The 57671-nt window shown below is 46.1% G+C and carries 54 protein-coding genes (1 of these 54 running past the window's edge); 32 read left to right on the top strand and 22 right to left on the bottom strand.

What is annotated here, in order from left to right; genetic code table 11:
• On the top strand, positions 1 to 1980 hold the 3' portion of the coding sequence (locus NIES208_RS03485) for a DNA-directed RNA polymerase subunit beta' (RefSeq protein WP_075889767.1). 2031 nt of this gene lie to the left of the window's left edge; only the last 1980 of its 4011 coding nucleotides appear in the window; the start codon falls outside the window, past its left edge; its stop codon occupies positions 1978 to 1980.
• A gap of 348 nt (positions 1981 to 2328) precedes the next feature.
• Positions 2329 to 2508: a hypothetical protein gene (locus NIES208_RS03480; RefSeq protein WP_075889765.1), complete on the top strand. Its 180-nt coding sequence runs from the start codon at positions 2329 to 2331 to the stop codon at positions 2506 to 2508.
• Between the two features lie 126 nt (positions 2509 to 2634).
• On the opposite strand, the gene NIES208_RS03475 is transcribed toward NIES208_RS03480, so the two are convergent.
• A complete protein-coding gene (locus NIES208_RS03475) occupies positions 2635 to 3732 on the bottom strand; it encodes a Fe(3+) ABC transporter substrate-binding protein (RefSeq protein WP_075889763.1) in 1098 nt (365 codons plus the stop codon).
• Positions 3733 to 3857: 125 nt separating this feature from the next.
• On the opposite strand from NIES208_RS03475, the gene dprA reads away from it, so the two are divergent.
• The 4 genes from dprA (at position 3858) to NIES208_RS03455 (ending at position 13048) form a co-directional block, all read left to right on the top strand.
• Positions 3858 to 5018, top strand: coding sequence for a DNA-processing protein DprA (gene dprA, locus NIES208_RS03470; protein WP_315861614.1), 1161 nt, complete (start codon positions 3858 to 3860; stop codon positions 5016 to 5018).
• 306 nt (positions 5019 to 5324) lie between these two features.
• A complete protein-coding gene (locus NIES208_RS03465) occupies positions 5325 to 6362 on the top strand; it encodes a fatty acid desaturase (RefSeq protein ID WP_235641333.1) in 1038 nt (345 codons plus the stop codon).
• Positions 6363 to 6682: 320 nt separating this feature from the next.
• A complete protein-coding gene (locus NIES208_RS03460) occupies positions 6683 to 8290 on the top strand; it encodes a B12-binding domain-containing radical SAM protein (protein WP_075889757.1) in 1608 nt (535 codons plus the stop codon).
• A 297-nt stretch (positions 8291 to 8587) separates the two neighbouring features.
• Positions 8588 to 13048, top strand: coding sequence for a PAS domain-containing protein (locus tag NIES208_RS03455; protein WP_075889755.1), 4461 nt, complete (start codon positions 8588 to 8590; stop codon positions 13046 to 13048).
• 72 nt (positions 13049 to 13120) lie between these two features.
• On the opposite strand, the gene NIES208_RS03450 is transcribed toward NIES208_RS03455, so the two are convergent.
• The 3 genes from NIES208_RS03450 to NIES208_RS03440 form a co-directional block, all read right to left on the bottom strand.
• On the bottom strand, positions 13121 to 13900 hold the full coding sequence (locus tag NIES208_RS03450; RefSeq protein WP_075889753.1) for a hypothetical protein: 780 nt from the start codon (positions 13898 to 13900) through the stop codon (positions 13121 to 13123).
• Between the two features lie 77 nt (positions 13901 to 13977).
• Entirely contained in the window at positions 13978 to 14226 is a 249-nt protein-coding gene (gene moaD, locus NIES208_RS03445) for a molybdopterin converting factor subunit 1 (protein ID WP_084176520.1), read from the bottom strand.
• Positions 14227 to 14399: 173 nt separating this feature from the next.
• Complete coding sequence (locus NIES208_RS03440; RefSeq protein ID WP_075889749.1) at positions 14400 to 14609, bottom strand: hypothetical protein; 210 nt, start codon at positions 14607 to 14609, stop codon at positions 14400 to 14402.
• A gap of 200 nt (positions 14610 to 14809) precedes the next feature.
• On the opposite strand from NIES208_RS03440, the gene NIES208_RS03435 reads away from it, so the two are divergent.
• On the top strand, positions 14810 to 15364 hold the full coding sequence (locus NIES208_RS03435; RefSeq protein WP_075889887.1) for a J domain-containing protein: 555 nt from the start codon (positions 14810 to 14812) through the stop codon (positions 15362 to 15364).
• A 308-nt stretch (positions 15365 to 15672) separates the two neighbouring features.
• Here the strand turns inward: NIES208_RS03435 and NIES208_RS03430 are convergent, their stop codons facing one another.
• The 5 genes from NIES208_RS03430 to NIES208_RS03410 all read right to left on the bottom strand — a co-directional run bounded on the left by NIES208_RS03430 (position 15673) and on the right by NIES208_RS03410 (position 23685).
• Positions 15673 to 18477, bottom strand: a complete 2805-nt coding sequence (locus tag NIES208_RS03430) for a hybrid sensor histidine kinase/response regulator (RefSeq protein WP_075889747.1) — start codon at positions 18475 to 18477, stop codon at positions 15673 to 15675.
• Between the two features lie 79 nt (positions 18478 to 18556).
• Positions 18557 to 21496: a methyl-accepting chemotaxis protein gene (locus NIES208_RS03425; RefSeq protein WP_075889745.1), complete on the bottom strand. Its 2940-nt coding sequence runs from the start codon at positions 21494 to 21496 to the stop codon at positions 18557 to 18559.
• 103 nt (positions 21497 to 21599) lie between these two features.
• Positions 21600 to 22079, bottom strand: coding sequence for a chemotaxis protein CheW (locus NIES208_RS03420; RefSeq protein ID WP_075889743.1), 480 nt, complete (start codon positions 22077 to 22079; stop codon positions 21600 to 21602).
• 70 nt (positions 22080 to 22149) lie between these two features.
• On the bottom strand, positions 22150 to 22512 hold the full coding sequence (locus tag NIES208_RS03415) for a response regulator (RefSeq protein ID WP_075889741.1): 363 nt from the start codon (positions 22510 to 22512) through the stop codon (positions 22150 to 22152).
• Between the two features lie 42 nt (positions 22513 to 22554).
• Positions 22555 to 23685 (bottom strand): response regulator, encoded by a 1131-nt coding sequence (locus NIES208_RS03410; RefSeq protein ID WP_075889739.1) that lies wholly within the window; start codon positions 23683 to 23685, stop codon positions 22555 to 22557.
• A 1009-nt stretch (positions 23686 to 24694) separates the two neighbouring features.
• Between NIES208_RS03410 and NIES208_RS03405 the strand changes: the two genes are divergently transcribed.
• The gene (locus NIES208_RS03405) at positions 24695 to 25018 is read left to right on the top strand and encodes a hypothetical protein (RefSeq protein WP_075889737.1); all 324 of its coding nucleotides are present in this window, start codon (positions 24695 to 24697) and stop codon (positions 25016 to 25018) included.
• A gap of 30 nt (positions 25019 to 25048) precedes the next feature.
• Here the strand turns inward: NIES208_RS03405 and NIES208_RS03400 are convergent, their stop codons facing one another.
• The 3 genes from NIES208_RS03400 to NIES208_RS03390 form a co-directional block, all read right to left on the bottom strand.
• The gene (locus NIES208_RS03400) at positions 25049 to 26707 is read right to left on the bottom strand and encodes an ABC1 kinase family protein (RefSeq protein WP_084176518.1); all 1659 of its coding nucleotides are present in this window, start codon (positions 26705 to 26707) and stop codon (positions 25049 to 25051) included.
• A gap of 52 nt (positions 26708 to 26759) precedes the next feature.
• A complete protein-coding gene (locus NIES208_RS03395) occupies positions 26760 to 27575 on the bottom strand; it encodes a prepilin peptidase (protein ID WP_075889734.1) in 816 nt (271 codons plus the stop codon).
• Positions 27576 to 27948: 373 nt separating this feature from the next.
• Positions 27949 to 28491: an NYN domain-containing protein gene (locus NIES208_RS03390; RefSeq protein WP_075889732.1), complete on the bottom strand. Its 543-nt coding sequence runs from the start codon at positions 28489 to 28491 to the stop codon at positions 27949 to 27951.
• A gap of 378 nt (positions 28492 to 28869) precedes the next feature.
• On the opposite strand from NIES208_RS03390, the gene NIES208_RS03385 reads away from it, so the two are divergent.
• The 4 genes from NIES208_RS03385 to NIES208_RS03370 all read left to right on the top strand — a co-directional run bounded on the left by NIES208_RS03385 (position 28870) and on the right by NIES208_RS03370 (position 33967).
• The gene (locus NIES208_RS03385; RefSeq protein ID WP_075889730.1) at positions 28870 to 29907 is read left to right on the top strand and encodes a ligand-binding sensor domain-containing protein; all 1038 of its coding nucleotides are present in this window, start codon (positions 28870 to 28872) and stop codon (positions 29905 to 29907) included.
• A 9-nt stretch (positions 29908 to 29916) separates the two neighbouring features.
• Complete coding sequence (panB, locus tag NIES208_RS03380) at positions 29917 to 30702, top strand: 3-methyl-2-oxobutanoate hydroxymethyltransferase (protein WP_075889728.1); 786 nt, start codon at positions 29917 to 29919, stop codon at positions 30700 to 30702.
• A complete protein-coding gene (gene lnt, locus NIES208_RS03375) occupies positions 30692 to 32371 on the top strand; it encodes an apolipoprotein N-acyltransferase (protein ID WP_225875238.1) in 1680 nt (559 codons plus the stop codon). Before panB ends, lnt begins: the two co-directional genes overlap by 11 nt.
• Positions 32372 to 32593: 222 nt before the next feature.
• Positions 32594 to 33967 (top strand): ATP-binding protein, encoded by a 1374-nt coding sequence (locus NIES208_RS03370; RefSeq protein WP_075889724.1) that lies wholly within the window; start codon positions 32594 to 32596, stop codon positions 33965 to 33967.
• 18 nt (positions 33968 to 33985) lie between these two features.
• Here NIES208_RS03370 and NIES208_RS03365 read toward each other — a convergent pair whose 3' ends face one another.
• The gene (locus tag NIES208_RS03365; protein ID WP_075889722.1) at positions 33986 to 34405 is read right to left on the bottom strand and encodes a secondary thiamine-phosphate synthase enzyme YjbQ; all 420 of its coding nucleotides are present in this window, start codon (positions 34403 to 34405) and stop codon (positions 33986 to 33988) included.
• A gap of 72 nt (positions 34406 to 34477) precedes the next feature.
• On the opposite strand from NIES208_RS03365, the gene NIES208_RS03360 reads away from it, so the two are divergent.
• Entirely contained in the window at positions 34478 to 34993 is a 516-nt protein-coding gene (locus NIES208_RS03360; protein ID WP_075889720.1) for a gamma carbonic anhydrase family protein, read from the top strand.
• On the opposite strand, the gene NIES208_RS03355 is transcribed toward NIES208_RS03360, so the two are convergent.
• The 4 genes from NIES208_RS03355 to NIES208_RS03340 are packed head-to-tail and all read right to left on the bottom strand — an operon-like array spanning position 34960 to position 38036.
• The gene (locus tag NIES208_RS03355; RefSeq protein WP_075889718.1) at positions 34960 to 35382 is read right to left on the bottom strand and encodes a Fur family transcriptional regulator; all 423 of its coding nucleotides are present in this window, start codon (positions 35380 to 35382) and stop codon (positions 34960 to 34962) included. The genes NIES208_RS03360 and NIES208_RS03355 overlap by 34 nt on opposite strands.
• Before the next feature lie 21 nt (positions 35383 to 35403).
• Positions 35404 to 36219, bottom strand: a complete 816-nt coding sequence (locus tag NIES208_RS03350) for a metal ABC transporter permease (protein ID WP_171971710.1) — start codon at positions 36217 to 36219, stop codon at positions 35404 to 35406.
• Entirely contained in the window at positions 36212 to 37015 is an 804-nt protein-coding gene (locus NIES208_RS03345; RefSeq protein ID WP_075889714.1) for a metal ABC transporter ATP-binding protein, read from the bottom strand. The genes NIES208_RS03350 and NIES208_RS03345 overlap by 8 nt, the downstream gene beginning before the upstream one ends.
• 34 nt (positions 37016 to 37049) lie before the next feature.
• The gene (locus tag NIES208_RS03340) at positions 37050 to 38036 is read right to left on the bottom strand and encodes a metal ABC transporter solute-binding protein, Zn/Mn family (protein ID WP_075889712.1); all 987 of its coding nucleotides are present in this window, start codon (positions 38034 to 38036) and stop codon (positions 37050 to 37052) included.
• A gap of 151 nt (positions 38037 to 38187) precedes the next feature.
• Between NIES208_RS03340 and NIES208_RS03335 the strand changes: the two genes are divergently transcribed.
• The 4 genes from NIES208_RS03335 to NIES208_RS03320 all read left to right on the top strand — a co-directional run bounded on the left by NIES208_RS03335 (position 38188) and on the right by NIES208_RS03320 (position 42657).
• The gene (locus NIES208_RS03335) at positions 38188 to 39681 is read left to right on the top strand and encodes a cyclic nucleotide-binding domain-containing protein (protein ID WP_225875237.1); all 1494 of its coding nucleotides are present in this window, start codon (positions 38188 to 38190) and stop codon (positions 39679 to 39681) included.
• An 80-nt stretch (positions 39682 to 39761) separates the two neighbouring features.
• Positions 39762 to 40457, top strand: a complete 696-nt coding sequence (locus NIES208_RS03330) for a hypothetical protein (RefSeq protein ID WP_075889708.1) — start codon at positions 39762 to 39764, stop codon at positions 40455 to 40457.
• Between the two features lie 104 nt (positions 40458 to 40561).
• Positions 40562 to 40903 carry a hypothetical protein gene (locus NIES208_RS03325; protein ID WP_075889706.1) on the top strand — a complete coding sequence of 114 codons (342 nt, stop codon included), beginning with the start codon at positions 40562 to 40564 and terminating at the stop codon, positions 40901 to 40903.
• 431 nt (positions 40904 to 41334) lie between these two features.
• Positions 41335 to 42657, top strand: a complete 1323-nt coding sequence (locus tag NIES208_RS03320; RefSeq protein WP_075889704.1) for a (Fe-S)-binding protein — start codon at positions 41335 to 41337, stop codon at positions 42655 to 42657.
• Positions 42658 to 42795: 138 nt separating this feature from the next.
• On the opposite strand, the gene NIES208_RS03315 is transcribed toward NIES208_RS03320, so the two are convergent.
• Positions 42796 to 44508 carry a cytochrome c biogenesis protein gene (locus NIES208_RS03315; RefSeq protein WP_075889702.1) on the bottom strand — a complete coding sequence of 571 codons (1713 nt, stop codon included), beginning with the start codon at positions 44506 to 44508 and terminating at the stop codon, positions 42796 to 42798.
• Positions 44509 to 44599: 91 nt separating this feature from the next.
• On the opposite strand from NIES208_RS03315, the gene NIES208_RS19175 reads away from it, so the two are divergent.
• From NIES208_RS19175 to NIES208_RS03300, 5 genes are all read left to right on the top strand, one after another.
• Positions 44600 to 44737 carry a hypothetical protein gene (locus tag NIES208_RS19175; RefSeq protein ID WP_216349349.1) on the top strand — a complete coding sequence of 46 codons (138 nt, stop codon included), beginning with the start codon at positions 44600 to 44602 and terminating at the stop codon, positions 44735 to 44737.
• Between the two features lie 9 nt (positions 44738 to 44746).
• Complete coding sequence (locus tag NIES208_RS19170; RefSeq protein ID WP_216349348.1) at positions 44747 to 44890, top strand: hypothetical protein; 144 nt, start codon at positions 44747 to 44749, stop codon at positions 44888 to 44890.
• A 36-nt stretch (positions 44891 to 44926) separates the two neighbouring features.
• Entirely contained in the window at positions 44927 to 45391 is a 465-nt protein-coding gene (locus tag NIES208_RS03310; RefSeq protein WP_139324975.1) for a thioredoxin domain-containing protein, read from the top strand.
• Positions 45392 to 45437: 46 nt separating this feature from the next.
• The gene (locus NIES208_RS03305) at positions 45438 to 45674 is read left to right on the top strand and encodes a hypothetical protein (protein WP_139324974.1); all 237 of its coding nucleotides are present in this window, start codon (positions 45438 to 45440) and stop codon (positions 45672 to 45674) included.
• Between the two features lie 96 nt (positions 45675 to 45770).
• Entirely contained in the window at positions 45771 to 46667 is an 897-nt protein-coding gene (locus NIES208_RS03300; RefSeq protein ID WP_075889698.1) for a ChaN family lipoprotein, read from the top strand.
• On the opposite strand, the gene NIES208_RS03295 is transcribed toward NIES208_RS03300, so the two are convergent.
• On the bottom strand, positions 46664 to 47587 hold the full coding sequence (locus tag NIES208_RS03295; protein ID WP_075889696.1) for a pentapeptide repeat-containing protein: 924 nt from the start codon (positions 47585 to 47587) through the stop codon (positions 46664 to 46666). The genes NIES208_RS03300 and NIES208_RS03295 overlap by 4 nt on opposite strands.
• A 289-nt stretch (positions 47588 to 47876) precedes the next feature.
• On the opposite strand from NIES208_RS03295, the gene NIES208_RS03290 reads away from it, so the two are divergent.
• Positions 47877 to 48371 carry a hypothetical protein gene (locus NIES208_RS03290; protein ID WP_075889694.1) on the top strand — a complete coding sequence of 165 codons (495 nt, stop codon included), beginning with the start codon at positions 47877 to 47879 and terminating at the stop codon, positions 48369 to 48371.
• Here the strand turns inward: NIES208_RS03290 and NIES208_RS03285 are convergent.
• A complete protein-coding gene (locus NIES208_RS03285) occupies positions 48358 to 48681 on the bottom strand; it encodes a translation initiation factor (protein WP_075889692.1) in 324 nt (107 codons plus the stop codon). The two genes, NIES208_RS03290 and NIES208_RS03285, sit on opposite strands and share 14 nt — an antisense overlap.
• A gap of 75 nt (positions 48682 to 48756) precedes the next feature.
• Here NIES208_RS03285 and NIES208_RS03280 point away from each other — a divergent pair, with 75 nt between their 5' ends.
• From NIES208_RS03280 to NIES208_RS03260, 5 genes are all read left to right on the top strand, one after another.
• On the top strand, positions 48757 to 49119 hold the full coding sequence (locus NIES208_RS03280; RefSeq protein ID WP_139324973.1) for a hypothetical protein: 363 nt from the start codon (positions 48757 to 48759) through the stop codon (positions 49117 to 49119).
• 327 nt (positions 49120 to 49446) lie between these two features.
• Complete coding sequence (locus NIES208_RS03275) at positions 49447 to 49860, top strand: VOC family protein (RefSeq protein ID WP_075889688.1); 414 nt, start codon at positions 49447 to 49449, stop codon at positions 49858 to 49860.
• Between the two features lie 25 nt (positions 49861 to 49885).
• Complete coding sequence (locus tag NIES208_RS03270; RefSeq protein WP_225875236.1) at positions 49886 to 50521, top strand: hypothetical protein; 636 nt, start codon at positions 49886 to 49888, stop codon at positions 50519 to 50521.
• Between the two features lie 37 nt (positions 50522 to 50558).
• On the top strand, positions 50559 to 51311 hold the full coding sequence (locus NIES208_RS03265) for a TIGR00297 family protein (RefSeq protein ID WP_075889684.1): 753 nt from the start codon (positions 50559 to 50561) through the stop codon (positions 51309 to 51311).
• 18 nt (positions 51312 to 51329) lie between these two features.
• Complete coding sequence (locus tag NIES208_RS03260; protein WP_075889682.1) at positions 51330 to 51734, top strand: hypothetical protein; 405 nt, start codon at positions 51330 to 51332, stop codon at positions 51732 to 51734.
• Positions 51735 to 51931: 197 nt separating this feature from the next.
• On the opposite strand, the gene NIES208_RS03255 is transcribed toward NIES208_RS03260, so the two are convergent.
• Positions 51932 to 53485: a ferredoxin--nitrite reductase gene (locus tag NIES208_RS03255; RefSeq protein ID WP_075889680.1), complete on the bottom strand. Its 1554-nt coding sequence runs from the start codon at positions 53483 to 53485 to the stop codon at positions 51932 to 51934.
• A gap of 279 nt (positions 53486 to 53764) precedes the next feature.
• On the opposite strand from NIES208_RS03255, the gene rlmD reads away from it, so the two are divergent.
• Both rlmD and NIES208_RS03245 read left to right on the top strand, forming a co-directional pair.
• Positions 53765 to 55114, top strand: a complete 1350-nt coding sequence (gene rlmD / locus NIES208_RS03250; RefSeq protein ID WP_075889678.1) for a 23S rRNA (uracil(1939)-C(5))-methyltransferase RlmD — start codon at positions 53765 to 53767, stop codon at positions 55112 to 55114.
• 185 nt (positions 55115 to 55299) lie between these two features.
• On the top strand, positions 55300 to 55761 hold the full coding sequence (locus NIES208_RS03245; RefSeq protein ID WP_075889883.1) for an ATP-binding protein: 462 nt from the start codon (positions 55300 to 55302) through the stop codon (positions 55759 to 55761).
• Between the two features lie 197 nt (positions 55762 to 55958).
• On the opposite strand, the gene NIES208_RS03240 is transcribed toward NIES208_RS03245, so the two are convergent.
• The gene (locus NIES208_RS03240) at positions 55959 to 56348 is read right to left on the bottom strand and encodes an SHOCT domain-containing protein (protein WP_075889676.1); all 390 of its coding nucleotides are present in this window, start codon (positions 56346 to 56348) and stop codon (positions 55959 to 55961) included.
• Between the two features lie 142 nt (positions 56349 to 56490).
• Here NIES208_RS03240 and NIES208_RS03235 point away from each other — a divergent pair, with 142 nt between their 5' ends.
• The gene (locus NIES208_RS03235) at positions 56491 to 56808 is read left to right on the top strand and encodes a DUF1825 family protein (RefSeq protein WP_075889674.1); all 318 of its coding nucleotides are present in this window, start codon (positions 56491 to 56493) and stop codon (positions 56806 to 56808) included.
• Positions 56808 to 57581: an HAD family hydrolase gene (locus NIES208_RS03230; RefSeq protein ID WP_075889672.1), complete on the top strand. Its 774-nt coding sequence runs from the start codon at positions 56808 to 56810 to the stop codon at positions 57579 to 57581. The genes NIES208_RS03235 and NIES208_RS03230 overlap by 1 nt, the downstream gene beginning before the upstream one ends.
• The last annotated feature ends 90 nt before the right edge of the window (positions 57582 to 57671 follow it).

Here is a 57671-nt window from a genome sequence, read left to right as displayed (position 1 = left end):
GTGATTATCAAGCCGGGTGAATTGCACCTGACTGATGAGGCGATCGCCGACCAGTACCACGAGCAATTGATTCAACCCGGCACGGAGATCATTGAAGGAGTAACCCTCGAATCACTAAGCTACGGCGAAAAAGTCGTTAGCACAGAAGGTACAGCATTATTAATCCGTCCTGTAGAGGAATATCAAGTTAACGATAAGCCCATTGAGCCTTCCCAAGGTTCGATGAACGAGCAAGAGTCTGGCCGTAACATCAATCTCCATGCCGTACAACGCCTGTTTCATAAGGACGGCGATCGCGTTAAGTCCGTTGATGGTGTCTCACTCCTAAGCACCCAGCTCATTATTGAAATTGAGCCTTTAGAGGGTGAAGACGAAGATGTTCTGGCAAATCTTTACGCTGATATTGAGCTCCAAGAAGATCCCACCGATGCTGATATTCAACGACTACAACTCGTCATCCTTGAATCTTTAATTCTACGTCGGGATTCTGACAGTGATCCCTTAGGCGGTCAAATTAAAACCCGCTTAATGGTAAAAGATGGCGATGAATTAGAACCGGGCGCTGTGGTTGCTCGTACGGAAATTCAGTGTAAGGAAGCGGGTGAAGTTCGCGGTATTCGCAGTGGCGAAGAGGCTATTCGTCGCTTACTGCTCGTCCGGGACAGCGATCGCCACACCATTAAGATCAACGGCAAGCCCAAAGTTAGCCCCGAAGATCTCATTGTATCCGGCACCGAAATTGCCGAAGGCATCATGATTGAAGAATCTGGTCAGATTCTTGAAGTGAGCGATACCGAAATTACCGTGCGTCACGCGCGTCCATACCGTGTATCCGGTGGCGCGATTCTGCACATTGACGAAGGCGATCTTGTACAGCGGGGCGACAACCTTGTCCTACTCGTCTTCGAGCGGGCAAAAACAGGGGACATCATTCAGGGTCTACCGCGTATTGAAGAACTCCTTGAAGCACGTAAACCCAAAGAAGCAGCCATCTTGGCGCGTCGTCCGGGAACCTGTCAAGTTGTGTACGAAGATGATGAAAGCGTTGACGTAAAAGTCATCGAAGACGACGGTGTCGTAACAGACTATCCCGTTAATATTAACCAAAGCGTTATGGTCATTGACGGTCAACAAGTGGGTCCCGCAGAACCCCTCACAGACGGTTTAAATAACCCCCATGAGATCCTCGAAATTTTCTTTGAGTATTACGCAGAAAGCAAAGGGATTTACGATGCAGCATTAATTGGTTTGCGAGAATCCCAACGCTTCCTTGTCGAACAAGTACAAGCCGTTTATCAATCCCAAGGCATTGATATTTCAGACAAACACATTGAAGTAATCGTGCGTCAAATGACGGCAAAAGTTCGTATCGACGATGGTGGTGACACCATCATGCTACCCGGCGAGTTGATCGAGCTTCGTCAAGTTGAACAAGTCAATGAAGCAATGTCCATTACTGGTGGTGCTCCTGCCCGTTATACGCCTGTGCTTCTCGGTATCACTAAGGCTTCTTTGAATACCGATAGTTTCATCTCTGCCGCATCCTTCCAAGAAACCACCCGTGTTCTCACTGAGGCGGCCATTGAAGGAAAATCTGACTGGCTACGGGGTCTCAAGGAAAACGTGATTATTGGTCGCTTAATTCCTGCGGGTACCGGCTTTAATAATCAAGATGATTCGGCGGATGATCTCGGTACAAATCGCAATACAGCAACGGGTTACCACAATGTTGTTGCCAGCGGTTCTGAGAGTAGTGGAAATGTTTTGTCCCACCGCTCGTACAAGGATTTAGATGGTAGCGAAATCCTCGATGATCAAACGGCTCGTGCTTTTACGACCCCTAGTGCGGCTGACCCTGCAATTATCACGGGTGATGAATTGATTTCTGATGACACTCCTATTCCGGTTGATGTTAAGGAAAAGTCTCCCATTATTAATGATGATGCAATGATCGACGACAACTGGTTGAAAGGTCAATAAAACATAAATAGTCTCTTTTTAAGGGGCTCTAAGGATCGTCAAAATATTACTAGAAGAGTGGGCTAATGAAGTTAGTCCACTTTTTTTATTTTTATTGGGTTGAGTACGAGCAATACTGGGAATGGTCTGGTGCCGGCAGCCCCAGTTCGGGTCTTGTGGGTGGGAGCGCGACATGATGTAAATCACAATGGTCTTGGATCTACACCGTATTTTCACAGGGGCAGCGACACAAATGTGCCAGACTACGTACATGATTCTGCTGTATTAAGGTCACGGAGACAAAAGTAAATTCGGTTGATACTTGATATAGACACAAAAGCATCTTTGATTTTAAGGAACCACCTACCCATGTCGCTTAATTCTGCCCTTGCTGCTATTTATGCTGAAAAGATTGTGACCCCGCAAATGGAAAAATTTCTAACGAAAACTGTCAAAACTCGCAATTTGACATCTCAGGAAAAAAGAAGTCTCAGGGAGCTTGTTCGTAAAATTGAGGCTGGTGAAATTCTATTGTTGTCGGCTCAATAGATGGCGATCGCCCTGAAAACTACATAGTTTTGTCGTGGCAAAAAAAAAGATACCTTCCGAATTAACGTAGAAGATATCTCAAACACACTTGAGGAAACTTGAAGGGCGATCGCCGTAACGTGGGGACTATTTCCAGCCAGCCCGATCCATGAGTTTTACGGCATTAGCATTATTTTCGCCAAAACTTTCGAGGGGAAGCTGCGAAGCTTTCCACTCACCAAACGCAGCTACAACTGTATTCGGTTCAATGCCATCGACAGCAGGATATTCGTTATTGTTGTTTGCAAAAATCTCCTGTGCTTCAGGCGTGACCATAAACTCAAGAAATTCCTTTGCCTGCTCTGGGTTTGGAGCATTGGCTAAAATACCAGCGCCACTAACGTTGATGTGGGTACCGCTACCCTCTTGATTCGGGAAAAAGAGGCCGATACTGTTGCCAATTTCTTGATCTTGGGGATCCTCAGAATTGCGCAAACGTCCGACATAATAGCTATTGACAAGGGTAAGGTCACACTCACCAGCCGCCACAGCCTTAATTTGAGCGGTATCATTACCTTCTGGCTCACGGGCAAAATTACTAACGAGGCCTTTTGCCCACTCTTCCGTTGCTGGTTCACCGAGTTCGACAATTTTTTCGGCAACGAGAGACTGATTGTAGGTATTGCTAGAGCTACGCACGCAAAAACGCCCTGCCCACTTTGGATCGGCGAGATCTTCGTAGGTTGACAACTCGGATTCGTCTACTGTTTCTGGGTTATAGACGATTACGCGCGCTCGCTTCGTCAAACCAAACCAAGTATTATCTGCACTACGCAGGTTTTCCGGAATTGCACTGACTAAAACTTCGGAATCGACTGGTTGTAGCAACCCATCATCTTGAGCGCGCCATAAACGGGCAACATCAACGGTAATTAAGACATCGGCAGGGCTATTTTCACCTTCTGTTTTGATGCGCTCTAATAATTCGTCATCTTTACCTTCAATCAAGTTGACTTCAATGCCTGTTGCTTGAGAAAACTTCTCATATAGTTCGGCATCAGTGTCGTAGTGACGGGACGAATAAAGGTTGAGTTCACCAGCTTCTGTGTCGGTGTCAGTTGCTTCGGTTTCAGCAGAAGTTGTTGGGGTTTCTTCTGTTGTGGTAGGGGTTTCCGGAGTACAGCCCGCTGTAAACAATGCCACACTAGCGGCGACACTGCAAAGAGCAGAAAAACGAATTTTCATATAAACCGTAAAGTAATAATGCTAATTTTTTGCAGGACTTGCGCAATTGTAGCAGCTAATGCAAGTTATTCTCAAATAAAATCTGAAATTATTTCAAGTAAGATAAGTTTTTGTGGTTCGAATAGGTGGTAATGGAGCGCTATTACTGGGTTGGGTGGTCGCAAATAAAAGGTATTGGTCCTGTTTTATTGAAGCGAATTTGGCAGCATTTCGGTTCTCTGGAGGTGGCATGGCAAGCTCCTCGGGAGGTTCTGGGGGAGGTTGAGGGTTTAGGTGGCAAGTTAATTGACAAGGTCATGGCTGGGCGATCGCCCCTGAATCCGGAGCAAGTTTATGAACAGCACCTGAAGAAAAATCCACAGTTTTGGACTCCTGCGGATGCTGATTATCCAAAATTACTGTTAGAAATTCCCAGCCCGCCACCCCTGTTGTATTATCGCGGCCGGGTCAATGGGTTGGAAAATCAGGGCAAGATTCCGGCGATCGCCATGGTAGGTACAAGACATCCCACAGAACATGGCAAACGTTGGACAGCGAAACTTGGTCGGGTCTTAGGTCAGTCCGGTTTTACCGTTGTCTCTGGCATGGCAAAGGGTATTGATGGCATTGCTCACACGGCTTGCCTAGAGGTTGCTGGTCGCACCATTGCAGTCTTAGGAACTGGGCTCGATGTGGTTTATCCGGCGAATCACCGCCAACTGTACGACAAGATTACTGCGAAGGGCTTAATCGTCAGTGAGTATCCCGCAGGGACTAAACCGGATCGCAGCAATTTTCCAGCGCGCAACCGAATTATTGCCGGGTTAACCCGTGCCACATTGGTGATAGAAGCGCCGACTCGTTCTGGTTCTTTAATTACATCCCGCTATGCCAATGAATTTAATCGCGATGTTTATACCTTGCCTAATTCTCCCGAACAGCAGCAGTCTAGTGGCTGTTTAGATTTGATTCGTCGGGGAGCGAGTATGATTCTTAGCGAAAAAGGTTTGATCGAAGATCTCGGTGGTTTGCCTCAGCTTGATGAATCCTCTATGCAATTGTCGCTATTGCCGCCAGAAGGGGCTGCCCTTAAGCCGGCACCAGACATTGTTCGTCCGCCGGATTATTCTCAAATTCCGAAACCCTTACTGCCGCTTTGGCAGGCTATTTCACCAGAAGCGACACCGTTTGACTTAATTGTGGTGCAGTCGGGGATGAGCGCCGATCGGGTATCTGCGACGCTTTTGCAGTGGGAGCTAGAGGGTTTGATCAGTCAGTTGCCGGGGATGCGTTATCGTCGCCTCTAGTTCTAGTTATTGACAAACTGTCTAATCCTTCAAATTTAGAAAAAGAAAAATAGGCGATCGCCACAGTAAACTTGTCAGGATTTCAGCAGAGTCAAATGATCAAGATTCAAAAAAATCAACCTAAACTTAACTGAATATTGTGGCGATCGCCCGCACTTCAGCATATTCACCTATTTTCAGTCGCTTCTAGAAAAGTCAACCCGGTGTAATTGTGTCACAATCAGTCTTCACTCCCTCAAGCCACGATGACTGCTTTCCTGCATGAACAACACCCTAAAAAAATCTGACTTCGTACTGTTGCCCTATATGAAAAGTAATAATTTCCGGGCCACCTATCAGGTTTTAAATACGCTGATCCCTTACTTTTTGCTCTGGTTTCTCGCCGTCAAAGCCTCAGCGATTTCTATCTTTCTGTTGCCGCCAATCATTGTGCTAATTGTGCTGTTTTCCCTACGCATTTTTTCTCTGATGCATGACTGCGGCCATTACTCACTCTTCACCTCGAAGGCCGCCAATCGCATTGTCGGCTTTATTTTTGGGGTGCTCACAGCGATGCCCCAATACTGGTGGTCTCGGGATCATGCCTATCATCACAAAACGAATGGCGATTGGGAACGATATCGGGGCATAGGGGACTTTCTGTCTCTCGACGAATATGACGGCTTAAGCACATTTGACAAAAAAGTCTATGATTTTACGCGCCATCCCCGTATGGTGCTTCCCGGCGGATTTTTCTATCTGGCGTTTAAACCAAGATTAGTCCTCTTGCTCGGCATGGTTGATTTTGTGGGAGATGTATACCGGTCTTTCAAGCAAAATCCTTCAATCAAGTTTTCGGAGGCGATCGCCAGTCACCGCCCGAAGCACTGGGGGTCAACCGCTGAATTTTGGGATTTGTTACTCAACGGTTTTTGCGTAGTGGGTGGGTGGATTTTGTGTTGCCAGACCTTGGGAACAGCCTTCTTTCTCGGGACTTATTCTGTGGTGCTGGCACTGTCAGCGGCTAGTTTGATTGCTGTCTTTTTCGTGCAACATAACTTTGATGGTGCTTATGCTCACAAAACTGCCGACTGGAATTATTTACTAGGGGCTGTAGAAGGAAGTAGCTATCTAGATATACCACCCATTTTGAAATGGTTTACCGCAGATATTAGCTATCACAATATTCACCATCTTTCTGAAAAAATCCCCAATTACAATCTCCGGGCTTGCCATGAGAAAAATGCCCATCTGTTAGGTCGTGTGACCAAGGTTCGTTTAGGGGATATCATGCGTTGTTCTGAGTTTGTGTTGTGGGATGCCCAATCGGATAGCTTGGTCTCGATTAAGGATTATTCTTCTTAAGAGCCGGCGGCGATCGCCCCAAAAGGATCATCAGATTTGAATGATTTCAAATTCATGGAGTGATGACAATTTCTTCGCCTTGACCGTTATTTTCTTCGATCCGGCGGAGTTCCCGACCTCAGGGAGAAATGTAATGGCGATCGCCCACTGAATAAGGCCGCCGCTAAACATCAGGGTCGATAATATTAAAGATATTAATTAGTGACTGATTCTCTGCTTCAAATCATCCTTGGATGTCATTTCAAACAAAAAGAACTGTGCTAAGACTGATTACATAAGAAAATTCTTTTAGCGAAAATCGTTCTAAAAAGGGAGACGGCATGCGCGCTTTACTGATTTATCCAGTTTTTCCAAAGAGCTTTTGGTCTTTCGAAAAGGCCATCGAACTAATTGGGCGCAAAGCGTTGTTGCCTCCTTTGGGTTTGATTACCGTCGCGGCAATTCTCCCCCAAGAGTGGGAATTCAAACTTGTCGACCGCAATATTCGCGCCGTGACCGAAGCAGAGTGGGAATGGGCGGACATTGTGATTATGTCGGGCATGATTGTACAAAAATATGACATTGCTGATCAAATCGCAGAGGCAAAAAAACGGGGTCTAAAAGTGGCGATCGGTGGCCCCTATGCAACGGCATTTTCCAAAGAATTAAAAGGCGAAGTCGATTATCTTGTTCTGGACGAAGGGGAAATAACCATTCCCATGTTTGTTGAGGCTATTAACAATAGTGAAGAGTCTGGCATTTTTCGCGCGACAGAAAAGCCCGACATTTCCACAACACCAATTCCCCGCTACGATCTCCTAGAGCTGGCTGCTTACTCTGAGATGTCAGTGCAATTTTCGCGGGGTTGTCCTTACCAGTGTGAATTTTGCGACATCATTGTGCTCTATGGCCGCAAGCCCCGCACGAAAACGCCCCAGCAACTGATCGCTGAGCTGAAATGTCTCTATGATCTTGGTTGGCGACGCACTATCTTCCTTGTGGATGACAACTTTATCGGTAACAAGCGTAATGTGAAATTGTTATTAAAGGAGTTGCAACCTTGGATGGAGGAAAATGGTTATCCTTTTTCCTTCGCAACAGAAGCATCTGTCGACTTGGCTAGTGACCAAGAGTTGATGGATATGATGACGGCTTGTAATTTCGGGACAGTCTTTTTGGGCATTGAAACTCCCGATGAGGATAGTTTGGAGGTGACTAAGAAATTCCAAAATACCCGTGATCCATTGAGTGAATCGGTTAATAAGATTATTAGTTCTGGTCTGCGGGTAATGGCGGGCTTTATTGTGGGATTTGATGGGGAAAAGAAAGGAGCCGGCGATCGCGTTGTGGAGTTTGTGCAACAAAGTACCATTCCCACTGCGATTTTTAGCATGTTGCAGGTATTGCCAGATACTGGTTTGTGGCATCGTCTGAATAAAGAAGGTCGGCTTCTGGAAGATTCTGGCTCCGGCGATATTAACCAAACCACGTTGATGAATTTTATTCCCACTCGTCCTGTGGAAGAGATTGCGGAAGAGTTTGTCCGGGGATTTTATGCCCTTTACGATCCACAAAAATATTTGGATCGCACTTACCAGCACTACCGCATTTTGGGTGAGGCACCTTGCCATAAGTATCCGAAAAAGCGTCAGAAAAAGACGAAAAAGCCCTTTGAGTGGTCGATGCTACGGGCGTTAGCGATTATCTGTTGGCGGCAAGGGATTGTCCGTGAAACTAGATTTAGTTTTTGGTATTATTTGGCGCAGATGTTCATTCACAACCGCCGTGGTATCCCCAGCTATCTCACGGTTTGTGCGCAGATTGAGCATTTCCTTGAGTACCGTGAAATTGTTAAGGCTGAGATTGAACAACAGTTGGCAAACTATCAGGAGCAAATGGAAACTCGTGAGCGCCTAAAACAAGCAACACCGGAGGCGATCGCCAGCTAAAAAAACTCTAAAAAATTGCAGAAAGTTCATCAAAAGAGATCTAACGTTACGCCATAAGGTTAAGGTCTCTTTTTTATTTTTCACCCTAGGGATGGTGATAGTTATTGTGTCCATAGATAGTTCAAATGATGAACTGATAGCGACCACGACATTATCCTCTTAGATTAATCAAAGGTAAGATAATTACAGATTAGGTAAGGCCTGAAGTCTTTTATAAATCAAATAGTTGATAGTTCAGTTAGGCGCTGGTCATACATTTTTCTTTTTTCCGTCTATCTCTATTAAACCCTGTCGCAAATGCCTGCTGACACCTACGATTTTCGCTGGATTCCACAAAATTTAAAGCTGATCAAAAAACCTCTCAGGTTAATGCTTGGGGCTGTTTTTTCTGAGGCGATCGCCCTTTTTCAACAACAGCAACAACCGTCTTGTTTGCTCGTTTTCCAGGCAGAAAAATTAGTTGGCATTGTGACGCGCCGGGATATTGTCAACCATGTTTTAGTGTGCCAAAACGTTGGGCAATTGGCGATCGCCGAGGTGATGAGCGCCCCTGTCATCACCCATACCGTTGACGGGATGATCAATGGCTTAGCGCTACAAAAACTTTTTGAAGAAGAAAAAATTTCCCATTTGCCACTGCTGGATGTGGACCAAAATTTTATCGGTCTTTTGACAGAAAAGAATTTATTGGCTTATCTCAGCTCACTTCCCCAGAACACCAGTCAACTTAATGACCAACAAAGCGACATTGAGCATGATGCTCAGCTCTATCATCTCCTCGTCAATTCATCGCCCATGGGCATTTTTCAAACCGATGCCAATGGTTTTTGCACCTTTGTGAATTCCCGATGGTCGGACATTACCGGTCTACCCGGCGATCGCGCCCTTGGCGATGGCTGGAGTCAAGCCCTACATCCCGATGACCGCGAGAAAGTTGCAGCAGAATGGTACGCCGCCGCCGCCGAAAATCGTCCCTTTGATTTGGAATATCGCTTTCAAAAAGCCGATGGCTCCGAAACATGGGTTCATGGTCGCTCCGTCGCAGCCGAAACAGACCAAAATAACAATGTGGTTGGTTACGTCGGCTCCATTACCGATATTCAACAGCGAAAAACCTTTGAAACCGTTTTAGCCCATATTCTTGACGGTACAGCCACAGTCACCGGCCATGATTTTTTTAATGCCCTTGTACACCACCTCGGTGAAGCCACAGGGATGGCCTATGTTTTCGTTACCGAATTAGAAAACCAAGACCGATTAAAGAATCTTGCATACTGGGAACAGGGCAGTATCAAAGCAATGGCTCCCTACCCACTCGCCGATACCCCCTGCGAATTTGTTTTGCGCGATCGTTTTTTCCAATGTTTAACTGCGGTTGCCAGCGCTTTTCCAGAGGATGATGACCTGATCACAATGGCGGCTGAAAGTTATATTGGGATTGCCCTTCAGGATGCAGAGGGTCAGCCACTTGGTCATATCTGCGTCATGGATACCAAACCCCTAGAGCCAAGCACAGCTCAGATGATTCGCCATGTTTTAGAAGTCTTTGCGGCTCGGGCTGGGGCAGAGCTTTTACGCAAACGTACCGATGAAGCGTTGCAAGCATTCACCGCAACCCTAGAGAAAAAAGTAGCAGAGCGTACTGAACAATTAGCCGCCAGTCAAAAACAACTACAACTGATCACTGACTCAATTCCTGGGGCGATCGCCTATTTCGATGCTTCAGAACGCTACCAATTTGTCAACCAAACATATTGTCAGTGGTTTCAACAACCTTTAAAAACAATTATCGGCCACACAATACTTGAAGCCTTTGGGCAGGATAAATATGACCAATGTTTACCCCACATCAAACAAGTCCTAGCAGGCAAAACCGCCAACTGGGAAACCGAAATCAACTATGAAGATCGAGAAACACGTCATATCACCGCAACTTTTGTGCCTGACTTTGGCGAGGAAAACCAAGTAAAAGGATGCTATCTCCTGATTACAGATATTAGCGATCGCCATCGCATAGAACAAGAACTACAAACATCAAAAGCCGAACTCCAGACACTCTTTGAAGCCATGGACGACGCTGTTTTTTTAATAAATTTCGACACAGCCCAGCTCAAGATTATTTCAAAAAACTCAGACAATTTATACCGTCCAAGTACAGAAATTATCGAACAAAGAATTGACGAGATTTTTCCGCAAGAACTATCACAATATTTTATCGATTGCCTCCAACGCACCATGGCCGCTGGCAGTTCACAGCAATTTGAATATTCACTGCCGATCAATGGCACCGAAAAACGCTTTTCCGCCACTTGTTCAATCTTGCCAGATCGTCACCTACTGTGGGTCGCCCGCGATATCACCGACTACCACAACGCCAAAATAACCTTACAAACATCGGAAGCAGAATTTAAAAGTTTATTTGCTGCTATGGATGATATCGTCCTAGTCTTTGATGCCCAAGGCAACTACCGCAAAGTTATTTCAACCAAAGTCGAGCAATTAATTCGTCCCCAGACAGACCTTCTCGGACATAATTTGACCGAATTTTTTCCACCAGAAAAAGTCAAATTCTTTATAGACTGCATTCAAACAACCCTAAGGCTGGGCAAAACCCAAACCTGTGAATATGCCATCGATATTCGTGGACAAGAAACTTGGTTTAGTGCCAGTTGTTCCGTTCTCAATGACAACCAAGTCCTTTGGATTGCGCGCAATGTCAGCGATCGCAAATATGCCGAGCTACAGTTCCAAGAAGCAAGCTATCGACTTTCCCTCGCCACCCGTGGCGCGAAAATCGGTTTGTGGGATTACGATGTCACCAAGGATCGCCTCATTTGGGATGCGCAACAGTACAAGTTTTATGGCGTTAGTCCTGCAGATTTCAAAGGGAGGGTCAAAGACTGGACAGACCGGGTTCACCCTGAGGATCTCCCCCGGATGTGTCGATTATTTACGCGCGCTTTTCAGGGGAAAAATATTAACGAACTAGAATCAGAATTCCGCATTATCCTCCCTGACGGTGAGACGCGTTACCTCAAAGGAAATGCCATTGTCCTACGAGATGAAGAGGGGTCTGCCACTCGTGTTCTGGGGGTGAATTTTGATATTACAGCTTATAAAACCACCGAAGCGGAATTACTTCAGGCAAAACAAGTGGCGGAAAGTGCGGCTCAAACAAAAAGTCTTTTCCTGGCGAATATGAGCCACGAAATCCGGACTCCCATGAATGGCGTGGTCGGGATGCTCGAACTACTCCATGACTCACCCCTGACAGAACAGCAGCGATCTCACCTGGCGATCGCCCAGTCTAGTGCAGAATCTTTACTTTCTTTGATTAACGACATTTTAGATTTTTCGAAGGTAGAGGCAGGCAAACTTGACCTTGAGCACATTGATTTTGAATTACATCATCTCATTAAAAATATTGTGAAAACGACTGCCCTCAAAGCCCAAGAAAAGGGTCTAGAGCTGATTGTTGATTTGCGCAGGCTCGACAATTCCGTCATTAATGGTGACCCTAGTCGCATTCAACAGATTTTCACTAATCTTTTGAGTAACGCTGTGAAATTTACGGAGCGGGGCAATATTATTCTGACCAGTCACCTCGTCGAAGATACCAGGGGACTATGGCTTGTGGGCAGTGTCACGGATCAAGGTATTGGCATTACCGCTGATAAATTGCAGGCCTTATTTCACCCGTTTACCCAGCTCGATGCTAGTACGACCCGGAAATATGGCGGCACGGGGCTGGGTCTCACCATCACCAAAAAAATCTGTGAGCTAATGGACGGCGACATCACTGCACGGAGTGAGCCGAAGCAAGGTAGTTGTTTTGAGTTTCGTGTCAAAGTTCAGCAAAGTAAGGGTTCTGGGCAATCCCAGACTCCCAAGGGACTCCCTTTAGAGGTTTTACTGGTAGAAGGAAATCCTGTACTGTGTGAAATTTTGTCATCGCAATTAGAGGCGTGGGATATCAAAGTGACGGCTGTTGCTAGTAGTGTGGAGGCGATCGCCGCAGTGACAGAACGCAGCAATACCACTCCCTTTAATGTTGCCCTGATCAACCACACCATTGCAGACTGCGACCGGGAGCAATTTTGTCGAACACTCAAAGACATGGTGCAGCCGACCAATCCAAATTTTGCCATTATTGTGATGACGGCGATCGCCAATCTCACCGCCGATCAAGCCATTAGCAGCTCAGCAGCAGATACTTATCTCACCAAACCGATACTCCCCCTAGAACTCGCCCAAACCCTAAGCAATCTTGACAAACTAACCACGGCAAAAAATACAACACCCACCCCTTTAGAGCCAAACCAAACCGTCAACCCCCCACCGACTACACCACCTAAATGGCCAGAGCACACCAAACTTCTAGTCGTTGAAGACAATCGCGTCAATCAACTCGTGATTCAAAGTTCCCTCAAGAAAATGGGACTCACCTCCGACATTGCCACCCAAGGCTACGAAGCCCTCCGACAACTACGGGAGTCTCCCCTAGACCAACCCTACCGCCTAATTTTGATGGATTGCCTCATGCCCGAAATGAATGGCTACGAAACAACTGAACGCATTCGCAACGGCGAAACCGGTGAACATTATCGCAATATTCCCATTGTTGCCCTCACCGCCAATGCGATGAAAGGCGATCGCGAAAAATGTTTAGCAGCAGGCATGAATGATTACCTAAGTAAACCCATCAAAGCCAAAACCTTACGAGCAGTTCTCTACCAGTGGCTTGCTCCACAAGACTAAACTTATCTCCCCACGAGCGAACACCGATTTAAAACATTAAAAATAAAACCAAAAATTCCACAACCCACTGTCCTACAGTCGCTTTGCAATGAGAGGAACAAAGGCATTACTTAGCTTTTCTAGCAATAATTCCCGTTCCATTGCAGTCAGCCCCTGGGGAAACTCACAGGGCGTATTATTCACATCAACAATATAAATTTTGCCATCATGGCGATCGCGCAACACATCAAACTCACCATAGTCCAACCGCAGCCCCTGGGCACATCTCGTCAATTGTTGAATTTCAGCTTCAGAAAAAATCGAGACAGTTTCTTTAACTGTTAACACAGTCTTTGCAGCATCCGTGAGCTTGACATGGGAACGAGCTTGGAGAACAACACAAGGAATGACACCATCATAAATCGGCACAGAAATATCCACATATTCACCGTCAGTTTCAGTATCAACAAACTTTTGATAGACCACATCTTGATCTACAACATCAGCAGCCAACGGTAACTGCACCATTTCCCCATCTCGCCAACGATTAATATCAGACTTTTGAAACCCTAGACCCCTATCTGACACAGGATTAATATTGATGTCATAGCCAAACACCGATTGAAAGACTTCGCCGACTCTATTTTTACTGATATCCAAACTGTGGCCATTAATCACATCATCGTGAATATCATCAAAAACATCTAATAAATCAGCACTAAAAAAAGTTGCATCAAAATATTTAAAAGCAACATCAAAAGCTTGAGTCGGGTTATTAGTGAGCCGATAGCCTAAATATGTGCAGAGTTGATAGGCCGTCGATTCTGGCTCTGGCATCTCTGGATAAAAGAGAATCGTAATCGGTTGGCTCATAATCTAGATGTGACCTATAGTTTCGATAATTTTTTCTCACCTGCGTCATTAACCATAGAATTCATGATCTTTTTAGTTTAGCCGCCGCTAACGGGGGGAATGAAGACAATTTCATCACCATCTTTTAGGACAGTATTTTCGTCAACAAATGCCATATTCACACCGTAGCGAGTAACGTTGCGCCATTCTTGCAATTCTGGGTGCTCACTAAAAATATGATCCGCCAAGGTTTTTACTGTTGCTTGATCTTCCAATTGCAACTCGAGCTGGTCTTGCTGGTAGGTTTCTTGGTAAATAGCGAAAAGTTTAACGGAAATATTAATCAACGGTTTTATGGGAACAGCGATCTACAGCAACGAATATAACTGGTTTTTGGGTCGAGCTTCGCGAAATGGCTAATGCTGACGACTTTTTGTCACTAAGGATTTGATGGGATTTACTTTAAGCCATGAATGAAGATCTAGCCGTGGGAACAGAGCGTTAGGGGGTGAGGAAAATGTTAAATGCCTTTGGGTTGTGCCACTTGAATGTTTCCGTGCATTGTGTTGTGAATAATGTGAGTGATTTCTTGGCGGTCTTGTTCTGGGAGAGTCTCGTCAAAGATTGCTGCCATTAGGCTATGGCGATTTGAAGTGATCAAATGTTTTGACTCACGCACTTCTGTCAGGATTTTTGTCACTGAAGCTGAAGGGTTGGCAGGGGAGGACATGGCAGAGGATGGTGAGTGGTGCATTTTGATATTTGTATCCTATCGATCTTGAGATTTTGCGGGCTTCAGCACCCAGACAGAAATTTCTGGTTAGTTAGTGCTGTCTAATGGATGAATCTATGGGAGAAATCATGATTTTGAATTATTTCGAGGCGATTTTTTTGCTGTATTCTTAGGTCAGAGCCGCTTAAATGTATTTTATGAATCTCCTCTATTGCTATGAAATTTTAGGGCTACGGGTTGATGCTGAACTTTCGACGATTAAGGCTTCCTATCGGCGTTTGGCAAGGCGGTTCCATCCTGATGTCAATGGGGGCGATCGCCAAGCTCAGGAAAAGTTTATTGAGATTAATCGTGCCTATCGAGAACTAATGCGTGTTTTTCCGAACGCGGCTTTAGGAGAAGCAGAACAAGTTGAACGACCAAGAGCCAGTGTTCTCCACGAATTAACAGCACTAGAACACCGCCTTAAATGGCAAACTTATCAATCCCTTCAGGCTTGTCTACGTAAAGAAAAATTTGCGCGGGCGATCGCCCTGACGGATGGTTTAGCTAATCGTCTACCCCATGATGTGGAGGTACGGCAATGGCAGGGGATTATTTATTTGTCGTGGGGATCGCTACTGTTGCGCCAAGGCAAAGACCACCAAGCGCGCACTTATTTTCGTAAAGCGCTTCTAGCTGATCCCTGTAATGTGAGGCTACGGCAACAGGTGGAACGGGCGATCGCCAAGATTAAAGTTTCTGCGGTTTAGCCGACGCAAAACTTGTTCAAGATTTATCTTATTGCCAGAGGAAGATACCGTTAAAGCGATGCCAAGCAAGGAAGACGCAAAGACAAGGCCGCACAAAAATCTTTTTTTTTCAGTTCGGGTTAAAGAGTTATCTCAATGCCTTGACATGGGGACATTGGGATGGGGAGACATGGAGAGGAGGAGACACGGGACATCAACGGCAACTCGCATTTTTTGACTCCTAGAATTGTTTGAATGAACAATCGCCCCATCCCTCGCTCTCCCTTTCGCCACGTCGCATTTCCGAGTATTCTTCAGCAAAACTCAGATTAGTCAACATATTCGGCGATCGCCTGCAAAAACTGGATAGGGTTAAAGGGTTTCGTGAAATAATTGCTGGCTCCTAGTCTTTCCGCTCTTTGACGGTGTAGATCATTATCACGGGATGTCAACATCACGAAAGGCAAGCTATCCCATTGCTGCTGTCCCCGCACCATCTGAAGCAAGGTAAAACCGTCATAACCCGGCATTTCCAGATCACAAATGGCCAGATCAAAGGTCTGATTCGAACGGTTGAGAAAATTCCAAGCTTCTTTACCATCGCGGCATTGATGCACTTGATAACCACATTGGGTCAGCATTTTATTTAACGTACGACGGACGGCCACAGAATCATCAATGATCAAAATAGAGGGTTGCCGTTGGACATTTTGCGCCACCGTTGGCGGTGGGGTTGTGAGCTTGTCGAGTTTTGGTGCATTGAGCAAGTGGTCGAAGGCATCAGGAATTAATACAGGTACTACTTCCCCTGTACCCAACACCGTACAGCCCGCAATATAAGGGGGATAGGTCACTGTCCGGTCAAGGGCTTTTAGAACCAGCTCCCGCTCCCCGATAATCTCGTCAACGGTAATGGCTAGGGGCTGATCTCCTTGGCGGACAACCACGGCGATCGTGGGTTTTGGGCGTTGGTCTGGGGGGAGGAAAACATTGCTTTGGGTATAGGGCAATAGCTCGTCAAGGGGATGAAGCTTTAGGGGAGAGCCTTGCCAATCAAGATGATCGGGTGGCTCTGCGGTGGCATTTTTACCCACGAGGGCAACCACACCTGAAATATTCACCGAAGGGAGCGCTAAAACCTGTTGTTGGCAGCGACACAGCAGTAACGGCAAAATATTAAAACTTAGGGGAATTCGAATCGTAAATTTTGTCCCCTGCCCCTCACGACTATCCACGGATACTGTGCCGTTAAGCTGGTCAAGTTCGAGGCGGACAATGTCTAAACCCATGCCTCGCCCGGAGAGGTCACTCACTTTTTGTCGGGTCGAAAATCCGGGGGCAAAAATAAAGTCTAAAATTTGGTTCTCGCTGAGGCGATCGCGCTCTGTTGGGCTGTGTAACCCAACGGCAACGGCTTTTTCCCAAACCCGATCAACACTGACCCCTTTACCATCGTCACTAACTTCAATTTCGACGATATTACCGAGGAGCTTTGCGGAGAGGGTGATTGTTCCGGTTTCAGGCTTGTCCCCTTGGCGGCGCTGGACTGGCGGTTCGATGCCATGGTCAAAGGCATTACGGATGAGATGGGTTAGCGGTGTGCGTAATTGTTCTAAAATCGCTTGGTCAACGAGGACATCTTCACCGACAATCTTGAGCTGGGCTGACTGGGGATAGCGTTGGCTCAGGGTTTCAAGGGACTGAATAAAGCGCCGTGCTAATTTGCCGAAGGGCACTAGACGGGACTGGGTGAGGTCTTGGTTGAGGTATTCCAATTGCTGCCGCATGCTGTCGAGGGAGTTTTGAAATTCCCAACGAATGAGTTCGATATCTTCGCGGATTTCTTGGACTTGCACCATGAGCTCTTGAAACTGCTGCAGGTTGGAATGGGCTTGGGTGTATTGGTCGAAGTGGAGACTGTCAAATTCTGAGTCAGGGGAGGCTTCTCCAAGGATGGCGGCTGCTTCTGGGCTTGTGTTTTGATTGTGACCATTGCCGTTGGGTGTTGTGATTTTTGGGGAGGCGATCGCCAGTTGGTCGTAGAGAGTTACCACTTCGTCGCGAATGGGGTTAAGCTGCTGGGTTCGTTGTTTCAGATTACGGCTCGCTTGGAGCAGTTGCTGCTGGTGACGGGAAAGCTGTTCGTAGCCGATAAACAATTCTCCGACGGCATTACCCATGCGGTTGAGCTGGGTGATGGGCATACGCACCTGTAGGGTTGATGTTTTTTTCTGGGTCGTTGCGGTCGTGGTTGGGGCGGTTGTTGCAACGGGTGCAGGCACGGGGGCAGTTGGTGGTTCGGGAGGAGCGGTGACTTTTGGTGCTTCTTGAAATTGTTTAAAGGTAGGCGATAAGTCCGTATTCTCTACGTCTTGTAAATAGGCTTGACTGACCGCTCGAATTTCGGCGATCGCCAAAGCGGCAAATTCTGGAAGAGGCATGATCGGCTTCGCGGTCATTTGAGTGATGACAAGCGAAATATCCTGTAGCCATGGCAAACTGAGCGCTTCCCCTAAGAGCTGACATTCCTCTGCCAAGGTTGTTAGGTGAGACTTAAGGCGTTGGGCTGTCGGCCGATTCACCAATAGATCTTCTAAACGTTTGACACAAGCTTCGAGATCTACCCTGAGGGAAGTGATGATAAATTGACTGGGCGTAGAGCTGCCGATCGCCATATCCGGCGACGTTTCTGGTGCCACCGAGGCTTCGATAAATTCCTCCAGCGCTTTTGTCAGCTCCGTTACGCCACTGGACATCCCCGGATTATCGTCACTAGAGGCCGCGAGATCAACGCAATTTTGCACCTCCTCCATCGCTAAGGTGACCAGTTCTAAACCCGTTGTTTGGTCTTGAACCCGCCCCTCTGCCATGGCCTCAAGGAGATCTTCCATTTTGTGGGCGAGCTGATTTAGGGGGGTCAACTCCGCTAAACCCGCACCACCTTTAATGGAGTGGGCAGAACGCACGAGATCTTTATATAAGCCCCCAATATTTGCGCCAGTAGGCTGAGCCAGTTCATTTTTGAGTTGTTTGATGCTCCCGTAAAACAGAGTGATAAAGTCCGGCGCATCTTCCAAGAGAAAACAATGGCGGGCTTCAAGGGCGATCGCTTTTAAACTGGCGGCATCCAACATGGCAGCAAATAATTGGGGTGGTGTCTAGGACAATGGCAGGTCGTAATTAGCAAAATTCAAGCAAACGACGCAACAAAAATTAGTCAACCTTAAATCGGGAAGAGGATTCTTGAAGGGCGATCGCCACGTTGGTGAGGGACTTTAACTGCTCAGACATCGACTGGGATTCCGATGCGGTTTTTTGGGCAACGGAGGCAACCGATTGCATGGTTTTTGTCACCTTCGTGGAGGCATCTCGCTGGGAGACTGTCGCCTTTGAAATGGAGTTCAAGACTTTGTCAATTTCTTGGCTAATGCGCGCTACATTTTGGAGGGTGGTTTTTGTTTTGCGTACCAGTTCTGTTCCGGTGACAACTTGGGAAGTACTTTCTTCCATCATTTTCATCATGTCCACCGTCTCTTCCTGAATACCGCCAATGAGTTGCTCAATCTCTTGGGCAGACGTGGTGACCTGCTCCGCTAGGCGACGAACTTCGTCTGCAACCACGCGGAAACCTTGACCGTTTTCCCCGGCACGGGTCGCCTCGATGGATGCGTTAAATGCCAGTAGGTTCGTTTTTTCGGAGATGTCGGAAATGATATTGACAATCTTAGAAATCTCTTGGGAGGATTCCGCTAAGCGCTTCGCTTTTTTCGAGGTGTCAGCTACCGATGCCCGAATGTTATCGATATTTTCTACCGTTTCGTCCATGGTTTCTTGACCCTGCTGCGCGGCCACACGGGAGCGGCGGGCAATTTTTGCAGCCACTTGGGCGGATTTTGCTACGGACTGAATCGATTGGGCAATGCCTCTAACAGAACGTTCAGCGGACTGGATTGCTTTTTCTTGGACTGTTGCTTCGTTCGCCAACTGGGTAATCAAGTCGTTGTTGGCGATCGCCGAGTCATGGACCTGGTTTGCCGAGCTTTGTACCTGAGATACTAGCAATCGTAGACTGCGGATCGTGGCGTTAAAGGCGTCAGCAATGGAGCCAACTTCCCCTTCATCTACCTTTGCTTGGACGCTCAAATCACCACGGCGGGCTTCTTCAATTTGTAGCAGTAAACGAATTACACCCTCTTGTAGGCGTTCCCGTTCTAAGCGTTGGAATTCTGCCTCCTTCTCGTTCGCTTCCGACTGTTTGGCAATCGCCTCGGTAGAAGCCAAAATATCATCGGCCATCGTATTAAAGGTTTCAGCCAGTAGACCGACCTCATCTTTCGATGCCGCTTCTGCTCGGGCTGTTAAATTACCTTGACCAAATTCTTCTGCTGTATCCTGTAGCTCCTTAATCGGTTGACTAATGGCTCGTCCGAGTAAGCTTGCCAATAATGCCGACAGGGCGATCGCCACTAAACCCACACTCACCTGCAAAGTTAGGTTATTACGAAGTAGAGCATTCAAATTATCCACAGGCGTTCCCCGCACCATCACGGCGATCGGTTGACCCGCATTGTTACTGACACTCACCGCTGCCAACGTATAAGTCTGTCCACCGACATTTTTCGTCTCTGTCACAATCTCGCCATTGGCTGCCACTGCAGCAACCAGCAAATCGTCGTTTGGTAGAGCCAATGTATCCGCTTCGTCAATACTGGTGTGAATAACCAACTCCTCTGAGCCACTGCCAGTATCCTCAAGCACTTCCGATGCCGCCGCCGATAGATTAAAAGAGCCATCACTGTTGATGTGATAAACCGCACTGTAGCCAGAGTCAAACGCTTTTACCGTTTCTCTCGGAATTGCAACTTTGCCTTCAATCACCAGATCACCGGAAATCAAAGCTCCAACCACCTGACCAGAGGCACTTGTCACCGGAGTCACGGTGTAGCGAACAAGAGCCTGTGCTTCTTGGGGAGTTCCTTCAGGGAGAGGGGGTTGCTCGGCGGAGATTTGCTCCCAAGGTATGAGTTCACTCGTTTTAATCTGAGATGGATTTGCCAAGACTTGTGTCACCAAACCATTGGGATCAAAGAGTTCGCCAGTCCGGTCAGCATTAGCGTTAACAATGATACGTTTATCGGCTCCCACCAAAGTGGCAAATTCAATTTCCCGCGCTGTAATCTCGTTTTGGAGAATGCCGTCTACTAGAGCCCGTACATCTGGGGAAACCTGCCCCGTTTGAGTGTACTGGGTTGCGGCTTCAATGACCGCAGCGTTATCGGACTGACCCCGGAAACCGAAGCCCATTTGGTTGATTTTAATGTCGTATTGAATTTCGTTGACAGCTAGCTCTGAAATGGCTTGTTCTCGTAACTGTGCTCGTCCAGAGGCTGTCGTAATCAAAATACCTGCACCGACCACGCCCGTTAGGGTAACTAAACTAGAAAGGAGCATCCCCGCAAACTGCTTTTGGGCAATGGGCAGATCCCGCAGGCGACCCAAAACACCATTACTGCTAGAGCGACTAGGTTGTGGTCGCTGGATAATAGATTTTGTTTTCTTGGCGGGCTTAACTTCAGGAACAACCGTAATTTCTGGCTGAGGTGGCTGCTCAATAATGGGCGCTGGAGCGGCGATCGCCCCCTCTAGGTTTTCCAAGGCTTTTTCGGCACTCGCTGAAAATACACCGTCCGCATCGTTAGCAATAATATAGCGATAAACATCGGCAGCTTCCCCATCATGGCCTTCATTTTCTAGGGCACTCGCCAAACTGATCTGGGCAATCATATCGGTGGGATCGGCCGCGACCTCACGCTTTAAGCCCCGCACTTCATCCGAATAGGAAATCTGAGGATTCGCTATGGCAGTTATCGGTTCTGGAGACGCAGAGATGTTCCCATCCTTTGCTGTCGGGTCAATCCCCAACGCTAAGATCGCCTGCTCCGCACTAGCCGCAAATACGCCGTCTTTATCACTATCAATAATGTCTTGATACACAACAGCCGCATCTTGCTTAAACCCTTCTTCTTCCAGTTGACTCGCGAGATTCAGCTTCGTCACAATATCCGTCGGATCAACGGCGATCGCCGCCTGTAAAGACTTAATTGTCGGAGAGTAATTAGGCTGATTATTGAGCATATTAGTAGTAGCCGTCATAAAAATCCTTAAGGTGATTGAGCTAATAAAATGCAGAAAGAAATGAGTAAAAGCGTAAATCCAAACAAAAAAGAGGCTAGTCAATAAACCATTCGCTACCGGACTATGCCATCAGAGACAAATGACGAAACAACTGTCCCGTATCAATGACCACCCCCGTTGTATTTCTGTCCTGCTCAATTTGGCGATCGCAAAACACATAGGCCCGACGCAAATCTGGCGTAATGCCCACCATCGCCGCAGAATCACAAGTTGCAATACCAAATAGCTCCTGGGCAATACAACCCACTTGCCCTTGGGAAGAAGTCACCAAAACCAACATCACCTTCCCTTGGGGATTCAGCCGCGACTCAGACACCCAAGTCCGATTCATCTGACGCAAATCCATCGTCCAAATCAACTGACCCCGGAGATTAAAAACACCAGTCACCCCTTGGGGCACACCGGGTAATGCACAGATTTCCTGCTGTTGCACCGTGACAATCTCCGCAATATCACCCAAAGGAATCAATAACCGCGATCGCCCCAACCCCGGCGCAGCACCACGGGGATAAAGCCGTACTTGGAAATAATCAGTCGTCATTATCGGAAGAGTCACTGACATCATCAATACGTAACCTAACGTTGCCGATTCATCGCAAACCAAAACAAACCTAGAGATGCTCCTTAACAGTCTTAATAAAATCCATAGGGCTATAGGGCTTCGTCAAATAAGCATTCCCCCCCTGACGCAGCGCCCAAAACCGGTCAAACTCTTGGGATTTATTCGAACAAAAAATAATCGGGACATCCCCATAGCCAAGGGTTTCGCGAATTTCGCGACACAAATCTAGGCCGTTCATGTCAGGCATCACAATATCCAACATGATCAAATCCGGCTGGTCATTACTTTGCAGCCACCTCAAAGCCTCTTCGCCATTGTCAGCAAGATCAACATTAACCGACATTTTTTCGAGCAAAGCCTGAACTAACTTTTGTTCAGACTTCGAATCATCTACCACCAATGCCTTTTTCATGATTTTTGTCCTAAATTCCTAGGGTTAAAGGGTCAATAACAATCAAGACAAGCTTGACTCAGGAAGACTTGAACTCAGGTAGGAATGCACCAACCGGATCAACTCCTCGGGGTCGAAGGGCTTCGCAATATAGTCCGAAGCACCAACCATGCGGGCACGAATGCGATCAAGCAAACCATCCCGACCAGTCAGCATAATGACTGGAATACCTTTCAATACACTGGACTGATTAAACATCCGACATAGCTCATAGCCGTCAATTTCCGGCATATTAATATCCATCAAAATCACCTCAGGGCGTTGCCGGGCAAAAAGACTCAGAGCCTGGGCTGGCTCCATAACCCCGACAACCTTCAAACCACTCGCTTCAAGGGTGAGCTTGACGATACGTTGGGTTGCCTTACTATCGTCAATACAAGCAACTAAAGATTTATTCACTACTTCAGTTTGCTTGTAAGGCAACACCTTAAGGCCGTCGGTCTGAATCAACGGTCGTAATAAAACACCTAGCTTATTTGTCGTTTGTGCTGCTGCCGCACTGATTTCGTATAGTGTGAGTTTGTTGTGTAAAAGTTTGACAATATCATCAACAAATTTGTAGTCTCCAACCTCTAACCAAGATGGATTCACCATCCGATCAACATCCGCTAAATACAAACGCCGAAATGGCGAACTAATCTGCGATCGCATCTGCACGTTATCTCGAATTTGAGATTGTAGAGGCCGCACCATTTGCTTCAGAGATAAGGAAAGGAGCAGGGGATCAAGGCCAATAGGAGTCTTTTCGAACTTCACGGCTGCCCGAGGCAACGCCAACACTTGAGCAACGGCCTCTTGAGTTAAAAAAAACAGTATCTGTCGCACCTGCTTGAGGGAAAGTTTCCCCATCTTCCAGATTTTGCAAATGTAACCATAATCGTCAGTCAATGGATCTGGTAAGGGAAATTGGGTCTTCGGAAACAGCTGCTTCAGCAAATAGGCTAGGCGCTCTCTTTTCCCCACACCACTAGTGGCGTAATGGAGTTTTCCGCCGCCCAGATGCAGTTGCCAAAAGACAGACTCATCTGAAGGATCGAAAACAATAATAATTCCAGAGGCTTTTTTGATAATGAGACTTTGTAAAGCCTTACCCGGAATCACAACTTTTCTTGTCGCAGCATCCTGCACTTCCATAAAACTACATTCAGGTTTAGCGATGATATGGATAGGAAATGATCAAATATTTTTCCAAGGCAAAGGAAGTAAGCAAATCTATCTATTTCAGTTATTGTTTCCTTTATTCAATACTTCTTTTTTGTTATCCGGTCATTTTATTGGGAATTTTTCAGCTCAAAATAATCTTTATAAAGCCACACTAAAATAGTAGAACTACCTATTTAAGTTTGCGAGGAGACAGTTCGGCGATCGCCGACTTAGATTAATGAAAATAAAATTTTGCTTGACTGTGACAATATTAAATAAGAATGTGGCAAACACGACTTTACCTTGTATCTTTTTTTACAGTTTTTAGATAGCTTCCGCAGAATATTCCTCGGCTACTAGGTTAAATCTAGTGTTAAGAATTTTTAACATCAAAGCAGTTTAAACTATCAATATTATCCAGTGTGACTAGGCTTCTAGAAACCGCATTTAGCGACATAGAGAAGGCGCTTTAATTTACTTCAAATCAAGTCTAGGAGAAGATTAGCCGGTATTTGCTACATCGCGGCATTAAGTTTCAGGACGACAGACTTATAATTCATGGCATATATCTTTTAGGAACTTCAGCACAGATTAAAGTTTGACGAAACACCCATGCCTTTTGTCTTGTTCCCTAGAGATTCTAATTGTTTACTGAGATCGCCTGATGAACAATATTACAAAATTAGAAATCATCTAACTAAATTGTCATCTAAAATATGCATTCGACATTTAACAGCAATGAATTCAGTAAAGACACGGGGTGTTTTTTATTTTTTTTGACGAGGATTGCGTAGGTAAATCAACATATTTACTAGTTGTTAAGAAACGTGCATTAACTTGATTTTAAATCGTCTGATTGCAAGGAGTAATTCAATCAGAATATTAAAGTATCTAGGGCAAGCACATCACATCTAGAAAAAAATTGCATAATCCATCTTTTTTTTGCGGTTTTCTCAGATATGACTTAATTTAAGTTGGGGTATCAGGGGATCAATGGGTATTGCTCTGGTTTACTTTGGGAATATGCTTAAAGGTTTTATTTTTACAGTTTTATTTTTACAGTTTTATTCTGACAGTCTTTTCGTCTCAAGCAATTTTTAATGGGGATATCGATGCATGGAAGTTAGTATTTGAACCTGAGTTCGGTTTAAGAAAGGTTCGGAATGATGATGCGGCGAAGGGGAGAGTGAGTGAGACTCATGACTGCATCGCTGCTGGTTTCAAGGATGGGTTTGATGATTCTTTGGGTCGCTTTACTATCGTCGATATAGGTCTTGTTTTCTTTTTTAGTTTGTGGCTTTTGGTTACATTAGAGGCAAGGTGAAATGTTTTGTCCCACACAATGGCGATCGCCCTATTTACGGACTAGGCGATCAAGGCGTTCTTGGATCATGAGTTTAATCAGCGATCGCCCAGTGACAAAGGCGAGGAATAGTGCGCCGCCAAAGACAACAATGGCGTAATTGGGGTAGGGCAGTAGCAAAACTCCGACAATGGTTGCAAAACCGCAAAGCGTCCCGTACATAATCGTTTTAACGGCGAGATAAATACGACGCAGTTGGCGATCGCTCTCTAGGGATTTAACGCGAAACTGTAGCTCACCCAGCTCAATACGCGATTCGAGGCGCTTAATGGCCATCTCGGTGCGGGTCGGCTTTTGGATTTGGTACAGGACGAATTCTTTGGCTTGTTTGGCTAGGGAGGTGATGCGACTTTCATTGTCTTCTTTGCTGACAGCCATACTGCGCACGAAAGGCTGGGCGGCGGCGAGGAGGTTGTACTGGGGATCTAGGGCCCGGGCAATGCCGTCGAGGGTTGTGATCGCCTTGATAATAAAGGTCATCTGGGGCGGCAGACGGAAGGGTTGCTGCTCAAACATTAAATACACTTCGCCGCTAATGGCCTCAAATTCTTTTAAGTCCACGGGGCGATCGCGGAATTTATCTAAGAGAAACGCAACCATCCGTTTAATGGGGGTCATGTCTGCCATCGGCTCGATCAGACCCATATAGACGAGCGTATCTACCACTTCGTCGGTATCCTTGCGGAGGATGGCGAAAAAGGTGCGCATCATCTGCGTCTTTTCCATGGATTTGACTTCGGTCATGGTGCCAAAGTCGTAAAAAATCAGTTTGCCATTTTCATCGACGGCCATATTGCCGGGGTGGGGGTCGGACTGGAAAAAACCGTCTTGGAGCAGTTGCTTTAGATAAGCGGAAATGCCGAGGCTAATAACGTTATCGGGTTCAATGTTGACGGCTTCGAGGGCAGCGCGGTCATCGATTTTAATGCCGGGTAAGTATTCGAGGGTTAAAACGCGGCGGGTGGTGTATTGCCAGTAAACTTTTGGGACGAGGATATGGTTTTGGCTGGCGAAGTTACTGCGGAAATGGTCGCCGTTTTTGCCTTCGTGGATGTAATCAATTTCTTGGTACAGCAGATCAAAAAATTCGCGGCAAATTTGGGTGAGATTATATTTATTCAGGTCTTTGGCAAAGCGTCCGGCGATCGCCAATAGTCTTTCAATGACTTGGATATCAACGCGAAATAAATTTTCCAGACCGGGGCGCTGCACCTTTACGGCAACTTCTTCACCTGTGTAGAGAATGGCTTTGTGGACTTGACCAAGGCTGGCAGAGGCGAGGGGTTCCGACTCAAATTCTTTAAAAACGGCGTAGAGGGATTTATCAAATTCTTGCTCGACTACGGCGATCGCCTCGGCGCTATGGAACGGCGGTACACGATCTTGAAGCTGACTTAGCTCTTCGATATATTCAACGGGAAACAGATCAGGGCGGGTGGACATGGCCTGACCGATTTTAATAAAAGTTGGCCCCAAATCGAGGAGACGGTTCACGAGCCACCGTGCCTGTCGCCGACGAGTCCGGGATATATCGCCACCAAAAAACCGATCTTTCCCAAGGCGGGCAAAAAACTGGGAAGCGACGGCAAAAATCTCTAATTGCCGCTGCCATAAATTGATTTTTTTACGTTGCCAGCGAGGGGGTTTCAAAGACGCAAATAAAGATTTTCTCAATCACAAACCATCATACAGAAAGGGCTCACTAAAAACCTAAAAACGAATTTAAATAAAATTCGATCAGGCGATCGCCAAAAAATAAACTCACCATCGCCCCCAGCGCCAAAAAAGGACCAAAGGGTAGGTGCTGTTTTTTCTGATGTTTACCAAGCTGCATCGCTGTCCCGATAATGGCTGTCCCTAGGGCACAAGCGAGAAAAATAGTGAGCACCACATTTTGCCAACCGAGCCAAGCGCCAATCATCGCGAGTAATTTCGGATCGCCGCCGCCCATCGCCTGTTGTTTAAGGGCAAGAGTGCCGAGGAAACCCACGAGATCGAGTAACCAAATCCCTAAAACCATCGCGCCAATGCCACCCACAAAATAAGCAATCGCCCCCGTCAACCCATTCGCTTGAAAACCCAGTACTAACTGAAAAATCAAGCCTAAAACCAAGCCCGATTGGGTCAAACTATTGGGCAGGGTAAAAGTATCAAAATCGATTAGGGCGAGGGAGGTTAGCCAGAATAGTAAAACAGCGGCGGCGATCGCCTCCAGACCCAAACCAAACCGAAAAAATACCGCAACAAATAATAGCCCCACAAAAGCTTCAACAAGGGGGTAACGCACAGAAATGGACGTTTTACACCAACGACATTTCCCCAAAAGCGTTATCCAGCCAAACACCGGAATATTTTCCCGCGCCCCCAAACCGTGACCACATTTCGGACAACGGGACGGCGGATAAATTAGAGACAGTCCTTCTGGCAATCGATACACCACAACATTCAGGAAACTGCCAAAGCAAGATCCCACAATAAAGAAAAAACTCGCGGCGATCGCCCAAAAAAGAATATCCATAGCCCCACAAAAAACAAAAAAATAGGCACATTAACCATCATTAATGCACCTACCAAACTAAATCAAAATTCATCTATCTGTAACGTCAGTTATGGATAAGCATGTAGCCAAAATTCTCTAGAGAAAAAGAGACACGGAGAGGTAAAGACACGGGGAAGCAACGAAAATTTGCATTTTTTGAAAGCTAGTAGGATTGTTTGCATAGAAATATCTCCCGATCTCTCGCTCTCCCATTCACCGCGTCGTACTTCCGAGCATGCTGAAGCAAGATTCACGTTATCAACCTTGTGCACTCGTGGTTTGATACCGTCTGCGTTTGATTGCCTATGGTTTGTTCTTGTCTCAATCTTGATAAATCAAGAAACCTGGAGCGCTAAAGTCCGTGACGGAGTTGTCGAAGCATTTGCTGGGTTTTGGGGTCGAGGCTATTGAGGAGGTGTCGCCCCCGTTTCGACTGGCGAGTTTTGTGGTGGTAACGGGATTTTCGATTGGCTGCGAGGACAGCGGTTTGTAGTTTTAGGGAGGACATCCACTCTGCACCATAGCCGACTACTGTGTGGCGTTGGGCTTGGTCTGAGGTGACGACAATGATGCGGTTGGGGATGGTGTAGGTGCGGCGAAAATTGGCGCAGGTTCGTTCAATGTATGTGTCGGCAGTTTCGGAAAATGCGGTGTAGCAGACGGATAGGAGCTGGGTATAGTCTTCTTCGTGGCTGGGTGTTTTCTGATACTGGGCATCGAAAACGATTTTTGTCTTGTAGGTATTGTGGGATGCGTAGTTGACCAGAACTTCGATGAGTTCATCTCTTGCCATTTCTAGTCCGTGGCGATCGCGGGTTTCTTTTAGTTCATGCCAAGCTCCGATGACGTTGTAGCCGTCGACCAAGACAAGAGCGCTGGCGGGTAGGGATTTCATGATTCAATGATTTAACCTCCGTACTATTTTTTAGCAAACCTTAATGTTACTTAAGGAATTATTCATCCTAGCAAGTTTAGCAACTTTCTTGTTTTCTTAATGTTTCTTTGGGACAAGTCAAGGCGGAGGGTTTTGTGTATTTAGTGTTTTCTTGTTGAGGTGGGAGGTGTGGGTGGAGTCATGAAAAAAGCGAGTGAAGTGAGCGGTTACAAAAGCCTATTTTGATGATTTTGTTAAGAGTCTGTGGATGACCTTATTTTGAGTTTTTTTGTTTGTCGATATTGGGGTAGATATTGCGGATTATCTTCGTTTCAGGAATGCCCGAAAAAATCCGATACAATAGGCAGCGAATCTCCGTGGCGACAATAGCGTAATCCTATGGGACGTATTTCTTCTTCTTGCTCCTTTTTGTTAGCTGGAGTGAGCTTGTGCTCTAGCTTTTTTCTCGCTCCTCAGGCGATCGCCGAAGTTGCGGAGTTTGTCTCGCCCATCTATGAAACAGCTCCCCCACCGCCCGCGAGTATTGAGCCAGAATTTGACCTCCGTAACGAAAATCTCCGGGTGACTTCGCTCCTAGAAAATTGGAATGGTGATTTGTGGGTCGGCTCATGGCAAGGTTTAACGCGCATTGATCCGAATACAGGCGCAATTTTAAATCGTATTGATCTTACCAACTACAACGTTGAAGCCCTTGCGATGGATCGTGTCGGCAGAATTTGGGTCGGGACAACTCAAGGATTGTTGCGCGTTGATTCCCGCAGTAATGAAGTCACGGAACACAATATTTTATTGCCTTCTAATCGCATCGTTTCGCTTTTGGTTGATCAGCGGGGCTATCTCTGGGTGGGGACAGATCAGGGTTTGGTACTGGTTAGTCCAGATCAGGGTTTGGTGATGACGACCCTTAAACAATTACCGGGTTTACGCCCGAACGCCATGACCCTCGACCAGGGTGGTAATCTCTGGGTTGGTACGCTGTTGGGCTTGGTGCAAATCAATACGGCTAGTGCTTTCCCGATGCAGTCTGTGCGCAATATTACTGGCGGTGTGGTGAATAGTTTGACAACGGCTCCGGATGGTTTGTTGTGGGCTGGCACGTTAGATGGGCTATTGGTGATTGATCCGGTGACGGGGGAGATCTTGCGCAATGTGACATCGATGCGTGGTAAGAGTGTGACGAGTGTGCGCTTCGGGTCTGATAATACGGTTTGGGCGGGCACGGATGAAGGTGTTGTGCGCTTGAAGGCTGATAGTGGTTTTGTTTTGGGTGAGGTGGGTCAGTTGCCGTCTCGACAGGTTTTGACTGTTGCGCCGGATGTGGGGAATAAATTATGGGTTGGTACGTACCAAGGTTTAGCTTGGGTTAGTTTGACAACGGGTTTAACTCGTCCCCACTATGGTTTTGTTCAGCCTTAGGGGATATCCATGCGGGTCACACCGAGAACTTTAAAACGATATAAACAGGAAGCGCGTCCGATTGTGACGTTAACGGCATGGGATTATGCGATCGCCCGTCTTGTGGATTTAGCGGGGGTGGATGTCATCTTGGTGGGTGATTCTTTAGCGATGGTTGCGTTGGGCTATGAAAATACCTTGCCCATTAGCCTTGATGCCATGATTCATCATACCCAAGCGGTGTGTCGCGGTGTTCATAATGCCCTAGTTGTGAGTGATTTGCCGTTTTTGACCTACCAGGAAAGTATTTCCCAAGCGATTCACACTGCTGGCCGTATTTTAAAGGAAACCTCTGCCCAAGCGATCAAACTCGAAGGGGGACATCCGGCGATCGCCGAAACGGTAGACCGTCTCACAATGCTCGGTGTGCCAGTCATGGGTCATGTGGGTTTAACGCCCCAATCGGTGCATACCCTCGGTTATCGGCAACAGGGTAAAAATGCGACGGACGCGGAACGGGTCATGAATGAGGCGATCGCCCTAGAGCAGGCGGGGGCTTTTGCCGTGGTGTTGGAGCATATTCCGACGAGCTTAGCGCAGACAATTACCCAGAAATTATCAATTCCCACCATTGGTATCGGCGCGGGTGCAGTTTGTGACGGACAGGTTTTAGTGACGGCTGATCTGTTGGGTTTATCGCCAAAATCACCGCCTTTTGCAAAGCAATATCTCAACCTTGCAGAGCTGATTACCGATGCCATCAAAACCTACAGTGATGACGTACGACAGGGTGAATTTCCAGCGAATGATGCGTAAAATTCTCTTTGCCTTTGGGAGCGGTATTGGGATGGGTCTCACCTCTGCCCCCTTGGAGGCATGGTATCTGGCATGGGTGGCCGTTATTCCGCTATGGCTAATTATCATTACGCCCAATCATCGTAGCTCCCAAGAAAAAATCGTATTTACCTCATATTCTTCCTTGGGGAAAGTGCCGGAGGCGGAAGGGGTTTCGAGGGATTATGAACCCCACAGGAAATTAACCCTTTGGAAAAAAATCAAATCGTTTGGCGATCGCCACAAACTAAAACTCACCTGTGCCGTAGCTTGGGGTCTGGGTTATCAGGGTTTAACGCTGTTTTGGATTACGGGTATTCATCCCATGACTTGGATGGGTGTGCCATGGTTTTGGAGCCTGTGTATTGCGGCAATTTGTTGGCTCATTATTACTTTTTGGGGCATTTGTATTCCGTTTTTCTGGGCGGTGGGAATGCTGATTTTCCAAGACCTTGCTACGGTTAAACCTCTGGGTCTTGCTGGGCGTTGTAATCGAGTTTTATTTGGCACAGCGCTGTGGTGTATTGCAGAATATTTTCTCAGTCAAAGTGATTTGTTTTGGCATTTTCTTGCCTTTAGCCAAAGTCCCCATAATCTATTTTTATTGCAGTTAACTCGTTTCTCAGGATTTACAACTGTTACGACCATTATTGTTGCCACAAATGCTTTATTCGCAGAAAGTATATTTAGTTTTTTACAACAGAAAAGAAAATTTTTTATTACTTCATCATTAATTGGTTTTAGCTTAATACTTTTAGCCAGTAGTCATGTATGGGGCTGGTATCTTTTTAGTAATGCAGAACTGGTCACCAATCGCTCTGCCAAAATCGGGATTATTCAAGGTAATATTCCCAACGAAATTAAGCTCTACGAAGACGGCACTTCACGGGCGATCGCCAACTATACCAAGGGCTATCGTGAGCTAGCGAAACAGAATGTCGATCTAATCATTACACCAGAAACAGCATTACCCTTTAGCATCGAGCAGGTTTTAGGGGGCACAGAATTTTCCCGCGCCATGAGGTGGGAGAGAGTGCCTATAATTCTTGGGGCATTTGGTGCAGAAGGCAAAAATTTTACCAATAGTTTATTTACCATTAGTGCCCAAACCGAGGTGATTAGTCGCTACAACAAACAGCAGCTTGTACCGCTGGGTGAGTACATTCCCTTTGAGTCGATTCTTGGCAAATTTATTGATCGTTTATCGCCCCTCGATGCCCATCTAGTACGGGGACAAAATCCACCAACTCTCTTTACACCTATCGGTCAGGCGATCGCCGCCATTTGTTACGAGTCCGCCTACCCCGAACATTTCCGTCGCCAAACAGCCGCAGGCGGTGAATATATTATCGTCTCCTCCAATGATGCCCATTACAGCCCGACGATGCCCGCCCAACACCATGCCCTCGATATCATGCAGGCGATCGCCAATGATCGATGGACAGTTCGAGCCAGCAATACAGGTATTTCTGGCGTAATTAAACCCAATGGCGAAACAATTTGGAAATCCCAACTAAACGACACCGTTACTTACGCCACAGACATTTACTTAAAACAAACAAAAAATCCCTATGTCGCCTTTGGTAATTGGTTATTACCGCTCTATTTAATTATTATTTTCCTGCAAATTGTCTACCAATATCGTCGCTAATATTTTATTTTTTCTGATCGATAATACGTGCAAAATACTATTTGAAATCGGGGACTCTCAGATTAAGAATTGCTTAAAAATTGACAGTTTAAAGATAACCTTTTCACAAACCTGAAGCGTTAAATTGAGATACTGAAACGATATTTCCTTCAGGCTTTCTACCAAAATTACATGTTGCCATTATTCTAAAAATCTGTTGAGTGAATATTATTGACACATCCGATGGTTTCCCAACCTACACGTAATCTTTCAACGACCTATGCCGAAAGTTTAGCAAACCTAACTATCGAATCTACCTTAAGTGATTTAACGCTATATGACACTATCGTCGATGCTAAAAATATCACAAAAAATGTAGTACAGCTCTTTGAAGCAGACACCATAATTCCCGGTATTATCCTTACTCAAAATAATCGTTTTTATGGCATGATTTCGCGGCGACGCTTTTTAAAGCGCATGAGTCGTCCCTATGCGTTAGAAATTTTTCTCCAGCGCCCTTTAAGTACTCTGTATAACGTTGAAAATTTCCCAGTAAATATCTTGCCTGAATCGACTTTAGTGGTGGAAGCTGCACAGTTTGCCCTAGAGCGTGAAGGTAGCCAAATGTATGAACCGATCGTGGTGGAGCGACAAAATGGGGACTATGCATTGATCGATGTGCCATTAGTTTTCTACGCCCAAGCTCATATTCATAAACTAACGAGTCAACTTCTCACCGAGCAAACCCACGCTCACATGGTACAAACGGAAAAAATGGCGAGTTTAGGGCGGATGGTTGCGGGTATCGCCCATGAAATTCGAAATCCAGTGAACTGTGTCCATGGCAATATCAGCTTTTTGCAACGGTACTTCGATGATTTGCTCGCCCTTGTTCAGGCTTATCAAAATGAAATGCCCCATCCATCTAAGGCGATCGCCGAGCGACGACAAAAAGCGGATATTGAGTTTCTCCAGGAAGACCTACCAAAAATTTTACAGAGCGTTGAAATTAGTGCCGTTCGCATGACAGAAATCGTTGCAAGTCTGCGTAATTTTTCCCGTATTGATGAAACAAAACAGCAACTTATCAAACTACCAGAATGCCTTGATAGTACATTACTAATCCTAAATAATCGCTTAAAGAAAAATGGGGTTATGGTTACAAAAAATTACGAAGCCAACTTGCCTGATATTTTGGGTTATTCAGGTCAGTTGAGTCAGGTCTTTATTAACCTCCTTGCCAATGCCTTAGATGCTCTCGAAGACAAACAAAAGGCTGGAAAAATTCAATCAGAAATAGATTGGCAGCCCAGTATTAGGCTGCGAATTTTTACCCAATTTCATGATTCTGAAGCTAATAGTTTAGAAGAGCAAAAGGATTTTATTTGCGTACAAATCAGTGACAATGCTAATGGTATTGCCGAAACAATAAAACAACATATTTTCGATGATTTTTTTACAACAAAGCCACGCGAAAAAGGTACGGGTCTCGGTCTTTCGATTAGCCACGAAATTATTACGAAAAAACACCATGGCCGTTTAGAGTTACAGTCAGAAATGGGCGTTGGGAGTACTTTTTCTGTGTGGCTACCTATTGACAACATACCGATGCGCTAATGGCAAAAGGCTCGCAGGCTACTCGCCGGAAATGTGGACGACAATTTCGCGGTTGTGGTTGCGTTGGCGATGTTCCCAGAGATAAATGCCCTGCCAAGTCCCAAGCACTAAACGACCACCAGCAACGGGAATTTGCTCGGAGGTTTTGGTGAGGATAGAGCGAATGTGGGCGGGCATATCGTCGGGGCCTTCGGCGCTGTGGATGTAGGAGCGACCGTCTTCGGGGACAAGTTTTGTCATAAAGTTTTCGAGATCAGTGAGGACATCGGGATCGGCATTTTCTTGGATGATCAAAGAGGCGGATGTGTGGCGGACGAAAACAACGCATAGTCCTGTGGTGATGCCTGATTCGGCGACGTAGGTATTGATTTTTGAGGTAATCATATGTAGAGATTTACCTTGGGTGCGGACGCGGAGGGCTTGTTGGTACTGCTTCATTTTTTAGGACTTAGGAAACGGGGAATTTCATAATAAGATACGGAAACTTCTGTTGGTATTGGGATTGATGTGATGTCTGATCGCTCTTGGTCGAATGTATCTCTCGGTAAACCGGATCTCAGTCGGGCGGCTTTTGTGGCAAAAAATGCGACGGTGCTGGGTAATGTGGCGATCGCCGAGGGGGCAAGTATTTGGTATGGGGCAATTGTGCGGGGCGATTTAGAAGGGATTGAGATCGGTAAGTTTAGTAATGTGCAGGATGGGGCGGTATTGCACGGCGATCCGGGAAAATTAACGGTGCTTGAAGACTATGTGACAGTGGGTCATAAAGCTGTGATTCATAGTGCCCATATTGAACGAGGTTCGCTGATCGGGATTGGGGCGATCGTGCTGGATGGGGTGCGGGTTGGCGCGGGTAGTATTATTGGCGCGGGCTGTGTGGTGACGAAGGATGTACCACGGCGATCGCTGATGGTGGGCGTTCCGGCAAAACGGATTAAAGATATTGACGATATTAAGGCTCAGAGTTTAATTCACCATGCGGAGCAATATTATCAATTGGCGCTTAAACACTCGGCTTCATCGTAATTTTGCTGGCAAGTTTCACATAGCCCAAAGAACTCTAGGGTGTGGTAGTAAACTTTGAATTTTTGTTCGCTACACCACTCACTAATTTTGTGGCTGAGGGGGCAACTGTCCATGGGGTAGGATTCACCGCAATTGACGCAATTTAGATGGTGGTGATGGTGGTCAACGGCGTTGATGGTGCTGTAAAAAGATTCGCCGTCGGGGGTAACGCGCTCTTGAATTTTCCCTTCAATTTTGAGGAGTTTGAGGGTGCGATACACGGTTGCTAGACCAATGCGAAGACCTTGCTGCTTAATCTGAAAATGAAGATCTTGGGCACTGACTTCACCCTTTAATGTGGTAATTAGCGCTAAAATTTTTTGTTGATTTTTTGTGAGTTTTTTAGGCATAAAATGTAGTCCACAGGGGCATTACGTCCATTGCTGGTTACGGCAAGTTTTAAGGCTTAGGCTGATCAGGTAACTGACACCGCAAATTAGAATAATCGTCGCGCCTGAGGTGAGATTAAAGCGATAAGACATCCATAATCCCATAGTCGTGAAGAGCATCCCCAATAAACTGGAAAACATCATTATTTCTTTGATTTCGGTGCGCCATTGTCCGGCGATCGCCGCGGGGATTGTCAGGAGAGCAATCACCATAATCAGTCCGACGATTTGCATCACCATCACGACAGTGAGAGCAATTAAGCCCACCAGCAATAGATAAAGTATATCGGTAGGCAAGTTACGGGTAATGGCATAGGTACAGTCAAAGGAGATGGCGAGAAATTCTTTGTAGAGCAAGGTGACAATGCCGATGATCAGAATATCAAGACCCAACATTAACCATAAATCTTGGCGGGGTACAGCGAGCAAACTCCCAAAGAGATAGCTTTCTAAACCGGCTTTATAGCCGTCGGTGAGGTCGATGAGAATAATACCGATCGCCATACCGATCGCCCACATGACACCGATCAGAGTATCGCTACGTTGTTTGGTTTTTTGTTCAACCCAGCCCATCCCCATTGCTGACACTAGAGCAAAGGCGATCGCCCCCCAAACGGGATTGAACTTGAAAAAATAGCCAAGACCAATACCACCATAGGCCGCATGGGCAATGCCGCCACTAATAAAAACAATGCGGTTAACCACCACAAAAGTACCAACAATGCCACAGGCGATGCTCACCAAAACCCCAGCCATCAGGGCATTTTGCATAAATTCAAACTGGAGCGCTTCAAACATGGTTGCAATCGTGGGAATGAACAGAGGGAGGCGCATCAACATCGCCATTGTGGTCAGGGAAAACGCGGTGGGGGACACCATGGGCAATCAGATCAACGGGACATTGATAGGTCGCCTCGATCATCTGGGGCGTAATCACTTTATTGTGGTGGTAATGGAGAGTTTTATTGAGACAGCCCACCGTTTTCACATAGGACGACACAGCCCCAAGGTCGTGGGAAATCATGATGATGGTCATGTACTGATTTAAATGTTTGAGCAATTCATAAATGCTGGCTTGTATCCGCGAGTCTACATTTGCCGTCGGTTCGTCTAGTAATAAAATTTGGGGTTCTGAGGCTAAAGCCCGCGCCACATAAACCCGCTGCCGTTCTCCCCCGGACAACTCGCCAATGGGGCGATCGCCCTTATCGGCCATACCGACTTGATCGAGCGATCGCCGCACAATGTCATGGTCTTTTTTGTTGTAACGCCGGAAGAGTCTCCGTTTACCGAGGCGACCCATACTCACCACATCTTTGACCTTGATGGGGAAAGTATGATCCAGTTCGAGCAGTTGCGGTACATAGCCAATATATCTGCGTCCCTGTTCTACGGACTTATCAAGGATTTTGACGCTGCCTCGCTGGGGTTTAAGGAGACCGAGTAATACCTTAAGTAAGGTTGTTTTACCGCCACCGTTGGGGCCGATTATGCCCATAAAATCCAAATGGTTAATGGTTAAATTAATATTTTCGAGCACCGGGGTTTGGGGGTAGCCTGCCGTGACATTTTCGAGGGAAATTACACTTGTCATGTTGGGTATGTAAGACAATCAAATGGTAAAAAAACTAGTTGGCATTCGCGGCGACAATTTCTGCGGCGATCGCCTTGAGGTTATTAGCCCAGTCGGGGGAAAGCGGATCAATAAAAACAACTTCGCCCCCAATTTCATCAGCAATGGTTTGGGCAGATTGGGAATTAAATTGGTATTGGGCAAAAATAACTCGGATATTTTCAGCCTGAGCCACCTTGATTAATTCTGCCAACTCCGCTGCACTCGGCTCCTGACCTTCCACTTCAATGGGAATCTGCTCTAGGTCATAGTCTTCCGCAAAGTATCCCCACGCTGGGTGAAAGACTAAAAATTTACGGCTGGATAGATTGTCTAATGCGGCGGCGATCGCCTGATTCAACTCATCAATTTCCACAAGGAGAGCCTCTAAATTTTCTTTAAAGAAGGCCTCAGAAGCAGGCTCTAGCTCTACCAGAACATCATAAATATTTTGAGCGTGAACCTTCGCTAATTTTGGTGAGAGCCACGTGTGGGGATCTTTTAAGTCATCGCCGTGGGCTGCATGTTCCTCTCCATGGCCATGGTTATGGTCAGAATGTTCTCCCTCACCGTGGTCATGGTGGGCGTGGCTATGGGCCACCATTGTCATTTTTTCGATGCCCGCAGAGCTATCGATGAGCACCATCTCCGAATTTGCCGTTTTAATTCGTTCTGCCCAAATCTCCTCAAAGAAAATACCCGTCGCAATGTAGGCATCCGCCTGACTTAAATCGGTCAACTGTTGCGGCTTTGGCTCATAGGTTTCGGCCTCCGTCCCCGCCGGCACCATTACCTGCACATTTACGCGATCGCCCCCGATTTTTTCCACAAAATATTGCTGTGGCAAAATACTCACCATCACATTAAGGCGCTCCTCTTCCTGTTGCTCCTCCTCGACCACCGCTTCTTGGGGTGCTTGCACTACTTCACCGCCACAGGCCACGGCACCGAAGCTGAGGCCTACCAAAACACCAGACAAAATGATTTTTTGTCGAACTAGCATTGTTAATTCTTTCAAAAGTGATAATCATTCTCATCTTAAAACAAAGGGGCGATCGCCAGACATTTTTTGTAAAAATTATTGCGACATCATGGCGACCCACGGCCACGGGAAATCCCCAGAATAACCAAGAAATCAGCGAAAATACAAAGTAGTGACCCAAAACATTAGCGGATCATCCATGTGGAATTTTGTCGGCAAACTGCTTAACCTCGTCCAAACAATCGAATTTCAAGTCGGACGTTCTACGGTTTCACTAATTGAAATTGTACAGCTTTTTTTCTTCATTATTATCACCTTTATTCTCGCCAGTTACCTGAGCCGCTTCCTAAAGGATCGAGGGCTAAAAAAAGTAATTGTTGATAAAGGTAGCCGCTATATTATCTCAAACTTTATTAGTTATGGTATTGGTTTCTTTTTGCTCCTTGTTATTCTACAAACAACGGGCTTTGATGTATCTATTTTGGCAGTCATTGGCGGTGGTCTCGGCATTGGTATTGGCTTGGGTTTCCAGGACTTCACCAAGAACTTTGTCAGTGGATTAACATTACTCACAGAGCGGAAAATAAAAACCGGAGACTATGTCAAACTTGGTGATTTATGTGGCTTTGTCCAAGAGATTTCAACAAGGGCGATCGTGCTAAAGAAAAAAGATGGCTCTTCTGTCGTTATTCCCAATAGTCATTTTGTCGAAAATCAAATTATTAACTTTCACTATGAAACTGACCATGTTCGCCTCAAAATTCCTGTAACCGTTGCCTATGACAGCGACACAACTTTAGTCACTGAAGTCTTATTGGTAGCGGCATATTTGGATCAAAGTATTTTACAAATTCCTTCTCCCCAGGTTGTTTTTGTTGGCTTTGGAGATAATGCCCTATGCTTTGAATTATGGGTTTGGATTGAAAGTGATCAGATGGGTTTTAAGGAAGAAATCACCAGTTCGCTCCATTTTACAATTGAATATAAATTTCGAGAAAATCAGATTAAAATTCCTTTCCCCCAGCGAGAATTATGGTTGCATAATATTAATTTTTCGGCTTTTAAATCAAATGTAGCGGATCATGTGCCAGAGACAAATTTGCCGGAGAAAAAAACGATTTCTGCGGTTAAGCATACTTCGATTAGTGAGCCGCAGATCTCGATTCGTGCAGCGCTAAAAAAGGTGGTTTATTTTAGTCATCTGAGTGAGTTTAGGCTACGACAAATCATTGAGATTGGCAGATTAAAACCCCTTAAGGATAGAGAGGTTTTATTTCGGGAAAATGACCCCGGTGATGCGTTTTATATTATTTTGTCGGGTCGCATCGAGGTGTATGCAGAAACCCTAAAAAAACAGTTGGCGATTTTAGAGGCGGGCAATTTTTTTGGGGAAATGTCTTTAATGCTGGGTGTCCCTCGAACGGCAACGGCAAAGGCTTTAGAAAATACTTTGTTGTTTGCTATTACGAATCAAAATTTTAAAGTGTTGCTCCAAAAGCATCCGGATTTCCATGAGGCTTTGGTTGAGGAGCTGAGTAATCATCAAGAGGAGTTGATTCGGCGGAAACGGGAAATGCAGGAAAAAGGTTGTTTGCCGTCGGATGAGCAGGAAGTCAATATTGTGAATTGGGTGCGGCATCGTTTAAAAACGCTGTTTAGTCTTTAATTTGATTTTTTTGAAGGTGGCGATCGCCGCTAAAGGTTCGGAACATTGGATATTAAGGAATAGCGTTGGGGAGAGTGGTGATGGGAAATCGCAATTGGCTGTGGCTTTTGTGGGTGGTGTATGTTGGCGCGTTACTTTTTGCGCCGTCGGGAATGCCGTTTGGTGGTGAACCTGTTTGGCAAATTCAGCCGGAAACATGGCAGGAAATCAAAGCGGAGTCCCTTAATTTCTTTTTTGTGTTGCCGTTGTTAAACCGATTTGGCATGGAAATGATGCTTGCGCCTGTACTGAATCCGGTTGATGAGGCGTTGTTTAATGTTGCGGTGGCTTGGATGTTTATGTTTCTTCCAGTGCTGTGGTGCGATCGCCGGGGGGAGCATTTACCGCGGACTGTTTTGTGGTCCTTGGGGATGTTTTTGACCAATGTTTTTTTGATTCCCTATATGGCTTTACGCAGGCAGATTTCACCCAAACCGTTTGTACCGCAGCAAAAATTAATTGCTAGAGGTTTTGCCTTTGTCGCTTTAGTGGTTGGGATGGTCGCCTTTGGTTGGTTTGGTTTAGCTCGCCCAGAATTTGGTGATGGGGGCGATCGCCTGCAATATTTCCTTCAGCAAATGACCGACAGTCGATTAAGTATTGCCTTTATCATCGATCTAATTTGTTTTTGGCTGTTCCAGATTTTTTTGCTGGGCGACCTTAATCCCAAGGATAGTATTTGGCAAAGTGCTAGATTTATTCCGTTTTTTGGGATGGCTTTTTGGTTGATTCTTTAGATTTACTGATAATCCCGCCGGTAACGAGCAGATCCCCCAAAGCTTCTGGGTAACATGAACATAAGCGCTACGCCCATAACAAGCCGTTACCCCCCACAACACCCATGATTATTCAAGCAGCTCCGAAATTTTGGCTAGTAACTACCCTCTTCGCCACAGGTATGGTCTTTTCTTTGTCCCCTTCTGAGGCGATCGCCCAAAAGACAGAGACAATCATGTGGCCAACACAAATTACCAACGAATTCACCCCCATCAGATTTACCTCAAATCCCTATGCAGATGTGCAGGCACTGACCCTATCTGACGACGAAAAAATAGATGTTGAATTTCGTCCAGTACAAGACGAAGCGACAGCCGACGCACCACAAAGTGAATCCCACAATTCTGGCTTTAAAATTCGCTTTGGTTTAAGAGATCCCAACACTAGCACCACAGAAGCAGAGTAAGGGCGACTTTTTTTTACCCAAGAAATGTAGGCAAAAATTGAGAGTTATAATCATTTCAAAAAACAGTGAAACAACTGGAAAATGCCAATCTCCCGTTGTAAGGGGGATTTAGGGGGACTGAATCCTTCGAACTCAACTGCAAAGACTCTGCAACTGCGTGGAGTTCTACTGTACGCAGATTTTCAGACTTCAACATTAAAACTTCTAAAACATCAGAACCCCCTTGAAAAGTTGTTCTCTTGATGATCTGTTCCGCGACGAATCGCGTAATCTCCATGGATTTAACCAGTTTGAATGGGTAACACCCAAAGCCTTGGTAAAAGTCGTGCAGCCTATCAAGTGAATAAAGTGTTGTGGTGTAAACCCCTAGGGTGTGTATTTTGATACCCTTTTCCCTTGGTATAGTGACTCAAGACCTATGGTTATGAACTATGACTCTTTCTGAACCTCAAATAAATAGTTTTGATGCGGCCAATCCGCCAGAGCAAAAGGAGATCGACAGCTGTGTGCACTGTGGGTTTTGTTTGGATACTTGTCCAAGCTATAGGGTTTTAGGTTCAGAGATGGATTCTCCCCGCGGTCGTATTTATCTAATGGATGCGATCGCCAAGGGTGAGGCGGAAATTAATGCAGCGACAGTAAAGCATTTTGATAGCTGTTTGGGTTGTCTGGCCTGTACTTCGGCTTGTCCGTCGGGGGTGAGTTATGACGAACTTTTAACTTCCATGCGATCCCAAATTGAACGAAATTATCAAAGACCGTTGGGCGATCGCCTCTTTCGTTGGCTGATTTTTAATTTATTTCCCTACCCGGCAAGGTTGAGATTATTATTGCCGTTGCTGTGGTTCTACCAAAATTCTGGTTTGCAGTGGCTTGTGCGTAAGTTGGGAATCTTAAAAATTTCGGCAAGGCTAGAGGCCATGGAAATGATTTTGCCTAGGGTTAATCTTGCCCAAGCCAAACAAAATTTGCCCACAGTGATTGCAGCAAAAGGTGAACAAAGATATCGGGTGGGGATGCTTTTAGGCTGTGTGCAACGGCTCTTTTTCTCGCCAGTCAATGAAGCGACGGCAAGGATTTTAACGGCCAACGGCTGTGAAGTTGTCATTCCCACAAGCCAAGGATGTTGCGGCGCTTTACCGGCTCACCAAGGTCAAGATGGGCAGGCTCAGGCGATCGCCCGTCAAATGATTGATAGTTTTGCCGACCAAAATGTTGATTTTATTATGATTAACGCCGCCGGCTGTGGACATACCCTCAAGGAATATGGCCGAATTTTAAAAGACGATCCCGACTATGCAGAAAAAGCTGTAGAGTTTGCGGCAAAAGTACGGGATGTACAAGAATTTCTGGCTGAAGTGGGCTTAACTGCTGAGTTGTCTCCGGTAACTGACGCACCGTTACCCGTTGCCTACCAAGATGCGTGCCATCTACTCCACGGCCAAAAAATCTCGGAGCAACCCCGTCAGTTACTCCGTTCTATTCCCCATGTCCAACTGCGCGAAGCGGCAGACCATACTTTATGTTGTGGCAGCGCTGGTGTTTTTAATCTGTTGCAACCAGATATTGCCGATGAGCTCGGCGATCGCAAAGCTAAGAATCTATCAAAAACTGGTGCAAAGGTGATTATTTCAGCGAATCCGGGTTGTAGTCTCCAAATAAAAAAACACCTGCAACAGCAAGGTGAAGAGATTCAACTCTGGCATCCCATGGAGCTACTGGATTTTTCGATTCGTGGCATCAAACTTGACTGATATTTTTAACCACGTAGCCCAAGTTGGTAGGGGTTTAACATGTTAAACCCCTACATGGTAGATGTGTGGATATGGAATATCAAAAAGGAATACATAACTGCACCCCCATCACAAAACTCAATGGGAGATCAAGGTGAGTTAGTTGGGATTTTCGACGGTGGTTAAAGGTTCCGTTTCAGAAGATTTGAACCAACCTTTGTGCTTCGTTGCCGTAATTAGAACGAGTAAAAGGTCTAGCCCCACAACCCCAGCAATTAGCAATTCAGACCCACCAGTCCCAAAGCCATAGCTATGTAAACCAGTGCCTAGAACAAAGTTCACGCCATACCAAGCCATCAACACTGCATTAAAAGAAACAATACTGGCCATATGAACGCCAAAATCACCGATCCAGCCCACCAGACGGCCATAGAGCGGCGCAAGGTAACAGAGCAGCGCAATGAGTGCCCAAGTTTCTTTGGGATCCCACCCCCAGAAACGTCCCCAAGAGAGGTGCGCCCAGATGCCACCGAGAATAATGCCGGCAGTGAGTAACAGGACACCCACTTGCAACACATGGTAATTGAGCTGGGAAAGCATTTTGAGACGCGGCTTCGCATTGGGGGTAAAAAGATAATTCCCAAGGGCAACATGGCCTAATCCCATTGCAAGGGCAAAACTGGCATAACCAAGGGCGATCGTCGGAACATGGATACTCAGCCAGAAATTATCGCGGAGAACAGGCACAAGGGGCGAAATACTGGGGTCAAGAACTGCAGGCAAGCTAGCGGCCAACAGTAAACACATCACTGATAAAGGCGCTGCTGCCAAAATGTAATAACGGTTGCGGGTAATCAGCTCAAAGGTCAGGGCGATCGCCGCAATACCGAAACCCACCCAAACCACCGACTCATACATATTGGTGACGGGAGGGCGACCCGCGATTTGCATGCGGAGGAAAAAACCATAGGTTTGGACAGCAATGCCCGCACTAAACAAACCCATGGCACTCCAATAAATATTCCAAGGTTTTACCCAGAGGCTAATGAGCATGGCGATAAAAGCTAAACCATAAAGCTGCCAAGCCTTTGCAAAGGGGTGAAAATGATTAAAATGAGTTTCCCGCGCCAGGACAAAATCGCTGGGATAAATCTCTGGACTGAGACTCCGTAAACCAGCTTTTAAGCTATCCGTGATGTCCGATAACGCCGCGAGATGATCTAGACCGCCATTAAAAACAGTTTGCTGAATCATCGCAAAATTGGCGACGAGGGGCGCAAATTCTTCAACGTCGTACAGTGCAGTTGCATGATTAAAACCTACCCATTTCCCTTTGATATCCGTAGGGTGGGGCACAATCGGTAGGCTTTGGTCGCCGACGGAATGGTAAAGGAGATTTAAGCGCTCTTCGATGGTTAGGGCTTCGCGCTCGTCACGGTTTAAGTCCTGCTCGTTAAATTGCTTTTCGTGGGCAATATTCACCACTGCCGCCAATTTTTTATTGGTCATCAGCTCTTGGAAGGCAAAATGTTTTTGCTCCAAGTCCAGATCGGTCAATTCCTTCAGCGGGCGATAGCTAACCAGCACAAAGGGCTCTTCATTCCAATTGCGGGTGTTAAACCATATTTCCAGATAGGTGCTGAGGTAATCCTCTTTTTCGCCGTTGACGGTTTGGTAACTGGTCGAACCGTGAATCTTGGCGACGGTTTCTTTGGCAACGGTATCGAGGGGCTTTTTACGACCGTCGAGCTGCACTGTTAAAGTCCGTAATGACTCCAGTCCGTCGGGCTGAAACTGCGTAAAGGGAAAGAACAGCAGCATACAGCCGAGGCATAGACCAATGATGAATTTGATCGCGTTTGGGGCTTTCATGGTTTAACCGATTCGTGGGTGGACTGTATGGGGGAATAAATCTGGATAGTTCTATTATTTGGCGATCGCCGCGTTTAGGATAATTTTTTTAATGTTAGGGCATCAAAAAAAGGGTTTAAATTTTAATGCTGTTTTTCTCTGGGTCTTTTTTGCGGTGACGTTAACGGCGGTTGTCGGTGTTGTTGCTGGGACTGGCGTCTTAGAATCGCCGCGACGGCAGTTTGCCTAGCTCCCTTGGATGCAGTCTGTTTTTAGTAAGGGGTTATTAATTCACAAGTTACGGGCAGTTTGGCTGACCAGTCACCTCTTTTTTGTGGCAATTTTCTTCGTCATGTTAGTGATGCCCATCGCCTTGGTTTATTACTATCAACAATTAGGTTAAGATTTGTTACATGCCTTGAGGTGGGGGTTATGCATTTTGCCAAAAAACAGAGTGAGTCGGAATATTGGGGCGATCGCCGTTGCTTTAGTTATTTTCTTTCTGGGGGGAACCTTTGTGTTGACTCGTCCAGTCCAGGGAGCACAAACCTCTACGGTCGCTGACCTAATGACTTTACCGGCCATAGCTGCCCAATCTGTTCCCTATGGTGAGGCGATCGCCAATGGTAAGCCAGCGTTTATTGAGTTCTACGCTGATTGGTGCATGACCTGTCAGGCCATGGCTCCGACGTTAGCAAAAGCACATGAGCGTTTTGGCGCGGCCATCAATTTTGTCATGTTAAACATTGATGATCCCCAGTGGCAGTCAACGGTTGCAACCTATAAAGTAACGGGTGTACCCCATTTCGTATTACTGGAGGAGGAGCAGGTGGCGGTTGACACATTCATTGGTAAAGTCCCCTTTCAGATACTCTCCGAACGCCTGAGTAGCCTTGTGGGCTAAGCATATTGATTTTATTGAAGAGTTTTATTCGTCCTGAGGAAACAAGATGAGACACGCTAGTGCAATGGCTATTCTGAAATATTTTCTCCAGATTTTGGAGTTTATGGGTCAAGTCGGTGAATTTCTAGAGCTACTGAGCACTCCCATTGGTTTAGCTGCAATGGTTTGTTTAACGAGCTATGAGAGTCTCATGCTCTTGGGATGTGACACGGCCAACTCCGTCGTCTTAGCGCTAGTGATCACATTGACTTTCCATACAGCTTCCAATCGACCTAATTTTTAGGCCGAATTTTAAATCCAGATTTCAAATCCAGATTTCAAATCCAAATTTTAAAGTTAAGGCTTTAAACTAGAGCTTTTACTCTTTCCCAAGAAATCTATGAAGATTAGGCCGCAAATTGGTTTCATTGCCCTCAGTGGTTTGTTGGCGATCGCCCCAGCCGGATGTGCATTACAAGGTACAGATTCTCAGGAAATACCAGATTTGCCGCCGATGCCGGAGCAATCCATCGAACCTTTGGCCACAGCGGATGTAGTCTTCCTTGGGGAATTGCATGATAGCGAGCGCGACCATGCTGCTCAGTTACAGATTATTCAAGAGCTATACGCGAGAAACCCTGATTTGGTGATCGGGATGGAAATGTTCCAGCGTCCATACCAAGCCGTTTTAGATAGTTATATTGCGGGCGAGATTACGGAGGCTGAATTCGTTGAACAAAGTGAATATGAAAAACTATGGGGTTTCCCTTGGGAGCTCTACGCGCCGATTATGCGATTTGCCCGGGAAAATAAGATCCCCGTTTTAGCGCTCAATGCCCCCGGCGAGACAGTGAGTCGCGTTGCCCGTGGCGGGGTAGAAGCCCTCACAGCAGAGGATATGGTGCATATTCCGCCTGTTAGTGAACTGGATTTGAGCAATAATAATTATCGTAATTTTGTGCAGGGAGCATTCGGTGCCCACAGCGCCCATGGCAATTTTAATTTTGATAATTTTTTTACGGCACAGGTGATTTGGGATGAAACCATGGCGGCAACGATCGCCGATTTCCGCATCCTCAATCCTGAGAGACAAGTGGTTGTTTTAGCGGGACAAGGACATGTGATCTACGGTTATGGTATTCCCGATCGCGTTGAGCGTCGTTTGGGGCCGGATTTAGAAACTCAAATCGTACTCCTTAACCCTGTGCCAGAATTTACTGTCTATGGTTCGGCGATCGCCGATATGTTTTGGTGGAGCCAGAAGTCCGAAGAGGCGCTGAAAAAAGAAACAAATTAAGTCACATTAAGTGCGCCATTGTCCTTCAGAAATGCTTGCTGGGCATCAGTTAAACCCGTCACAGCCCCAAATATCGCTCCCTCTAAACGACAATGGTCAAAACAAGAGCCTCCAAGGTTTGATTTAAAAAAGACCGCGCTCCGTAAATCCGCGCCCCTAAAATCAACATTGATCAACTGGGCATATTCAAGGGATGCACTAAACAGCGATGCATTACGGAAAGTCGCACCAGAAATCGTCGACTGCGAAAAATTTGCCAACTCCAGCTGGGCATTATCAAAACAAGTCTCCGTAAAAGTGCCTTCATGGAAGACTGTATTAATGGCATTAATCTGAGAGAGATTCGCTTTAGTAAAATTCGCCGCGGTGAAATCCCCCTGTTCTAAGTCGGCTGATATCAGGGTCGCCTCGGTAAAATTAGCGCCTTGGCAATGACTACGGCTAAGGTCGCTTTGGTTTAAATTTGCATTTGTAAAATCGGCTTGTTTGGCTTGAATCTTGACAAAATTTGCCCGTTCAAGGTGGGCCCTGAGGACTTGTGCTTCATTAAAGTTTGCTTCTTCAAAATTACCGCCCCGACCTAAGCATTGGGACAAGTTTGTGCCCTGTAGATTAACGTGGGCTGCCTTAACTTGTTGTAGATTGGCTGCGGTCAGATCGGCTTGGGTAAAGGTGCTGTGGTGAAGATTCGCTTTGGTCAGGTTGCAGGACTTGAGTTGTGCCAAAATGAGCGTTGCTTTAGAAAAGTTTACGCCAATGCAGGACGCTGATGTGAGATTTGTACGGCGTAGATAGGCTCTGGAAAAGTTGCCACAATCAAGGGTTTTACCGCTGAGGTCGAGACCACTAAGTTCGCTATTGGCAAGGGATTCGTCGGCTTGGAGCTTGGAGAGAACTTCTGCAGCGGTCAGTTGAGCCATGACAAGTTTTATTGCCTCAAGATATGTAGAGATTTTGTATTTTATTGCAACTTACTTCTAGGGTTTGTACAGCTTTGTAACGGTTCTGTGAATTTACCTAACGAGTTTGTGGGGGATATCGGCAATATTGTTACTTTTGATACCAATAGCCGTTTTTCTGTTGCTTTGTGTTAGGTCGAGTTCTTCGGGGCTGATGGTGACTAGGCAAAATCGAGCACGGGGGGCGATCGCCCCAAGGTGGTGGAAAAAACTGTCGGGTATTTTTTTGCTGAGGCGAAGGTAAATTGAAATGGAATTATTTTTAGAGCGTCCCTATCGGGAAGTGGCGATCGCTGACTTTGGCAATATCGTACTAGCTATACCCACGGATAAACTCATTCAGCCCCATGCGGCAAATCCCTTCGACCGCATTTACCCCCAGCGAGTGTATAGCCACAATGGCTGGTTTTTCTACCGTGAGAAATGGCTAGGGCTGTTGCACAATTTAAGTTTTACAGCGAAGTCTGTGTCTGCTGCTGAGCATAATCCTCTCCGTTTTCCTGCCCGTTTGGAATATGGCTTTACTGTCTCCTTTGAGGTAAACAGTTGGCGGACATTACCTGAGGCGATCGCCGAACAGGCGATTTTGACTTATCGGTTTGAAGACGAAAAAAATAGCTACTATAGTCTTTTCCGTGACCTCAAACCCCAGTTTGTGCGCATCTATCCGTTTAAGTCTTTGCAGCAGTTTTCAAAGCAGATTCGCTGGCTATTAGAGGAAGAGTATCAAGCTAACCGCCGCTAATTTTTGCTTTATAGCCCTGTTGGGTGAGTATCTCTAAGAGTTGTTGTCGGCGATCGCCCTGAATTTCGACCACACCATCCTTGAGGGTGCCACCAGCACCACACTTATTTTTTAGCTGTTTCGTGAGTTTCGCTAACGTGGCAGGGGCATGTTGAAAGCCAGTGATCACCGTCACCGTTTTACCCTTGCGACCAGAGCGTGTTGCTTGGATACGGACATTTTGTTGATTTGGCGGTAAATCCACAACTTCTGGTGCTTCTATTTCTGGTGCGGAACCAAATTCTTGATAGACAATTTTCTTGCGAGCCATCGGTTTAGAAAAATAAGATTGAATCCTTAAAAACTTACCCTATAGTCATGGCCGGCAGAGCTAGGTGTCTTAACTTTGATGGCCTTGGCTATAGTTGCTAGGGATATTGAAGTTTGTCAACTCAGCTGTTGTGCCCCAGAAATTCGATGCGAGAATGGCGTATGGATTAACAAATGCTGGGTAGCCCCATGCCAGAAACCAACTCTATTTACCAAGACAATATATGGCAAGCTAGAAAAAGTCCTTCACAATGCATTGCAGAAAAAGGCGATATTGTTGGGGCTGCTCGAGGAGAAAGGCATTGATCTGATGGCCAAATTAACGCCGGGTGAGTTGGTGATGCTCCAAAATGAGATTGCTACCCGTGGGCTGAAAAAGCCAAGGAAGCTTTGTTGGAATAAAGAGGCCATGGGAGCTATCAGAGGAGGTGCGCCATGAAGTGATCGAAGGGGCGGTCGTAGCCGATGAAACTGAATTAACGTCAGTTCGGGTTAAGGAGTTATCTGAATACCTTGAAGACATGGGGACATTGGGATAGGGAGACACGGAGAGGGGGAGACACGGGACATCAACGGACACCCGCATTAGAATTGTTTGAATGAAAAATCGCCCCATCCCTCGCTCTCCCTTTCGCCGCGTCATCATTCCAGACCATGCTTAAACCGAACTCAGGTTGAATTACACCGAAACTGGTTAAAGCTGATAAGTATTGCTGGAGATTTACCTGTTTTTTAGTCCTCTCTCTTAATTTTTTCCTGTTGTTTTATGCACCACATTTCTATTCGTACTGCTGATATTCACCGGGCGATCGCCTTTTATGGTTTACTCGGTTTCACGACGGAGGTGCAATTTACAACGGGCTTTACCCTTGCCTGTTGGCTCCGGGGAGAGCTTGGGCGGATCGAGCTGATCCAAATTCCCCAGCCCAAACCTGCGCCCGATGCCTTTGGTGATGAGCATTATGTGGGTTATTACCATGTCTCGTTTGATCTGACAGCACTAACGCCGAGTTTGCCCAGCTGGCTGGCAAGGCTCCAAGCAAAAGCGTCTGAGCCGCTCAAAATATTGCTCAATCCCCAACAGCAAATGATCGGCGATCGCATTTATGAAGTGATGTTCCTAGCCGATCCGGATGGTTTGCCTTTAGAATTTCTTCGATGGCAAGGGGAGCGCACTTAGGTTTTATTAAACTAAAGACAATCCTTTGATTTTCGCTACAATTTTCTCGACTTTTATGCCTGACGAACAGCTTAATTTATTTTCTGTTGCCGATACGGTGACTAATCCCTATAAGGTGCAAAGGCGACCAACTTTGGAGATGAGTTCGTCGGCGCTAATGGCTTGGAAAAGCCGTATTGCTAACTTTCAAGCGCAAGCTCGCCAAAATTCAGCCGCGGGACAAACGAGTCTTTTATTTGAGCTAGACACCAAGCCTGCTCACTGGGATGCGGAGAAGCTGGATCCGTTTGAGTTGCCCCGTAAGCCTTGGGATTTTTATCGCGATCGCCCCGATCCCCTTAGTGAAGGGCAAGCCAATATTTATTTTGTGTTAGACCATTCAGTGCCATTGCTGCTGTATGTGGGTGAAACGAAATTATCTATTAAACAGCGGTGGAAAGGGGTACATGATTGTAAGGATTATATTGATGCCTATGTGAGCCTACACCGGAAGTATGGAATGGATTTCGCGGTTAATATGGCCTTTAATGTTTCTGTCCCCAGCGACCGTACCCAAAGGTTAGCCCTAGAGCGGGATTTGATTCTCCGGTGGCGATCGCCGTTTAATAAAGAATGTTGGCGATACTGGGGGCAACCGTTCCGCAGTTATGCCAAATCTTAATTTTTAATTTCCTTCATCAATCTTTGCCGCTGCGACTATGATGCTCTTCGAAAATCCTTGGCTAGTGGCGATCGCCCTCAATACAGTCTTGGTGGCGATCGCCCTCATAATCCCGAAAAAGCTCCTGACCCCAATGGGCTACCTCAATGCTTGGCTGTTAGGTGTGCTGGTGTGGGGCTGTCTCCATTGGCAAGGGTATATTGTGGTGATGTTTTACTTTTTGGTGGGCGTTGGCGTCACAAAAATTGGCAAAGACATCAAAGAAGCCGCAGGTATTGCCGAAGGCCGCGGTGGTTTACGGGGGCCTGAAAATGTATGGGGCTCAGCGCTCATTGGCACTCTCTGTGCCTTAGGAACTTTACTTGTACCGGACTTTTGGCAGGGATTATTGGTCTTGGGTTACGTTGCCAGTTTTAGTACCAAATTATCGGATACAGCTGCTAGCGAAGTGGGCAAAGCCTACGGTAAACGCACCTTTTTGATTACAACCTTTCGACCTGTGCCTAGGGGCACGGAGGGGGCAGTCAGTTTAGAAGGGACATTAGCGGGAATGATTGCTTCTGTGGCGATCGCCATGGTCGGGTACGCCATTGGCATGATTAATATTTGGGGGATTTTGTGGTGTGCGATCGCCGCCTTTGTCGCAACCAACCTAGAAAGCGTCATTGGCGCAACCATCCAAGAAAAATTTGACCTCCTCACCAATGAAGTCGTCAACATCATTAATACCCTCATTGGGGCAGTCGTCGCGATTTTATTAGCTTGGCTATACTGGTTAGCAATTTCTTAACATCGACAAATTATTTTCATGACTGTTAGTTCGCCAGAAAAACCAAGCATCAGCAAAACAGCCCTCAGCAAAACAAAATTTTTGTCGATCGGGATTTCCGCCCACGGCACGATCGCCATCGGGATTTCTGCCCACGGTATTGTGGCGATCGGCGTGGCAACCCATGGCATTGTCTCTATTGGCGTTGTGGCAATGGGTTTATTTTCGGTTGGTTTAGTGTCTATGGGAGCCGCTAGCCTCGGTGCTGTCTCCATGGGATTACTTTCCGTCGGTAGACAAAATATGAGTTTGATGGAACCCCATCATCACCCGATAGAAATCATTGAAGAAAATAGTAACACCCCCACGGAGATGCCCCAGTCCGGCGATAATCCAGCTATGCACGAAGGTCACTCCGATATGGAGGGTGAACATTCTCACTAAATTTAATTTGAAATAAAAACGGTGGCGATCGCCACCGTTTTTTATCCACCAACAATCTCACATCTTTTCTCCGTCGTCGTCGCCCCACCACCGACTTCATTTAACCAGAACTCAAATTACAAAAAAAATCGGTACTGCCCAATAAGCCTTACCGATTTCAAACAACTTGAGATGAAAATTTATTTAGACACCAAGCTCTAAGCCTTAGGCGTTGCCCCAAACTGCTCAATTAAAATCCCCTTAACCCTTTCCTTGAGCGTTTCACCACAGGGAACCTTCTTCTCCACAACAGAACCGAGGCTGGCATCCTTACCAACTGTGCCACCAGTGTAGAGATTAACCGCCTCAACAATTTTGCCATCGACTTTCGCCTTCGCACCAAGCATCCCCAAGTCACCAACCTGAGCCTGACCACAGGAGTTGGGGCAACCAGTCCAGTGCATCCGTACCCGCTGGGGAATATCCAGCTCAGCATCCAGCTCCTTCGCTAAAGCTAAACCCTGTCCCTTCGTTTCAATGAGGGCAAAATTGCAGTAGCGATTGCCAGTACAAGACACAAAAGAGCGAACCAAAGGGGAGGGATTAATCGAAAACTTCTCTAACAAAGGTTCCTTGAGAAGCGTGTCAACATTTTCATTTTTGACATAGGGAATAATAAAATTCTCCTCGACAGTAGCGCGAATTTCACCAACACCATAGGTTTCAGCGAGACGAGCCACCTCAAACATATCCTCCGCCGTGAGACGACCTGCAGGAACATGCAAACCAACATAGCTGTAGCCCTCTTGCTTTTGGGGATGCACGCCAAGATGGTCACGTTTTTCCATGGTGAACGCATCTTCTGGTGCAGCCGCAGCAAAGGTCATGGCCGTTTCTTCTTCAAGCTTGGCACGGAATTTTTCAACGCCCCAAGCCTCTACGAGCCACAAAACACGGGCTTTGGCTCTATTACCTCGCAATCCTTCCTCTGCACCATAGCGAGTATATAGTGTAATAATGCCACGACTAACTGCGAGTACCGCTTCTTCTGTCGGCGGAACCCATACATTGATGGGAATTCCCTCGGCAATTCTCTGGGCAGAGAAGTAACCTCCAACGAGAATATTGAACCCAAATTCACCATCTTTGAATGCTGGAACGTAGGCAATATCATTGATTTCGACGTGGGACGAATTATCCGGTGCGCCTTCGACACAGATATTAAATTTACGGGGCAAGTCGCTAAACTCAAAGCTGCCTTCGCCACCGTTAGTGATCATGTCTTGGAGCTTTTCAGCGAGTTCGCGGGTATCAAAGTATTCTTCTGGATCGATGCCGGCCACGGGGGAACCTGTGATATTACGAATGTTGTCATGGCCGGATTGGACGCTCGTTAAACCTACTTCTTTAAATTTTTGGAACATGTCGGGCACATCTTCAAGGCGAATACCGCGTAGTTGTAGGTTTTGGCGGGTCGTGATGTCGGCGCTACCGTCTTCGCCATAGCGCTTGACGACTTCGGCGAGGACATGCATTTTTTCGCTGGTTAGGATGCCATTGGGTGTGCGCATCCGCAACATGAATTTGCCGGGCGTTACAGGACGGTGGAATAGACCTAAAAATTTGAGACGAATAATAAGGTCATCTTTATCCAATGCTTCCCAACCAGCCTGAGCAAACTGTTCAATTTCATCTTTGATCGCTAAGCCGGGTTTTGCTATTTTGGCTTGATCAATTTTTGTTAGTTTGACTTTTTTGGGTGTGTCAGTCATGGAGGATAAACCGATTTTGGCTGGATTAATGGGGTGTGTGCGGAGTTAGGCAATATTCTCAGGACACGTCGTTAAGTTATCGATTCCAACTGGGTTAGCTTGTATCTTTTGATACTTTATTCGGGTTGCCTTGTTGAAAATCAATGATATAAATGCTGTTTTGACATTTCTTTTTGATCTTGTTTTTATTTCTATGGGTGGGTCGGGAAAGGCGTTGAAATTTCCTGAGACAGGGTAGAGTGTGGATGGCCGATTTGAACAAGCTAGGGAGTAGAGGCGATGCAACAGGGTGATCTGATTGAATTGACAATTCATGATCTCAATAGTCAGGGGTCTGGGGTTGGTCGATATGGGAATCAAGTTGTGTTTGTGCCGGATACTGTACCGGGCGATCGCCTTGAGGTTCGTATTACGCGTCTAAAGCGCCAATATGGCCTAGGAAAAATTCAACGTATGCTTGAGCCTTCTGGCGATCGCCGTCGCCCTCCCTGTATTGTTGCGGATAAATGTGGTGGTTGTCAGTGGTTACAGGTTGAGGAGTCTTTACAGCTCGAGATCAAAACAAAAGAAGTAACCCAAGCATTACAGCGTATTGGTGGCTTTGAAGATCTTAAGGTTGAGCCAATTTTGCATGGTTCATCGGGTTTAGGCTATCGGAATAAATCAACCTATCCAGTGGGACGTTCAAGTACAGGACAATTGCAGGCGGGCTATTACCGTAAGGGCAGTCATCAGCTAGTAAATCTCAATCAATGTCCGATTCAAGACCAGCGACTCAATCCTTTATTAAGTGATATCAAGCAGGACATCGCGGCGAATGGTTGGTCTATTTATAACGAAGCAAAACACCAAGGCAAATTACGACATTTGGCTTTTCGCATTGGTCACCACACAGGCGAAATCCTTTTAACTTTAATTACGACAGCGCCCGATTTTCCGAATTTAGAAGAGCAAGCGGCTAGTTGGCTGGCTGAATATCCTGCACTGGTCGGTGTTTGCCTCAATATCAATGACCGCAAAGGCAATATGATTTGGGGACGTGACACAAGGGCGATCGCCGGACGCGACTATGTAAACGAAACCTTTGTCGGACTAAACCTGAAACTTCGCCCTGAAACCTTTTTTCAAATTAATACCGCCGTTGCTGAGCACCTCCTAGAAAAAATCCTTGGACAGCTCGAACTTCAGGGCAATGAAACGATCATCGATGCCTACTGTGGTGTCGGGACATTTACACTACCCCTAGCTCAGCAGGCAAAACAAGTTATCGGCATTGAAGTTTTGCCCAGCTCTGTACAGCAAGCCCAAGCCAGTGCAGCGGATAATCACATTGAAAATGTCAAATTTCTGGTCGGGACAGTTGAGGATGTATTGCCCAACCTCGAAGACACCGCCGATATTGTACTAGTTGACCCACCGCGTAAAGGCTGCGATCGCCGCGTTCTCGACACATTACGGCAATCCCGACCTAGACAAATCCTTTACATTAGTTGCAACCCAGCAACCCTAGCGAGGGACTTAAAAATCCTATGCGAAGCTGAAGCCTATACAGTGGAATGGGTACAGCCCGCTGACTTTTTTCCACAAACGCCCCATGTAGAATGCGCCGTTCTTTTAAAAATGGTGTAATTTCAATTTTTTGTATAATATAGTTCAGTAAGAGCCGCCATAGAAAGTACGGTCTTTACGCTAAATGATGAGCAATTTGAGCCTTTTATGCCATTAGCATCACAACAAAACACTGTTCTACGAGGCAGTGGCTAATTCTCGATGACACCATACTCAGCAAGTTAGTTTGTCAAGGAGCATTGACTGTGATTGCGATTTCCATGCCCCCCCCAAAGTCTCATTGGAGTACTTTAAGTTTTGCCTCAACGCTTTACCTCTATCCAGTTTTAGATATTCTCCTAGAGCGTATTCCCGATGAATGGCAGTACGATTTACGCCTAGGGTTACAGGAAGCCCTTGTTAATGCCGCAAAGCATGGCAATGCCCTTGATCCAACGAAAAAAGTCGTGGTTCACTTCTTCATGAATACCGAACAGTGTTCTTGGATTATTACGGATGAGGGGACAGGCTTCAATAAAAGTGAGCATTGTTGCGATTTAGATGATCACCTATTGCCACCGGAAGAAGCGGAATGTGGCCGGGGGGTGTGTCTTTTGTCCCACATTTTTGATCAAGTCCATTGGAATCATCGGGGCAATCAATTACGGCTCAGCAAGTATTTTCGTCAAACGCCGATTATTGCGGGTTCCATAGAAGAGTTTGCATAGTCACTGGGTGGTACAGTTTAGCTAATAGCTGAAATAGGGTGGTTATGGTGGTTTCGCATGAGCAATAGAATTCTTTTTTCGCTAGAGTTTAAGGGGAAATTAGCGTAGCCTTCTGAAACCTCTGACCGCCTAGGGAAGGGTATGGGAGATTCTCTAGAGTTTATGCGGCATGGCTGTATGGAATTTTAATTTTTTGTTTATTCGAGTAAAGCGCGGCGTTTTTGTTCAAATTCGTATTCGGTAATTAAACCTTCTGTGCGGAGTTTTTCTAGTTCTCGCAATGCTGAGGCGATCGCCTCGGTTTTTTTTGCCATTTCGAGGGTTTTATTGGTTTGGGCGCTAGCAAGGCCAAATTTTTCTTGGAATGAATCGAAATCTTGTAGTACAAACCATACGGCTTCGATGGCACAGGCAATTTGCGGTATGGGGGTTGACCACAGCAGTAAGTAAACCACACCCCACACAGGTTGGCCGATGTAAAATTTATGGACACCAGCGAGGGGCGTAACCGAACCCGCTAGGGCAAGTCCAATGGCAATCTTGCGGTCTTTTGGTTGGTTAGCGAGTTTGGCGATCGCCTGTTTCATAGGGCTTAATGCGGAAAACCATACTTTGCGGCGTAAAACCGCCTGAATTAAAATTAATGGTATCAAATATCGTTAAATCACAACTTCCGTTCTCCTGCGGGTGAACTTCTCGCGTTATTTAATTTAGGAAAAGATAAGTAAAATGGGATTTTTTGATTCAGAGATTGTCCAACAAGAAGCTCAAAGTCTGTTTACGGATTATCAAAATCTTGTGCAATTAGGTAGCGATTTCGGTAAGTTTGACCGCGAAGGCAAGAAGATGTACATCGACCAGATGGAGGCGATGATGGATCGCTACAAGATCTTTATGAAACGCTTTGAGCTGTCCGATGATTTTATGGCGCAGATGGCTGTCGAACAGATGAAGACACAGCTTGGTCAATTTGGGATGACACCGCAGCAAATGTTTGATCAGATGAATCTGACCCTCGACCGTATGAAGTCTCAAATTCCTGATTGATGGTTTCTCAAGTTATTGCTTTTGATTCTGATGGTGTCATTTGCGATGGCCTTGCAGAATATTTCCATTCGGCGGCGATCGCCTACCAGCAAATTACGCAAACGAACCTTGAACAAAAGACCTTAGAATCCCTTCGTCCAGCTTTTTATGAGTTACGCCCAGTCATCGAAACAGGCTGGGAAATGGTTGTATTAATTCATGTTTTATTACAAGGCCAAAATTCCAATGTGATTTGGCAAGATTGGCGAAGAATTTTAGCGCAAAGCCTAAGTCACTGGGATACCACGCAAGATGGGTTGATGTTGGCCCTCGATACTGTCCGCGATCGCCAAATTACTAACGAGTTAGACCATTGGCTATCCTTACATCGGTTTTACGATGGTATGCCCGCTTGTTTAAAGCAATTACTCGCAGATGATGCCGTCGAAACTTACATTATTACAACGAAAGAAGCTCGGTTTGTTCATCAACTTTTACAACAGCAAAATATTAATTTCCCCAGCTCGAATATTTTTGGTAAAGAAACAAAACAGCCAAAATCCGAAATTTTAAAGCAATTATTACAGAAACACAAATCAACATTTTGGTTTATTGAGGATCGCCTCAAAACTCTTGGTAAAGTGCAAAAAGAACCAGAGCTCACGGCGGTCAAACTGTTTTTAGCCACTTGGGGATATAACTGCTTTATGGTGGGTGAAAGGTTACCGCTTCGCGGGATAGAAGCTGTTGATTTAGGCGGTTGGCTAGAAAAAGTTGCGCAATTATCGCCTTAGGAATTGACCGAAGATCAGGCTCTCCGGGAATGAGTATGCTGAAGTAGTAAAAGCAATGTCGTTGAAACGATGGTTCCATTACTAACCCAG

This window comes from [Limnothrix rosea] IAM M-220, assembly GCF_001904615.1.
Classification (GTDB): Bacteria; Cyanobacteriota; Cyanobacteriia; order Cyanobacteriales; family MRBY01; genus MRBY01.
This window is presented reverse-complemented; position numbering and strand designations above follow the sequence as displayed.

Bases quoted from the DNA above. Each gene is read 5' to 3' on its own strand.
- NIES208_RS03255 (WP_075889680.1), bottom strand. From the start codon at position 53,485: ATGACTGACACACCCAAAAAAGTCAAACTAACAAAAATTGATCAAGCC.
- NIES208_RS03430 (WP_075889747.1), bottom strand. From the start codon at position 18,477: ATGTTGGATGCCGCCAGTTTAAAAGCGATCGCCCTTGAAGCCCGCCAT.
- NIES208_RS03390 (WP_075889732.1), bottom strand. From the start codon at position 28,491: ATGAAATCCCTACCCGCCAGCGCTCTTGTCTTGGTCGACGGCTACAAC.
- NIES208_RS03285 (WP_075889692.1), bottom strand. From the start codon at position 48,681: ATGGCTCGCAAGAAAATTGTCTATCAAGAATTTGGTTCCGCACCAGAA.
- NIES208_RS03290 (WP_075889694.1), top strand. From the start codon at position 47,877: ATGGAATTATTTTTAGAGCGTCCCTATCGGGAAGTGGCGATCGCTGAC.
- NIES208_RS03415 (WP_075889741.1), bottom strand. From the start codon at position 22,512: ATGAAAAAGGCATTGGTGGTAGATGATTCGAAGTCTGAACAAAAGTTA.
- NIES208_RS03450 (WP_075889753.1), bottom strand. From the start codon at position 13,900: ATGAGCCAACCGATTACGATTCTCTTTTATCCAGAGATGCCAGAGCCA.
- NIES208_RS03350 (WP_171971710.1), bottom strand. From the start codon at position 36,219: ATGTTTGAAGCGCTCCAGTTTGAATTTATGCAAAATGCCCTGATGGCT.
- lnt (WP_225875238.1), top strand. From the start codon at position 30,692: ATGATGCGTAAAATTCTCTTTGCCTTTGGGAGCGGTATTGGGATGGGT.
- NIES208_RS03420 (WP_075889743.1), bottom strand. From the start codon at position 22,079: ATGACGACTGATTATTTCCAAGTACGGCTTTATCCCCGTGGTGCTGCG.
- NIES208_RS03455 (WP_075889755.1), top strand. From the start codon at position 8,588: ATGCCTGCTGACACCTACGATTTTCGCTGGATTCCACAAAATTTAAAG.
- NIES208_RS03395 (WP_075889734.1), bottom strand. From the start codon at position 27,575: ATGGATATTCTTTTTTGGGCGATCGCCGCGAGTTTTTTCTTTATTGTG.
- NIES208_RS03240 (WP_075889676.1), bottom strand. From the start codon at position 56,348: ATGAAACAGGCGATCGCCAAACTCGCTAACCAACCAAAAGACCGCAAG.
- NIES208_RS03440 (WP_075889749.1), bottom strand. From the start codon at position 14,609: ATGTCCTCCCCTGCCAACCCTTCAGCTTCAGTGACAAAAATCCTGACA.
- NIES208_RS03425 (WP_075889745.1), bottom strand. From the start codon at position 21,496: ATGACGGCTACTACTAATATGCTCAATAATCAGCCTAATTACTCTCCG.
- NIES208_RS03460 (WP_075889757.1), top strand. From the start codon at position 6,683: ATGCGCGCTTTACTGATTTATCCAGTTTTTCCAAAGAGCTTTTGGTCT.
- NIES208_RS03480 (WP_075889765.1), top strand. From the start codon at position 2,329: ATGTCGCTTAATTCTGCCCTTGCTGCTATTTATGCTGAAAAGATTGTG.
- NIES208_RS03235 (WP_075889674.1), top strand. From the start codon at position 56,491: ATGGGATTTTTTGATTCAGAGATTGTCCAACAAGAAGCTCAAAGTCTG.
- NIES208_RS03365 (WP_075889722.1), bottom strand. From the start codon at position 34,405: ATGAAGCAGTACCAACAAGCCCTCCGCGTCCGCACCCAAGGTAAATCT.
- NIES208_RS03300 (WP_075889698.1), top strand. From the start codon at position 45,771: ATGAAGATTAGGCCGCAAATTGGTTTCATTGCCCTCAGTGGTTTGTTG.
- panB (WP_075889728.1), top strand. From the start codon at position 29,917: ATGCGGGTCACACCGAGAACTTTAAAACGATATAAACAGGAAGCGCGT.
- NIES208_RS03275 (WP_075889688.1), top strand. From the start codon at position 49,447: ATGCACCACATTTCTATTCGTACTGCTGATATTCACCGGGCGATCGCC.
- NIES208_RS03315 (WP_075889702.1), bottom strand. From the start codon at position 44,508: ATGAAAGCCCCAAACGCGATCAAATTCATCATTGGTCTATGCCTCGGC.
- NIES208_RS03330 (WP_075889708.1), top strand. From the start codon at position 39,762: ATGGGAAATCGCAATTGGCTGTGGCTTTTGTGGGTGGTGTATGTTGGC.
- NIES208_RS03320 (WP_075889704.1), top strand. From the start codon at position 41,335: ATGACTCTTTCTGAACCTCAAATAAATAGTTTTGATGCGGCCAATCCG.
- NIES208_RS03340 (WP_075889712.1), bottom strand. From the start codon at position 38,036: ATGCTAGTTCGACAAAAAATCATTTTGTCTGGTGTTTTGGTAGGCCTC.
- NIES208_RS03265 (WP_075889684.1), top strand. From the start codon at position 50,559: ATGATGCTCTTCGAAAATCCTTGGCTAGTGGCGATCGCCCTCAATACA.
- NIES208_RS19170 (WP_216349348.1), top strand. From the start codon at position 44,747: ATGCAGTCTGTTTTTAGTAAGGGGTTATTAATTCACAAGTTACGGGCA.
- NIES208_RS03465 (WP_235641333.1), top strand. From the start codon at position 5,325: ATGAAAAGTAATAATTTCCGGGCCACCTATCAGGTTTTAAATACGCTG.
- NIES208_RS03370 (WP_075889724.1), top strand. From the start codon at position 32,594: ATGGTTTCCCAACCTACACGTAATCTTTCAACGACCTATGCCGAAAGT.
- NIES208_RS03385 (WP_075889730.1), top strand. From the start codon at position 28,870: ATGGGACGTATTTCTTCTTCTTGCTCCTTTTTGTTAGCTGGAGTGAGC.
- NIES208_RS03325 (WP_075889706.1), top strand. From the start codon at position 40,562: ATGATTATTCAAGCAGCTCCGAAATTTTGGCTAGTAACTACCCTCTTC.
- NIES208_RS03410 (WP_075889739.1), bottom strand. From the start codon at position 23,685: ATGGAAGTGCAGGATGCTGCGACAAGAAAAGTTGTGATTCCGGGTAAG.
- NIES208_RS03345 (WP_075889714.1), bottom strand. From the start codon at position 37,015: ATGACAAGTGTAATTTCCCTCGAAAATGTCACGGCAGGCTACCCCCAA.
- NIES208_RS03355 (WP_075889718.1), bottom strand. From the start codon at position 35,382: ATGCCTAAAAAACTCACAAAAAATCAACAAAAAATTTTAGCGCTAATT.
- NIES208_RS03360 (WP_075889720.1), top strand. From the start codon at position 34,478: ATGTCTGATCGCTCTTGGTCGAATGTATCTCTCGGTAAACCGGATCTC.
- NIES208_RS03230 (WP_075889672.1), top strand. From the start codon at position 56,808: ATGGTTTCTCAAGTTATTGCTTTTGATTCTGATGGTGTCATTTGCGAT.
- NIES208_RS03435 (WP_075889887.1), top strand. From the start codon at position 14,810: ATGAATCTCCTCTATTGCTATGAAATTTTAGGGCTACGGGTTGATGCT.
- rlmD (WP_075889678.1), top strand. From the start codon at position 53,765: ATGCAACAGGGTGATCTGATTGAATTGACAATTCATGATCTCAATAGT.
- NIES208_RS03475 (WP_075889763.1), bottom strand. From the start codon at position 3,732: ATGAAAATTCGTTTTTCTGCTCTTTGCAGTGTCGCCGCTAGTGTGGCA.
- NIES208_RS03305 (WP_139324974.1), top strand. From the start codon at position 45,438: ATGAGACACGCTAGTGCAATGGCTATTCTGAAATATTTTCTCCAGATT.
- NIES208_RS19175 (WP_216349349.1), top strand. From the start codon at position 44,600: ATGTTAGGGCATCAAAAAAAGGGTTTAAATTTTAATGCTGTTTTTCTC.
- NIES208_RS03260 (WP_075889682.1), top strand. From the start codon at position 51,330: ATGACTGTTAGTTCGCCAGAAAAACCAAGCATCAGCAAAACAGCCCTC.
- NIES208_RS03295 (WP_075889696.1), bottom strand. From the start codon at position 47,587: ATGGCTCAACTGACCGCTGCAGAAGTTCTCTCCAAGCTCCAAGCCGAC.